A 56140-nucleotide genomic window follows, 5' to 3' on the forward strand; every position below is an offset into this window, starting at 1 on the left:
GCGCAGATGACAACCCCGTCTGCGAGCAGGTCGCCAGGGTCCCGGCCAGCAGGATTGCATGTCATCAGTCTGACCCCGGATTTCATGTCCAAGGCAGTGACGTCCCGCTCATACTGGAAGGATGCGCCGAGCCTGCCGCAAGCAGCCGCAAGTCCGCGCGTAAATTTGTGAATGTCACCCGTGTAATCGGACTCGGTGTAATACCCGCCGTGAAAGTCGCCGCTCAGCGCAGGTTCCAGGAGTGATATCTCTGCCGGGCTTACACGGCGCCTTTCAAGGCCGCCCCGCGTCAGCAGTTTGTTGACGGCGGTTGCGGCAGCAAAACTGGCCGCATCGTCGTAGACATGAAGGATGCCGCGCTGAACGAGATCGAAATCAATCTGTTCAGCTTCGGCGATCTCGAACATATGCCGCCGCGCAGCCAGCGCGATCTCAACGGTTCGTACAGTATTGCTTTCATAGGCCGGTATGCTGAAGAGGAATTTAGTGAACCACCCGTATTTTTGCCAACTCGGGGACGGATTGACGAGCAGGGGAGCATCACGCCGAAGCATCCATTTCAGGCCCTTGAGGACCGTCCCGAAGTTGGTCCAGACTTCCGCGTTGCATGCAGATAACTGTCCGCCATTTGCGTAGGACGTTTCCATGCCGGCATACTTGTTTCGCTCAACGAGCGTCACGTCGAAGCCGCGTTGCAGAAGGGCATAGGCAGTCGTGACGCCGGTGATGCCGGCGCCGATTACGGCGATGTGCTTCATATTGATGTCCGTCTCGGTTAATCGGTGCAGAGTTCGTCAGCGATGCCTTTGAGGAGGACCGCGTAAGCTTCCAGCTCCTGGATGGTGATGAACTCGTCGGCGACGTGCGCCCTTTGCAGGTCACCGGGTCCGCAGACAATCGTTGGCCATCCCGCAGCCTGAAACAGCCCGGCCTCAGTGCCGCCGGAGATGGTCTTTTCGCTTACGAGCAGATTGAGCCTCTCGACGAAGGTCCGCGCGTTCGATGTTAGACTGGGCGTTAGCCCCGGTATCGCGGTGACGACGTCCACCGAAAAATCGCAAGTCGATCCTCCTTCGAACGTCGGACGCTCGCAAAGGGTCGCAGCAAACGATCTGATTTTGCTGATAAGATCGTCTGGCGAAACCGAAGGCACGGTTCGGATATCGACCGAGAAAACGGCTTCGGCCGCTACAGTGCTCGGCGCGGTCCCGGAATGGAATATCCCGCAGTTGAGTGTCGAGAATGGAGGAGAAAAGCGGCTGTCTTGTCTCTTCTTGTCGGATGCGAGGGTGTTCTGAAGGTCTCCGATATAAGCGATCGTTCGGGCGGCTGCCGTCAGCGCGCTCGCGCCGAGATCAGGCCGCGATGAGTGAACCGCTGCGCCCTTGGCCGTTATGCGAAGTTCCGTGTAGGATTTGTGCCCGAGCACAACGGATTGGCTTGTCGGCTCTCCGACGATGACAAGCGTCGGCGTCGCAAGCTTTGCTTTGAGGCGCTCGACAAGCTGTTTGCCGCCAGCGCAATCGGTCTCCTCGTCATAAGAGAAGGCCAGGTGAAGCGGTCGCCTTAGCGGCCGGCTGGCATAAGCGGGCGCTGCTGCAAGGCAGAGACTGACAAACCCGAGCATGTCCGACGTGCCTCGGCCATAAAGTGTGCCCGATCGTTCAACGACGGTCCATGGGTCGGACATCCACGTCTGACCATCGGTGGGAACCACATCGGTATGGCCGGAGAGGGCGACGCCACCGGGAACGTCGGGGCCTATCGTGGCGTAAAGGGCCGCCTTTCGTCCGCACGGCGAGGAAACGGTATGCGCCACGATCCCTGCCTCTCTTAATCGCTGCACGCAGAAATCGATTAGAGGAAGATTGGAAGAACTTGATATCGGGCGAAACGCAACGAGCCTCTGCAGTATCGATAGGCTATCGACCACGATGCTCGTCGATGCTGATCCAGTCTTCATAACCCAAGTCCCTCTGGCGACCGTCGCGGCGATGCCGTAATCGACGGATTGCAGAATATCGGGAGCTCAGTAATACTAACGCCGAATCTCTAAATCATTCGACGCGCACGAATAAAAATTGGAGGTTGGATGACGTATCTGCGTCATCAGTTTGCATTCCGCATGGAGGAGAGCAATATGGAATTGGACGAACTCGACAAGCGAATTCTTCGTGCGCTGCAAATCGACAACAAGCGGTCGTTTGCAGAAATTGCGGAGGAGGTGGGTTCGTCGGCTGCCTCTTGCCTTCGCCGCATCAAAAGGCTCCGGGATGAAAAGGCCATCATAGCCGACATTTGCCTGATTGATCCGAAAGTCGCCGGCCGTAGGCTGTCCGTCATCGTTACCGTGGAACTCGACCGGGAACGGCTCGATCTCGTCGATGAGTTCAAGAGAGCGATGCGGGCGGCACCGGAGGTGACGCAGTGTTACATGGTGACCGGCACGGCGGATTTTGTGCTGGTCGTTTCCGTAGAGGACGTGGAAGCCTTCGATGTCTTCGTCAAGACCAAGCTCTACACCAACAGGAACGTTCGCAAATTCAACAGCATGATCGCCCTGGATCGCGTCAAGTTCGAACCCCGTATCGCCATCTGATTGCCGATGACGCACCGAATTGAAATCGCTGGGCAAGGATTCACTGCGTGCCTGGCCAGAAAGGCGCCTCGGAGTTCCGCGTTGCAGAACTTCGGGATTTATGACGCGAAACGGTCACGGGAATGACGGTTTTGCAACCGGCAGCGTGGGAAGATGCGGGAGGATTGATCCAGTCGTTTTAATGGATGGATCATTGTTCATGTCTGCAAACCTGCATCCCTTGGCGCCCGTGCCCTTCGTTTCGAAGCAACATCAAGATACTGCGCGCTACCCGCACGGCGTCGCCTTCATGGATGGCCAATATCTTCCCATGTCGGAAGCCAAGATTTCCGTTCTCGATTGGGGATTGCTTCACTCGGACGCCACTTACGACACCGTGCACGTCTGGGATGGTCGTTTTTTCCGGCTTGATCTTCATTTGGATCGTTTTTTCAATGGTCTCGCTAAGCTGAGGATGGATATCCGCATGTCACGCGACGAGGTGGCGGAGGTTCTGCAAAACTGCGTCGGCTTGGCAGGGCATCGCTCAGCTTATGTTGAGATGATCTGCACGCGCGGAACATCCCCGACCTTTAGTCGCGACCCGCGCAACGCGGTCAATCGGTTCATCGCTTTTGCCGTTCCCTTCGGTTCCGTTGCAAACGCAGAGCAGATGGCCCGTGGCCTTCATCTTGCCATCAGCAACACAGTTCGGATACCGCCAGCGTCCGTTGATCCCACGGTCAAGAACTACCACTGGCTGGATCTGGTGAAAGGCCTTTACGATGCGTATGACCAAAATGCGGAATCGGCCCTCGTTCTCGATTACGAGGGAAACATCGCCGAAGGCCCTGGCTTCAACGTATTCGCAGCCCACAATGGCAGACTATCGACGCCGGCGCAGAACGTCCTGCCTGGCATAACGAGACGCAGCGTTCTCGACATCTGCGGCGCGCTCGACATTCCGGTGGCTGAGGTGCCCGTTTCCGTCGAACACTTGCTGGCCGCCGACGAAATCTTCATCACGTCCACGGCTGGCGGCGTCATGCCCGTCACCAAAGTGAATCAAACCGTCATCGGCCGCGGAGACGTGGGGGAACTGACCACCCGGGTAAAGGACGAATACTGGCGACGCCATACCGACCCGGAATGGTCGACGCCCGTCCGCTATTTCGCCGAAGGAATGTGAGATGCTGAACCGTTTCGTTGTGGATCTGGAAACGAGCCGGCAGCAAGGTTTCGAAAAGCACGAGGCTATCTTGTCCTCGGCGCAAGGGCGTGAGGTGACCGTCCTCCACCAAGGTTCAAGCCGGACGCTGATCAACATGTGTGCGAACAACTACCTTGGGCTTGCCAATCACCCCGAGGTCATAGGCGCGGCGACACGCGCCCTCGGCTCTCATGGCTTCGGCATGGCGTCGGTTCGCTTCATATGCGGTACGCAGGACCTGCATAAGCGGCTGGAGAACCGGCTGAGTACATATCTCGGTACTGACGACACGATCCTTTACAGCTCCTGCTTCGATGCCAATACCGGATTGTTCGAAACCTTGTTCGGCGCGGAAGATGCGTTGATCAGTGACGAACTCAATCATGCAAGCATCATTGACGGGATCAGGCTTTGTAAGGCTGCTCGCCACCGGTACCGACACGGCGACATGGAAAACCTTGAAGCCATCCTGAGGACATCGCAGGCGGCGCGAACGCGCGCGATCGTGACGGATGGCGTGTTCTCGATGGACGGGTCCGTCGCAAATCTTCCGGCGATCTGTGACCTCGCGCGCCGGTATAAAGCGCTTGTCGTCGTCGACGATTCTCACGCTGTGGGCGTTGTCGGACCAGGCGGCAGGGGAACACCCTCCCTTCATGGCGTCGAAGATCAAGTCGACATTTTGACGGGAACACTTGGAAAAGCCCTTGGCGGTGCTTCAGGCGGATATGTAAGCGGGCGTAAGGCATTGATCGACTGGCTGAGACAGGCATCCAGGCCCTACCTGTTTTCCAATTCCTTGATGCCGGCGATATGCGCCGGATCGCTCGCGGCTATCGATCTTGCGGAGAACTCGTTGGAAATCCGGGAGACGATGAATCACAGAGTCGTCCAGTTGAGGTCGGGTTTGCAGAGGCTTGGGTTCCGCGTCGGCGGCGTAGACCACCCCATCGTGCCCATACTGGTTGGTGATGCTGAGGCCGCTCAGGCCATGTCTGAAGTGCTTTTCGAAAGCGGTGTCTTCGCTGTGGCGTTCTCCTATCCGGTCGTTCCGAAAGGCGCGGCGCGCGTCAGGCTGCAGGTCAGCGCAGTTCACAGACCGGAGGACATTCTTCAGGTTCTCGGCGCTCTCGAATCGTTCAGCCACCCGCGCTGTCACCGGCTTTAATAGTTGCGCGGCTGAGTAACTATCGTACGTCGAGTGATGAAAAATGAGGCAATAAAGCATCACTATCAAACAAACGATACAAGTGGTTGTGTATTACCTTGGATACAATTTGACTCATGTCGTCCCATCACCGCAGTGATTTTCACCACTTGGTGATGGGTGGTGCTTGTCTATCTCGGGCAAGTTCGTTTCGGGGGATACTATAATGACGAAATTCGTTGGCCGGGTCGGCGTTAGCGGGCTTTCCTTTTTGGCTTCGCTTCTGGCCAGCACATCTGCATATGCGCAGCAGGTTGTGACAAATGGCGATATAGAGCTGTTTTTCGACGTGAACAGTGGCGCTCCTGGTTCAATTACGCTGGATAACGGCACTTTGAAGATTATGGAGCCGACGGTCATCACAGGGCCAGCCATCATAATCGGGCTCGGCGGCGGTACGATCGACACCTTCGGCGGTTGGTTCCCGATGGCCAATGACGCCACCCTGGGAACAGGATTAAGTGGGAATGGGACGTTCACAAAGGCGGGTGAAGGAACGCTCACTTTAACCGGCATGAACACGTTCACCGGCCGTACCGAGGTCACGGGCGGCACCCTTGCCCTTTCCGGCCAAGGACGTTTGAACCAATCCAGTAGCGTATGGGTTGGTTCAGGCGCCACGCTTGACGTTTCGGCTGCAGCAGCTGCCCAGCTGTTGCAGCTTAACGGCTATGGCTCTGTCGTCCTGGGCAACAATTCCCTCAATGTCGGCAGCGGCACTTTTTACGGGATCATTTCCGGCAACGGGGGGACCAATGTTGATTCCGGCACTCTGAAGCTGGTGGGTGACAACACCTTTACAGGCCAGGCCAGCACGAGCGCCAACGGTGTGTTGCAGATCGGAGATGGCGGAGCGACTGGTGTCGTTACCGGAAATATCCTCAACTATGGCAGCGTGATCTTCGATCGTTCCGGAACCGGCGGGCCTATAACCTATGCCGGTGTAATCACGGGACCCGGAAGCCTCGGCTTTGCCGGCGGCGCCACCTATATACTGAGCTCGAGCAGCAGTTCCTCCGGTGAGGTAACGATTGACTTGGGAACAACCCTTCAGTGGGGAACCGGTGGTGCCGCAGGGTGGATCGGACCGAGCACCCTGAGCATTTCTGCCGGCCCCATTACAAACAATGGTGCGCTGATCATCAATCGATCCAGCGACCGCATTTACCAGGGTAAAATCAACGGGACCGGGAGCTTCACGAAGCAGGGTAGCGGGATGGTGGCGTTGACCAATACCAACGGCTATTCTGGACAGACGAATGTCGAAGCCGGCACGCTTCTTGTCGATGGCTCGATCACCGCATCAAGCCAGACGAAAGTTCTCTCGGGCGCCACGCTGACCGGCAGCGGTACCGTTGGCAAAACCACCGTGCTCAATGGTGGCATCTTCGCCCCCGGCAATCATGCAGCCTCAGTGTCGGGCGCTCACAGGAAAGTCGCCTCGATCGGCACGATGAGCGTCGCCGGTGACTTGAACCTCGCCGCTGGGTCAAACTTCGACGTCAAAGTCGATGACCAAGGGCATTCGGACAAGGCCAGCGTATCGGGAGCGGTGACCATCGATACTGCCGCGAAAGTGCGTGTTGCCGCGTTGAACGGCACGGACGACGGCTCTACCTATGCCCCGGAGACGACATACACGATTTTGACCTCCACCGGAGGCATTACCGGTCAGTTCGATAGCTCCGTCGTCGAAAACTTTGCGTTTCTCGATGCGTCACTCCTTCAGGGCGCGAGCGACATTAAGCTCAAGCTGTCGCGCAACGACGTGCAGGTCACTGATGTCGCCGTCACGGGAAACCAGAAGGGTGCGGCGTCTGCACTGAGCGGCTTCGACACCTCTGATCCCGTTTATCAGCGCATGATGGGCATGAGTGCCGAAGAGGCGAGGGCAGTCTACGATTCCGTGTCGGGCGAAGTGCATGCGTCGGGCCAGCAGTCGGTGGACTACACCTTCAATCTCTTCACCTCATCGCTTGTCGGCGGCATGTCCGGCGGCGGCTCGGCCGGTCGGCAGACGGTGGCTTTGGGCTATGCCGAGGAGCAACAGGGGCGCGCACATCCCGGCTTTGCTGCGGTAACGCCGGCGCTCCGGACTACCGGTGTATTCGACACGGCGTGGATTACGCCGCTCGCGGGCTTCGGCACGATTAAAAACAACGGTAACGCAGCCAAGCTCGATTGGGCGGCTGGCGGATTGGCGCTCGGCTTCGATCGCTCGATCGAAGCCGAAGGTAGCGTTACCGATTTTGGTATCGGGTTCGGCTACCTTGTCTCGCGCGGCGACGTCGATGCCCGCTCTTCGGAATATGACACCAAGGGTGGCTTCGTCGGCGCCCATGCGGGCTGGACCGATGGTACCGTCGACGTCTCCGGTCGCTTGGCCTACGGCCTGACGGATGTCTCCACAAGCCGCGTTATCCGAGTCGGATCCATCACCAGGACCGCTACCGCGGCCTACTGGACACACACCTTTGGTGGCGGGGTCGAGGTCGGCTATGGTTTGGCGCTGACGAGCGAGACGAAGCTGAAGCCGGTCGGGACGTTCGATTTCGAATGGAGCGGTCATAACGGCGCAACCGAGACCGGCGCCGGATCCCTTAACGCGTCTGTTGCATCGGAAAGCAGATGGCAGGCGGATGCAGGTATCGGTCTTGAAGTCGAGCACGCAACGAAGCTTGCAAGCGGCGCGAATGTGATCTGGAAGGCCCGGGCTCTCTACGAAAGAGCGCTTGCCGACACGACCCCCACGCAGTCGCTCGCCCTGCAGGGCAACACAGGCACGCAGTTCGTCGTTGATGGCGCATCGACAGCTCGCGACCGCCTGGTCCTGGGTGCTGGCTTCGACTTCAAGCCTGCCGAGAACAAGCGCATTTCGCTTAACTATGCCGGTAAGCTGTCCAAGTCGCAGTCGACGCATGTCTTCGGAGCGTCGCTTGGCCTTGATTTCTGAGCGTTCCTAAGATCAGTTTTGCAAACAGCCCCGCTTCGGCGGGGCTGTTTTTGCGTCAGAGATATCGGCTTCCACTTTCGGCGAAAATCGCGCCGAAGGCTTCAGGGCGTTGGAAAATTCTGTTATCATGGTGGCTGGACTCGCAGTATCAAGTTCAAGAGGCCGGCACACGAGGGCTCTATGGAACGAGACAGTGGAAGTTGCACGCACTCGTACTGCGCGGTTATACCTGACACTATCCGCATCAAAGCTTTCGGCCAGCGTGACACCTGTCGGCCTCCCTCGTCTAGGTGCCTGACAGGAGATCGCTAACGCCGCCTTCAGACCTGAGCCATGCCCCCGTCGACAGCGATTTCTGCACCTGTCGTAAAACTGCTCTCGTCGCTAGCAAGGAAGACGGCTGCTGCCGCCACTTCATCAGGCCTGCCCATGCGCCCCAGAGGGATCATACCGGAAAGTGCGTCTCGAATTTCCTGTGAGGCAGCTGCCATCATCGCCGTATCGATCGGTCCAGGGCTTATGACGTTGACGCGGATGCCTTTGGGCGCGAGTTCGTTTGCCCAAGTCCGTGTGAATGAACGGACTGCGGCTTTGGTTGCACCATAGACACCGTATCCCTTGGTCCCGATGTCGCCTGCAATGGAACCAATCAGCACGATCGTTGCACCGGGCCTCATGAGCTCAATGGCACCTTGGGCCGCGAACACGAGTGCTCGAACATTCAAGCCGAATGTCCGATCGAAATGATCCTCGGAAACGTCTTGTAGTGTCGCGTACTCCGATAGGCCCGCATTCACGACAAGCACGTCGATGCGGCTATGTTCCGATCGGATCTGATCGAAGACGCGTCGCAGGTCGGCGGTGTCGCTGGCATCGGCCCGGATTACGTCAATGCGGCCGGCGCCGGTTGATTCCGTTGTCGTCTCCGCTCCCTTGCGGCTGGTCGCGTAGACCAGCGCTCCCTCGTTGGCGAACCTCTCGGAAATGGCTCCGCCGATGCCACCCACCCCGCCGATAACGAGGGAAATTTTGTTTGCTAATCTGCTCATATCAACTCCATCGAGAACAATGGAGCCAAGATATAATCTCTATACCTATGGTCAATTACGCACTATATGTAAAGCAGATATCGAGGAGTATACCTATGTCCGTGATGGATGAGAGCCTGCCTGTCAAACCTTGCTCGCCGCGTCTTCACAAGGCTGTGTCGGCCGAGGCGCTGCTGGACGTTGAAAGGGCCCGGCCGGTGCTTGAGCAGATCGCCAACAAGTGGTCGGTCCTGATCCTCACGGTCCTGTGTAGCAGGCCGTCACGCTTCAACGAGATTATGCGACGCCTCGACGGTATCACGCATAAGGCGCTCGCTGATGCGCTGAAACGGCTGGAGCGCAACGGGCTGATCCACCGTGAAGTGCTCACGACAACGACACCGGTTGGCGTCGAATATACAATTACCGCCCTGGGCCGCTCCCTACAGCAACCCTTCGAGGCACTTTATGCTTGGTCCATGACTTACGGTCCGGAGCTGGAGCGCGCGCAGGAAGAATACGATCGGGTCCGAGACTAGTCGACTGGTGTAGGTCGACGCCCGATTATTCAGGCGACAGCTCATCATGCGGCCGCGTTCGCAACGTGGTCCGATACGGTCGAGATGAACGCCCGAAGGCGCTTAAGGCGTCGTAGGTCCCGGTGATATCCCATCCAGATGTCGCGCGCCGGCGGTGGCATCGGCAGGTCCAATCTGCGGATGCCCGCGATCTGATCACCGACCGCGCGGGGTAGAACGGCGATCCCGACGCCTTGCCTACACATACGCCCCTGGACGTTGCGGTTGTTCGATCGCAGGGCCGGTTTGGCATTGGGGAAAGTCTCGATCAGCCAAGCGATATCGGGGAACCGGCCGGTCGACGTATCGTGAGTGATGAGCCGAAAACCGCTCCCGTCACCATATGTGGGATCAGGCGAATCCTCGGTAACGTAGACGCCGTATTCAAGCCTGAAAAGACGCCGCTGGACGACATCGGCGGCGTTGAACGGAACGATGCGAAAAGCGACATCGGCCTCCCGCTGGGCAAGGTTGAACAGGCGCGTCCCGGTCAGGATCTCGACGTCGACATCAGGGTAGGTTTTAGAGAAATCCGCCAGGATCGGAGGCAACACATAGGCGCCGAACCAGTCCGCCGATGAAATGCGCAGATTGCCCTTGAGATTCTGCTCCCGCCCTGCAAGCCGGCGCTCCATACCCAACGCGCTCTCTTCCATCTGTTCCGCCAGCGCCAGGACACCGTGACCTTCTTCGGTCAAAACAAGACCATCGGCAGTCCTCTGGAAGAGGGTTTGCCCAACTGCCTGCTCAAGCGCGCGTAGGCGCCTGCCGACGGTCGGATGGCTTGTCTGCAGAGAACGTGCGGCGCCGCCCAGCGTGCCGGATCGCGCCACCGCGAGAAAGATTCTGACATCACTCCATTCCACAACACACCCCGCACAAAACTGAACGCTGAGAATACAGTTTTGTTACTTAAAGAACAAATCTGATCGCCTAGATTTGACTCACATCAGGGGTGCCTCTTGTGCGGACTCAACGATCTTCATAGGGCGCTCGGTGAAGGATAGGGGCAGATGGCGTCGACTGAAGGAAACTCGGAGACACACTCATGAAAACTTGGCTCATCACCGGCTGCTCAAGTGGCTTTGGCCGGCGGCTCGCGCTCGCGGCAGCGAAACGCGGCGATCAAGTCATCGCGACGGCCCGCAATGTGACCGCGATCGAAGGGATGGCGGAGCCGTTCGGTGGTCGTATGATTACCGTGCCGCTCAACGTGACGGATGCGGCGTCGGCAAAGGCCGTCGTCGCAAAGGCTGTCGAAACATTCGGCGGGCTCGACGTGCTCGTGAATAATGCAGGCTATGGGCTATTCGGCGCAATCGAGGAGGGCGCGCCGGAGGAATATCGGCCGATGTTCGATGTGAACGTTTTCGGTTTGATAGAAACCACAAAAGCAGCCCTGCCAGTCCTGAGACGTTCGGGCGGAGCGATCGTTAACATGTCGTCGGGGGCGGGCATTGCGGGCAGCGGCGGGGCCGGATATTACAATGCGGCCAAGTTTGCCGTTGAGGGGGTGTCGGAAGCGCTCGCCGGCGAGCTGAAGCCGTTCGGTATCCGCGTGCTGATCGTCGAGCCTGGACCATTTCGCACGGATTTCCTTGGACGGTCGATCGCATTAGCGGCCAACGAGATGCCGGAATATGCCGCGAGCTCGCGCAGGCGCTACCGCGAATCCAACAACGGCTATCAGGCAGGCGATCCCGACAAGGCGATTGCGGTGATCCTGAAGGCAGTAGATGCCGACGAAGCCCCGCTTCATTTGCCGCTCGGCCCCGCCGCACATTCTATCGCTGAGCGAAAGCTGGCGTCCTTCCGCAGCGATATCGACGCTTGGCGCGATATCACGATCGCAACGGATTACGACCAGCTTTGACGATGCCGGGGAGCGGAATGTCCTACCTGCTTCAGCATCACGCAGACAAGAACTCTGCCAATCGGTAGCGGATCGTCATCAGCCGATCCGCTACGATAGCGGATAATGAAGAGCATTGTGTCACAGACGACCACGGTCCACGAAGCTACTCAGCGTCAGTGCACGGTCCCGAGAACCTTCTGTCACGACGGCTCCTTGGGCACGTAGTCGCGGCCGGGATCGATGGTCGTCGGCCGCCCGTCGAGGAAGAGTTCACCGATGCGCGGGGCGCTGCGTGAGATCACCTTGCCGCCCTTAACCACGGCGAGGCGAGTCGGCTTCAGCCGCAGCGCCTCGATGACGTCGGCGGCCTGGAGCACGATCAGGTCCGCCTTGCAGCCCACCTCGAGACCGTAGCCTTCAAGCCCCATGGTCCGTGCCGAATTGACGGTCAACGCATCGAAGATCTTTTTCTTGTCCTCGATCCCGCCCATCTGCGCCACGTGGATTGCCATGTGGCCGACTTCGAGCATGTCGGCAGAGCCCATCGAATACCAGGGATCCATGGTGCAATCCTGGCCGAAGGAGACGTTGAGGCCGGCGGCCATCAGTTCGCGCACCCGCGTCATGCCGCGCCGCTTGGGGTAGGTGTCGTGGCGTCCCTGCAGCATGATGTTGATCAGCGGGTTAGGGATGACGTTGATCTCGGCTTCGGCCATCAATGGGATGAGCTTGGAGACGTAATAATTGTCCATGGAATGCATGGAGGTGAGATGGGAGCCTGCCACGCGTCCCTGCAGGCCATGGCGCACTGCCTCAGCCGCAAGCGTCTCGATGTGGCGGGACATCGGATCATCGGTCTCGTCGCAGTGGATATCCACCGGCAAACCGCGCTCCGCCGCGATCCGGCACAGCGCCTCGAGCGAGCGCCGTCCATCGTCCATCGTTCGCTCAAAATGTGGAATGCCGCCGACGATGTCGAGCCCCATGTCGAGTGCGCGCTTGAGCGAAGCCTCGCCGTCCGGCGCACGGTAGTAGCCATCCTGCGGAAAGGCGACGAGCTGCAGCGTGATATAGGGCGCCACCCGTTCACGGACTTCGATCAGGGCCTCGGCGGTCACGAGGCGCGGGTCGGACGTGTCGACATGGCTGCGGATGAAGAGCAGGCCCTGGCTGACGGCGAGATCGCAGTAGCGCAGCGCGCGCTCGACCAAGGCTTCCTTGGTGAGGAGCGGACGCAGCTCGCCCCAGAGCGCGATGCCCTCGAGCAGCGTGCCGGAGACGTTCATGCGCGGCATGCCGAGCGACAGCGTCGCGTCCATGTGGAAATGCGGATCGCAGAAGGGCGGGCTTGCCAGCCTTCCTGTCGCATCGATCTCCTCACCGGCGACGGCATCGATCCGCTTCTCGATGATCGCGATGATGCCGTCCTTGAGGCCGATGTCGAACCCTTGGCGGCCGTCGGGCAGGTTGGCGTTGCGGATGATGAGATCGAACATTTGTATCCTCCGTTCAGCGCTCGCCGCGCCGATAGGGTTGCATGAGGGCCTGCGGCACGCGGGCGCGTCTGGCCATGACAGCCAGCGCCGCGATCGACAGGACGTATGGGATCATCAGGAAGAGCTGGTAGGGAACCACGCCGCCCAGAGCTGTCTGGAGCCGCAGCTGGAAGCCATCGAAGAAGGCGAAGAGCAGGGCGCCGAGAAGGGCGCGCTGTGGCCGCCAGGAGGCGAAGACGACGAGCGCGATGCAGATCCACCCGCGCCCCTGGACCATGGTCGGAAAGAAGCTGTTGAAGGCCGACAGCGTCAGGAAGGCGCCGGCCATGCCCATCAGCGCGCTGCCGGCAATCACCGCTCCGTAGCGAACCACCATGGGATTGATACCCTGCGCCTCGGCAGCATGCGGATTTTCACCGGTCATGCGGGTCGCAAGGCCCAGCGGCGTGCGGAATACGAGATAGGCGAGCGCCAAAGCAATCAGGATCGCGGCATAGGTCGGCGGTGTCTGGCTGAAGATGGCCTGGCCAAGGAAGGGGAGGTCACTCAAGCCGGGAATATGAATGGGCTGGAAGGGTGTGATCGTCGGGGGTGTGCCGGCGACCGGCACGAGAAGGCGGAAGACATAATAGCTGAAGCTCGAGGCAAAGAGCGTGACACCGAGGCCGGAGACATGCTGCGACAGGCCAAGCGTGACGGTCAATGCCGCATGCAGCACGCCGAACAGCCCCCCGGCGATCGCGGCGATGAGAAAGCCCGTCCACAGATCCGCGCCGTTGTAGACCGCCAGCCAGCCGATCATCGCGCCGAAGGTCATGATGCCCTCGATGCCGAGATTGAGAACACCGGCCCGCTCGCATAAGAGCGCGCCGAGCGTACCGAGGATCAGCGGTGTCGCGATGCGCAGGACGGCCGCCCACAGGCCGGCGGAGGCGATGATGTCGAAGACGGCGCTCATCGGCGGATCCTGTACTGGGTGAAGAAGACGGCGATCAGCATCGTCAGGAGCGAGAGGGCGACGATGACATCGGCGATATAGCTCGGAATGCCCATGGCGCGGCTCATGCCATCCGCACCAACGAACATGGTGGCGGTGAAGAGGCCGGCAACGACGACCCCGAGCGGGTTGAGGTTGGCCAGCATCGCCACGACAATACCGGAATAGCCGTAACCCGGCGATAGGTCGGTCGTTACATAGCCCTTGACGCCCATGACCTCGACGGCGCCCGCAAGTCCCGCCAGTCCTCCGGACAGGCATGCGACGACCACAAGCGTGCGGCCGAGCGGAACGCCGGCGAACACCGCGCCCTGCGGGTTAAGGCCGGCGGCGCGCGACTGTATGCCGAACACCGTGCGCGACTGGACGAAGGCCAGCACGAGGGCCAGCACCACGGCGATGACGAGACCAAGATTGAGGCGGGAGCGTGCGAGAAGCTTCGGCAGCATCGCGGCGTCGGCCACCGATTGCGATTGTGGCCAGCCGAACGCCGTCGGGTCCTTCAGGACGGTGTCGATGAGCATGGACACGACGAGGACGGCGACGAAGTTGAGGAGCAGCGTCGTGACCACCTCATCGACCGAAAAGCGCAGCCTGAGCCACAGCGGCACCAGAAGCAGGATCATGCCCGCGACCGCGCCCATGATCAGCAGCGCCGGGATCTGCAAGGCGGACGGCCAGGTGCCGATGAAGTGCGAGCTCGCCCAAGCGACCGTGATCGCGCCGAGATAGAGCTGTCCTTCGCCGCCGATGTTCCACAACCGCGCGCGAAAGGCGACGGCGGCCGCAAGGCCGGTGAGGATCAAGGGCGTGGCGCGGGTCAGCGTTTCCGTCGCCGAGAGACGTGAGCCGTAGGCACCCTTCAGAATGTTCCAGTAGGCTTCGAAAACCGGTGCACCGGCAATCGCGATGAGAATGCCGGCAATCGCCAGCGCGGCGGCGACCGCAATCAGCGGCGTCGCGATGACCAGCGCGACCGGCCTGTGTTCGCGTCGTTCAAACCGCATGTGCCGTCTCGCCTTCCCATTCGCCGGCCATCATCAGGCCCAGTTTGCGCGTCGAGGCCTCCTGCGCCGGTATCGGCGGGGAGAGCCTGCCGCCGACGATGGCCTGGATACGGTCGGCGAGTGCCATCACCTCGTCGAGGTCTTCCGAAATCAGCAGCACCGCCGTGCCCTGCCGCCGCGCGTCGAGGATGCGTTCGTGGACGGCGGCCACCGCGCCTTCGTCCAGCCCGCGGGCGGGCTGGGCGGCGATAAGGACGCGCGGCCTGTCGATCAGGTTTCGTCCCAGGATCAGTTTCTGCATGTTGCCACCGGAGAGCAGGCGGATGCGGCTCGCCGGTGATCCGCCGCGCACGTCGAACGTGTCAATGATCGTCTGCGCGAAAGCCATGCCAGCCTCGCGATCCACCAGCCCGTGGCGCGAGAAGTTCGACAGGCGTTCCAGAATGGCATTTTCCCAGATGGCCATCTCGCCGATGGCACCGTCCTTGTTGCGGTCTTCCGGGATCCGGCCGATTCCCGCGGTGACCACGTCCTCGACGCTCAACGCGCCGACAGGCTGGCCGAACAGAAGCAGGTCGCCGCCCGCCATGGCGGCGGTGCCCGACAGCAGCTGTGCCAGTGCCGCCTGGCCGTTGCCAGACACGCCGATGATGCCAAGGACTTCGCCAGCACGAAGCCGAAAGTCGACGGCCTTCAGGCGATCGACCCCGCCGATCCTGACAGTGACCGCGGCGGCCTCCAGTACCACGTCGCCGGGTTCCGATGGCTCGCGCACCGGTCGCGTCACCGCGCGGCCGACCATCAGCTCGGCCAGTTCCGGCTTGCTGGTCTCGGATGCGGGGCGCTCTGCAACGTGGCGTCCGCCGCGCAGGACGACGATCCGGTCCGCGGTCGACATCACCTCGTCCAGCTTGTGGGAGATGAAGATCAGCGACAGGCCCTGCGCCGCCATGTCCTTCAATGTAGCAAACAGGCGCTCGGCCTCGATCTGCGTTAGGACCGCCGTGGGTTCGTCGAGAACGAGGATGCGGGCCTCGTTATAGAGCGCCTTCAGGATTTCGACGCGCTGCTGCTCGCCGACCGACAGGTCGCCAAGCCGCGCGTCGGGATCGACTTTCAGCCCGAACCTTTCTGAGATCGCCAGCAGCTTCGCCCGCGCCTCACGGCGGCGGGAGCGCGGCGACCACAGGCTTTCGGTGCCCGTCGTGACGTTTTCCAGCACGGTCAGGTTGGGTGCCAGCGCAAAATGCTGGTGCACCATGCCGATGCCCGCGCGGATGGCTGCGCGCGGCCGGCCTGCCGGCAGTTCCTGTCCGTCCACCATCACGCGGCCGCTGTCGGGTACGTAGTGGCCGAAGAGGATGCTCATCAGCGTCGTCTTGCCCGCACCGTTCTCACCCAGCAGGGCGACGATTTCGCCCTTGTGCAGCGACAGGGAGATATTGTCGTTGGCAAGGGTCTGGCCGAAACGCTTGCTGACGTTCTCAATCTGGAGAACGGGTGTGCTCATGCGGGCCATCCTGCGATTGGAAACCGGTGTTGCCAGCGGCCATCCTGCTCCAGAAGGCCGGCAAGCTGCAAGAGCAGGGCGTCGGCGCCCATCGGCGCCATCAATTGGACCGGCAATGGCAAGCCCGCGGCATCGGCGCCGAAGGGCAGGGTAAGCGCCGGGAAGCCGGAGGCATTGGCGATCGTCGCGAGCGGTGCAAAGGCCGCCATCCGCTCGAAATGAAGGTCTGTGTCCCGGTGATCGCTTGGGAAGGAGCCCACGGGGAGCGGTGCCGAAGACAGGATCGGGCTGATGAGGCAGTCGATGTCGTCGAAGAGCCGCCACAGGTCGCGGCTGACCAGCACCATCGCGTTGAGGCTTTGCCACAGGCCTTGCGCCGACAGGGATAAGCCGCGCTCGATGACGGCCTGCGTCAATGGGTCGGTCTTGCCGGCATCCAGATCAAAGCGAGCGATCGTGTCGGCGAGGTTGAGGCAGACGATGTCGACGAAGGCGCGGCGGCTTGCTGATGCCATGCCGTGCACGGCCTCGAAGGAGATGGGGACGAGCTGGTGGCCGGCAGTCTCCAATGCGCGGGCCGCCTCCTCGATGACCGCCTGTCGCGCGGCGTCCGTCGGATGGTCGGCGCCGGTGTCGGTCAGGACGCCGATCCGTAGCCGCCCATCCCGCTGCTTCTGCATTTCAACCGGCGGAAACGGGCCGCGCGCGCTGCCGGAAAGCGCTGCCAGTGCCGCTGCGGTATCGCGCACGGAGCGCGTCACGGCCAGTTCGGCGGCGATACCGCCCAGGTGATTGCCGAAATGGGGCCCCGCCGGCATCAGTCCACGGCTGGGCTTGAGGCCGACGAGCCCGCAACAGGCGGCCGGAACGCGGATGGAGCCCCCGGCGTCGGTGGCATGCGCGATTGCGACGATGCCGGCAGCAACGGCGGCCGCAGCACCACCCGAGGAGCCGCCGGCCGAAAGGTCGGGCGAAAGCGGGTTGCGCGCGATCGGGCCGATTGCCGGTTCGCTGGCGAGCGACAGGCCGAACTCGGGACTTGTGGTGAGGCCGAAAAGACAGAGGCCAGCGGCACGGAAACGCTCGGCAAGGTCGGAATCCACCAATCCGCCGCGCCGTGCCATCAGGCGCGATCCCGCGGTCGTCGGAAAACCGGTGAACGGCCCGCCGAGGTCTTTGCCGAGCGTCGGTACGCCAGAGAAGGGCAATGTATGGCGTACATCCCCCGGCAAAGCATCAATGGCGTCGGCGGCCGTCAGCCCCCTATCTGCGTCCTGATAGGCGATGGCGCCGAGGCTTTCCCAGGCTGAAGACGCTGAAAGGGAGGCCTGCATGGCCTCCCGGCTGGTGGTTCGGCCGCCGGCAATCGCCTGCGCCAGCGCTGTTGCATCCGCCTGCATGGAACCGTTTACTTCGGCTCGTCCATGATGCGCGGGACTTCGAAGGTGCCCGCCTTGATCTCGGCGCGCTTGGCCTCCATCGCAGCTTCTGCTTCGGCAGGCGCCACGCCCTTGACGAAGACGATGTCGCTGCCGCCTTCCTTCATCAGGCCGTAGGCGGTGTAGTCGCGGCCGGTCGGCTTGCCGGCGGCCACGTCGGCGAGCGCCGCGTTTAGGATCGGGCGGAAGTTCCACAGCGCATTGGCAAAGACCGTGTCAGGGTAGCGCGGTGTGTAGTCGATCAGCGACCCGACGGACTTGATGCCGCGCTCCTTGGCGGCGTCGGCCGTGCCGATGCGCTCGCCGAACAGGATGTCGGCCCCGGCGTCGATCTGGGCCAAGCCGGCCTCGCGCGCCTTCGGCGGGTCGAAGAAGGTACCGATGAAGGTGACGAGGTGCTTGGCATCCGGATTGACGGCCTTGACGCCCGCGCCGAAGGCATTGATCAGCATGTTCACTTCCGGGATCGGCATGGCGCCGACGGAACCCACGACGTTCGACTTCGTCATCTTGCCGGCCAGCATGCCGGCGAGATAGGCGCCGTCGAAGTTCCAGGTGCCGAACACGCCGAAATTATCGCCGGCTTCCTTGCCGCTCGATCCCATGACGAAGGCCGTCTCAGGATAGTCGGCGGCCACTTCGCGCGCCTGCTTCTCGACGGGAAAGGTTTCGCCGATGATCAGCTTAGCGCCCTGTTCGGCATATTCGCGCATCGCGCGCGGATAGTCGGTGCCGGAGACGCCTTCAGAGAAAACGTACTCGATCGCACCTTCCGCCGCGGCGTCCTGCAGCGCCTTGTGCAGGACCGAATTCCAAGCGTTTTCCACCGGCGAGCCGTGGATGCCGGCGACCTTGACCGCCGCGGCAGCTCGTGCGGAAGGTATGAACGCCGAGGCACTTAGAGCGAGGCCGGAGGCAAGCACGCCACGGCGGGAGATAAGCAGTTTGTCGATCATCGATGAGTTCCCCGGTTTTTTACCAATTGATAAATCGATAGCGACTGCACATTTTGAAGTCAAGAAAACAAGGTGGCTTCTAAATAGGCATATCCCCATTCCATTGACAGGGTGCGCGGCCATGCGCGCGCTGTCGTGGCGAGAGCAAGCCTGGCGCGACCCCTGTCCACTTCGGGAAGGTGGTCGCGCCCGATCAGATCAAACGGTGGCGTCCTGCTTCTGCGCCTCGGCATAATGGGCGAACGTCGCGGCGAACCGGCCGTTGACATAATCGCCCGATGTCACCGGCTCGTATTTTGCCGGGTGATCCTCATCGACGCAGCTCGGCAACGCCTCCAGCACCGTGTCGTAGTTGGGGCCGAAGAAGAATGGGATGGAATAGCGTTCCTTGCCGGAGCGGTTAATCGCCCGGTGCACCGTCGAGGCGAACAGATCGTTGGTCCAGCGCGCCATCTGGTCGCCGATATTGACGACGAAGCAGCCCGGAATCGGATCGGCGGCAATCCATTCGCCGGAAGCATTCAGAACCTGCAGGGCCGAAATACCTTCCTTCTGGGCGAGAATGGTGAAGCACTCATAGTCCGAATGCGCGCCGATACCGATCTGGCGATCGTCGATCTCGCCGAACTGCGGCGGATAGTGCAGGACGCGCAGGGTCGCAAGCGGCTTGTCCACCATGGAGTCGAAATAGGTTTCCTCGAGCCCGAGCGACAGCGCGAAGGCATGCAGCAGGTGGCCGCTGAGCTTCAGCATCTCGACGTGATAGGCTTCGAGCGCGGCACGGAATTGCGGCTGATCCGCAGGCCACTGGTTCGGGCCGTAGAGGACTTTTCCGGCCAGCACGTCGGAATCGTCCGCCGGGACGTCGAGCGCGATATCGAAGGACTGGTGCAGGTCGCCGCGGGCGGTGGGGTCGGTGTTTTCCTCCAGCATTGCTGCATAGCCGCGATTGTTCTTGGACTTCGAGACGTGGTTTTGCATCTTCACGTCGTCGGGCAAGGCGAAATAATCCTCGGCCACATCAAACGTCTTCTGGATGACCTCCTGCGGGACGTGGTGGTTCTTGATGTACAGGAACCCGACTTCCGTGCAGGCCTTGCGCAACTCTTCGGCCAGCCTTTCCTTGGCGGCGGCGTCGCCGCTGAACATTGGCTCGAGGTCGATGATCGGGATTTTGTCGAAGCTGATGCGCTGCGGGTCCAACCCGCCATTCTTCATGACGCGAACGCCGTTTCCGGTCTCCAATGCTTTCATGGTTCTGTTCCCTCTTTCTGTTGGCTTGGATCGTGAATCGCTTCCACGTAGTAACGCGGCCCGACAAACATAAAGCCGGGCGAGAAGTAGCGGCGGCAGACATCCATGAATGCCGCCATTTTGCGCGAGCGGGCGTGAGGCCGGGTGACGCGTATGCTCACGCGGCGTTCCGCCGACGTCCAATCGGGCAGGAGCGGCACAAGATGGCCACGCTCGCACTCGATGTCGGTAAAGAAGTGCGGAAGGTAGCCGATGCCTTCTCCCGCCACCGCGAAATACTTGATCGTCCAGAAATCGTTGGCAATCAGGCTTGAGCGCGGCAGGATGCTTTCCTGCGCACCGCCCTTCTGCAGCCGCCATTGCTGAAGCCCGCGCGGCGTGCGGTAAAGGATGCCGAGGTGCTCGGCCAGATCGGCGGGCAATGCCGGCATGCCCATGCGATCGATATAGCTCTGACTGGCGAAAAGAGCGAAAGTCGCGGTGGAGAGCGTTTCGCCGTCCGCCTCCCCATCGTCCCAGGATATGACCGCATCCAGCATGTCGAGGCTTTCGGCGGCATAGAGGACGTGAGGCGAGAAGAATGTCAGCTCGATATCGACATTCGGATAGAGCCTGCGGAACACGATCAGCATCTGCGCATAGAAGGCGGTGCCGAACTCACCCGTTGCACCGATCCGCAAAGTGCCGGCGACATCGTCCGACGGTTCGGTGACGGCGGCTCTCGCCGTGTCGCAACTCTGCAGGATCTGACGGGCATGCACGAGCAGGGTCTGGCCCTCTTCCGTCAAAAGCAGGTTACGTCCCGAACGCTCAAAAAGCGCAACGTTCAAATCCGCTTCAAGCTGCTTGATCCGCAGGCTGAGCGTCGACTTCGGCAGGCCGTAAAGCTTTGCTGCGGCCGACAGCGAGCGCAGTTCCGCAATCTTGACGAAGGAAGCCAATGCCTCGGTGTTCACGTCTGATCGTCCATAATTCTGAACAAAATGCCAAAAAATTGGGCATGATTATTTTTATTGCATGAACGACCGTAATGCGATTTTATGCACTGCACAAGAGCCAAGACTGCTTTTGAAAATCCGGAATGAACGTCAGCGACGACGTTGCTCGAACGGGCCTTCGCCCGCCGGGAAACGTGTGTCCAAAACGAACCGACGTCGGCAAAAACAAGGGGAACCGACATGACAGACACCAAATTTCCGAAGGCCCGGGCGGCCTGTCTCGCTGCCGCGATGTCGCTTCTGGCTTCGTCCACGGCCTGGGGCTTCACGCTCGAAGGTCCGCCGAAGGTCGCCTTCATATATGGCAGTGCAGCATTGGACGGCGGTTGGAACGAGGCACTCGAAGCCGGCCGCAAGGCCGTCGAAGAACAGCTCCAGATCGAAGTCGCCGTCACCGAGAACATACCGGAAGAAGCGACCAAGCTTCGCGCGGCGATCGACCTCTATGTGAAGCGCGGTTTCAACATCATCGTCGGCACGACCTATGGCTACAGCGCTCCGATGGCCGAAGCCGCGAAGGCCTATCCGAACGTCGCGTTCCTGAGCGCGTCGGGCACCGAAAACGGCCCGAACATGGAGAGCTTCTACGCCCGCACCTACCAGGGCTGGTATCTCGCCGGCATCGCCGCCGCCCAGGCCACCAAGACCAAGAAGATCGGCATCCTGGCCGGCTTCCCGGTCGGCGTGGTCAACTGGGACATCAACAGTTTCGCTCTTGGCGCCCGCTCGGTCGATCCTGACATCCAAACCATCGCGGTGTTCACCAACTCCTGGTGGGATCCGGTGAAGGAAGGCCAGGTGGCCCAGGCGATTCTCGACCAGAAGGCCGACGTGCTCGCGACCAACCTCTCCGCCACCTCTGCGCTCGACGTCGCGGAAAAGGCGGGCACGCCTTCGTTCGGCTTCCAGCTCGACATGTCGCACGCCGCGCCAAAGACCATCCAGACCTCGGTCGTCTTTCGCTGGGAAAAATATCTCGTGCCGACGATCAAGGAAATCATCGACGGGAGCTGGAAGCCCGAGGAATTCGGCGCCTTCGAGGGCATGGACAAGGGCGTGATCGATCTCGCACCGTTCGGCCCCAGCGTCTCGGACGAGACCAAAGCGAAGATCGAGGCTGCCAAGCAGCAGATTATCGCCGGCACGCTCGATCCCTTCCAGGGCCCGATCAACAAGCAGGATGGCTCCGTGCTCGTCGAGGCCGGGAGCAAGCTGGACGACGGCGCCTTGTGGTCGATGGATTACTTCGTCGAGGGCATCACCGGCACAATGCCGGCGAAGCAATGATCGACACGCTGCATCAATCGGGTGGCCGGGGAACCCTGTTCCCCGGCGCGCCGCCCGCGCTTGACCTCAAGGGCATCGACAAGGCCTTCGACGGCAAGCCGGCGCTGGTCGATGCATCCTTCCGCCTCGAATGGGGGGAAGTGCATGCGATCGTCGGCGAGAACGGTGCGGGCAAGTCGACATTGATGAATGTCGCCGCCGGCGTCTATGCGGCCGACGGCGGAGAACAGACGATTGATGGGGAAGCCAGGAGCCCGCGCAGTCCGATGGAGGCCACGGCGGCAGGCCTCGGCATGGTGCACCAGCATTTCCGGCTCGTGCAGAGTTTCACCGTTTCTGAAAACATACTCCTGAGCCTTGGCCGCGAAAGCAAAATTCGCACGCCGGCACAGGCCGCGGCGGCTATCGCCGCGAAGGCCGCAGAAGTCGGCCTGCCCGTGGACCCTGCCAGGGTCGTTGCGGACCTCTCGACAGCCGAGCGTCAACGCGTCGAGATCGTCCGCGTCCTGTTGCTGGGCGCCCGCATCCTCATTCTCGATGAACCGACCGCAGTGCTGAGCGAGGAGGAGGCAAGGATGCTGCTCTCCTTCGTCCGGCGTCTGGCGCGGCAGGGCCACGCCGTCGTGCTGATCACGCACAAGTTCCGCGAGGTCGCCGGCTTCTGCGACCGCATCACCATCATGCGGCACGGCAAGACGGTGATGGCCGGGGCGCCGGTTGCCGATATCGACGAGGGCGATGTCGCGCGGCTGATGGTCGGCGAGGCGCTGGCCGTGAGCGAACGCCCTCTGTCAAGTCCGGGTGCCGTCAATCTCAGTGTATCGGGCCTGACCCAGAAACCCGACCGGTTCGGTCAGGGGTTGAACGCGCTCAATTTCGAACTTCACGCCGGCGAAGTGCTCGGCATCGCAGGCGTCGGCGGCAATGGACAGGAAGAACTGGTGGCCTGCCTGACCGGACTGTCGAGACAGGATCAAGGCTCCATCCGTCTCGGCGGTCGTGATCTTTCGCGTGCGTCGCCCCATGACCGGCGAAAGGCCGGTCTGCGCATCATCCCGTCCGACCGCTTCGAGGCCGGCCTTGTTCGCGAGCTGTCCATTGCCGAAAACCTTGCCCTGACGCAGGTCGCGAAGGGGGATTTCGGTGGGCCTTTCTTTCTGAACCGCAAGGGGATGCGGCATGCTGCCGCCGCGGCGATCCTAAGCTTTGATATCAGGGGCGCCTCGCCGGAGCGCTCCGCAGCGCTTCTGTCGGGCGGCAACGCGCAGAAGGTCCTGCTGGCGCGCGAGCTCGACGCCGGGATGAAGGTGCTGGTCGCACATTCCCCTTCGCGGGGCCTCGACATGAAGGCCACGCTCTTCGTCCGCAATGCCATCAAGCAGGCCGTCGAAGGCGGCGCGGCCTGTCTTCTGATCAGCGAAGATCTCAACGAGGTCCTGTCGCTGTCCCATCGTGTCGCCGTCATGAACAGGGGGGCCATCGCCGGCTGTCTTGCAATCGGCGACGTCACCCCCGAATGGATTGGAGCGCTGCTCGCCGGCCATGTTTGATGCTGCGTTTCTTGTTCGCCGGCAAGCGCCGGGCCCGCTGCTCTCCGGGGCATGCTACGCGGGCGGGCTGTTCGTCGGCCTTGCCATTTCCGCGATCCTTCTCGTGCAGGCCGGCGTGCCGGCCGATGCGCTTGTCGACGAGTTTCTTGTCGCAACCTTTCTGACGTCGGATGGTCTTTCCCAAACGCTGACCGCGGCCCTGCCGCTCGTCCTCGTCGGCCTGGCCTCGGCGGTTGCCATGCGGGTGCGGTTCTGGAACATCGGAATCGAGGGCCAACTCTGGCTCGGCGCGGTCGCCGCCACCTGGGTGGCACTGGGCGGGATCGGCCCGGAGCCGCTGCGGCTGCCGCTGATGCTGGTCCTGGGTGCCGTCGTCGGCGCCGCCTGGATTGCGCTGCCCCTCTGGCTCAAGCTGAAGTGGGGTGTCAACGAAGTCATCTCGACGCTGCTGCTGGGAAGCATCGCCTTTCTTTTCGTGCAGCACCTGCTGTTCGGCGTCTGGCGCGATCCGGCGACGAATTTCCCCGTAACGGCGGCTTTTCCCGAGGCGTCCCGCTTTGCCGCCACGGGTTGGGGCCAGTTGCATGACGGTTTCCTGCTCGTCGGCGCAGTCACGGCGGCGCTTTGGTATCTGCTCGACTATACGAGGGTCGGCTTCTACGCCGATGCCGTCGGCCACAATATCAAGACCGCGCGGGCGGCGGGACTGCCGGTTGGAGCAACGATCACCGGATTGGTGCTGCTTTCCGGCGCGCTTTCAGGCCTTGCCGGCGTGACCATCATTGCCGGCACGGAACACCGGCTGAGCCAGGTGGTCGGCAATGGCTACCTGTTCAGCGCCATCGTCGTCGCCTATGTCGCCCGCGCCAAGCCAGTCTGGGTGCTCGTCGTGGCGCTCGCACTCGGCGCGGTCTTCACGGCCGGCAACGTTCTGAAGGTATTCTACTCCATCTCTGAAGGCATGATCGTGCTCGTGCAGGGAACCGTGCTCATCTCGATCCTGATGGCACAGTTCTTCAGTACCTACGCGCTCAGCCGACCGAGCTGAAGAAAGGTTCGTCATGGATTTCCTGATCGGCTGGCTTGCCATCATTCCAAGCTACGCGACGCCGCTTCTGCTTGCGAGCCTGGGCCTCATCATCTGCGAGCGTGCCGGTGTCCTGAACCTCGGCGCCGAAGGCTTGATGGCCGTCGGTGCGATGACCGGAGCGATCATCGTGCTGTCGGGCGGCAATCCGTGGGCGGCGCTCGGCGGCGGTGCCATAGCAGCAGCGGCGCTCGCCTTGCTTTTCGGCCTCGCCACCGTCGTCAAGCGCGCTGACCACACGCTTTCAGGCCTTGCCATCGTGGCGATCGGTCTCGGGGTGACCGGTGTTCTGGGGCGACCTTACGTGCAAAAGACCTTTCGGGGAATTGAGACCCTGGGCGATCTCTTCGGCATCGATCGCGGCACGGTGTTTGGCCGGATCGTGGCCGTTCAGGATCCCGTGACGATCGCCTTGCCGCTGATCGTCTTCGCTCTGTGGTGGTGGCTGCAAAAAACCCGCAGCGGCCTCCGGCTGACGGCGGTCGGCGAAAACCCTGCCGCCGCCGATGTGGCCGGCATCGATATCCAGCTCACACAGCTTGCCGCCGTCCTGGCTTCCGGTGTGCTGTGCGGCTTGGCCGGCGCCTATCTTTCCGTCGCAACCAGCCATGTGTGGGTGGAAGGCATGGTCGCAGCACGCGGCTGGGTCGCCATCGCTCTCGTCATTTTCGCCCGCTGGAATCCCGCGCGCGCCCTTCTGGGAGCGCTTCTCTTCGGGGCTGCCGATGCCCTGGTGCCCCGCCTCCAGGCGATCGGTGCGGACTTTCCGGTCTACCTGACGATGACCGCGCCCTATATCCTGACGCTGGGCGTGCTGGTCCTGAGCTCGCTTCGCGGAAAGACATCGGGTGAGCCAGGTTTCTTGGGGCGCGTCTACTTGCGGCAGGACAAACATTGACTGGCGCGCCGATCGCGCGGACGCTAAAGATGCCTGCGTCGTTCCTGGAGGGAAACGATTGCCTTGGCCGGGATCGGAGGTCCATCGGGATCGCCCGTCTATTCTCTAGCCGCTGATCCACAGTTCCTCGCAGGACACGACAAATGCATTCGGCTCATGGTTGCAGGACCGTGACCGCTATCGGAGGAAAAGATGGATCAACCCCAATCGATGACCGCCCTGTTGATGACCGGAGCCGACGAGTTGCAAATCCGGCAACTGCCGGTACCTAAGGCGGGTCCCCATGAAATCGTCGTTCGAACAGCGTTTCTCGGCATCTGCGGAACGGATGTCCACCTTCATCACGGCAAGAGCTTCTATATCGACAGCGGCTTTCTGAAGCATCCTTTCATCTTCGGCCACGAATATACAGGGACGGTCGTTTCCCGCGGTGCTGGCGCGGAAAGAGTCGGTGTCGGTAGCCGCGTGGTGGGTCACTGCATGGTGCCGTGCAACAGCTGCGACAATTGCCAGCGCGGTCGCCGCAATCTATGTCGCAATCTCAGGGAGGTTGGACTACGCTTCATTCCTGGCGCTGCAGCCGAATATGTGGTGGTTCCTGAAACTGCGGTCTCGATCGTGCCCGACAATGTCTCCCTTGAGGCGGCAACGCTCGTAGAGCCGGCTGTCACGGCCTATCACGCCTGCGAGCGGACCCGTGTCGGACAGGCCGATCGCGTTGTGGTGATCGGCACAGGCACGCTCGGTATGCTCAGCCTCATGATCGCGAAATTGACGGCACGCTCGGTCGACGTGATCGGTGTTGCGCAATCGGAAATGGACTACGCGCTGGAACTGGGTGCCACGCGGGTCCTTCGGCCGGAGGAGGCCGCCCGCGACGCCTATGATGTCGTGATCGAGGCGTCGGGCGTTCGATCTTCCATGCAGCTCGCCATAGACCTTTGCGACCTAGGAGGACGCATCGCGCTTGTCGGTATCCCGGGATCCACATCGCCGGAGGTCAGTCAGGGATCACTGGTTCTCAAGGACATCAGCGTTCATGGAATCCTGCACGGCATCGACTACTATGGCTTGACGCTGGACCTGCTTGCGACCGGAAAGCTCGATACGAGAAAACTGGTCGCGCGCATAGGCGGTGTGGAAGAGGCGGGCAGCATGTTCGCCGACATGAGCAAGCCAGATCGGAGCAGGCCCAAATATCTGATCCGGTTTAGGGGCGAATGACACTTCGTAGCCGAAGCCTGCGAACCGACATGAAGTCCAGCGCAGCGATTTCAGCGCTGGATTTCAGACACTTTTCCCGCCTTCTCGTCGTACAGGTAACTCTTCGTGCCTGACCCTGCTTCGATGTCATCCATCGTCACGACCGGACCTTTGGCACTTTCCTCGAAGGAAGCCTGTTCGGCGCAAGTGCCGAATTCCTCGCTGGCGCGCAGCCCGGTTTCGTCATAACTCACCCAGGCAAAGAGGATAGGGCAGGCATTGCCCCCCGTATAAAGTTCGAGCAGCGCACTGTTGTCATGAATTTTGAGCAGGCGCGGCATATAGGCGCTTTCGAGCAGCACCTCGTGACTGCCGCCTGCATGGACGAACAACCCCGTGCCCTCGACCGTGTTCATGGTGATGTCAAGTGCGCCTTGGGGCAGGTCCACCTTCAGTGTGCCATCCTGATCGACATTGGGTTGGTTGCTGACCAGAACTTCGGCAGCCGCGGGGAGGGCAGCCACGAGCGAGACGGCAAGGATATTGGCAAGAAGGCGCATGATTCTTTCCATATTGATGAGGAGGCGGACACTATAAATCATCGACGTAAAACTCCACAATCGGCATGGCCTTTTCAGGGCAATGTCAGCCTACACTGGCAGCCAAAATTCCGGCGGAAGCCACTTCCCTTTGTGGTGAAAATCCCAACTCCGTGCGTACTCCAGTCTCCTCGCTGCGGGAAACGGTGCGCCAACACGGCGTCCGGTTCGAATTAAGGGGAAGCGTCCAAAATATTGAGGACGACGAAGACTCTTTTCCAGAGTGACGTCTACCGACGTGGCTCAGCAGGGCCGCGGCGTCACGGGATCGCAGAACGGCAAAGTGCTGGCGCGTCGGATCGCCTGTGCCAGCCGATCGTTCGTTTCTGCAACGGTCGGGATTTGTCCGTATTTCACTGCCGCGCGGCTGATCGTCTCGTCTATGATCCGCATCGCCGCAACAACGGTGGCCGCGCATAGTCGCACCTCAAAATCCGTCGGCGACATATCGAGCCTAAAAGCGATGACGCGCGCCATCGTGAGTTCTGTCGTACGCGTCGCCATGAAGAATGGCTCCAGCAATGCGGGCTCCTCCTCCAGACGCGCGATGAGGTGAACAACAAGCCTGCCGTCCTCGATTTCCTGGGCATCGATTTTGCTGAAGTCATACGTTATCTCGAGAAATCGCTCGACCGACATATCAAGGGGCCATTTTGCCAGTTTGTCGGCAAAACGCTGTGACGTCAGCGCAAAAAGCGGCTCGATGCAGCTCTCCTTCGTGCGAAAATATCGCCAGAGCGTCCTCCTCGATATACCCGCAGCCTCAGCGATATCATCGCCGCTGGTTCCTGCAACGCCTCTTTCGAGAAACAGACGTGCGGCAGACCGCGCCACGTTTATATGGGCGTTTTCCGACACTGTCCTACTCATCGAGCACTCCGCATGACGCCTGTTGCAAGCGACTATATGGCAACGAGTGCCACCAAGAAAGAGACCGAACGCCGCACAAGCCAATTGGCGTTGACCGCAGCGGCCACAATAATGACACTTAGTGCCATTGTGCAAAGGTTGCTCGCGTTATGAAGCCAGTCAGCTGTGAGGAGCTCCGATGAAATCCTGGACCGCTATTGCCATCTCGCTGTTCGTGCAGGTCACCGGCGCCTCCGCTCAGCCCTTGGAGGGTCAATTGTCAAAGATCGAATATCCGAAAACCGAACGCATCGACGCGGCAGAGAGTCATTTTGGTGTGACTGTCGCAGATCCCTATCGCTGGCTCGAAAATCCACCGGGCGGAAGCGAGGCCGTCAGCGCTTGGATTGTTGCCCAGAATAAGACAACGCGAAGCTACCTCGACACGCTTCCCGGCCGGGACATTCTCGAACAGCGCATAAGGGCTCTGTTTGAATACGAGCGCTACACGGTGCCCAGGAAGCGTGGCGACCGGTACTTCTTCACGTTCAACAGGGGTCTTGAGAACCAACCGGCCCTATATGTGCGCGACGGTGCTTTTGGAGAGGCACGCCTGCTGATCGACCCCAACGCCTGGTCGGACGACAGTGCCGACGCGATCGGCGAGTGGAGCGTCTCCGACGACGGTCGTTATCTCGCGTTCAGTGTGCAAGACGGCGGTACCGACTGGCGGACCATCCGCGTGCTCGACGTGGAGAGCGGTCAGGTGCTGCAGGATGTCGTCGAGCGGGCCAGATTTACGCACATCAACTGGGCTCCGGATGGCTCCGGCTTCTTCTACTCGCGCATGCCCGAACCCGCTCAAGGGGCGTCAGGTGCAGTAATTGCCAATCATGCCGTCTATTTTCACAGGCTCGGCACTCCCCAGGATGAGGATCGGCTGATCTACGCGACACCCGATCGCCCGGGCCTGCTGCACGTCGCCAATCGCACCGAGGGTGGCCGTTATCTCGCCATCTCATCATCTCCGGGGACGAACGAGAATGCGCTGACGATCGTCGATCTCGCCGCCAGCGCTTGGCAGGCCCGCACGATCGTGCCGAACATGGATGCCGAATGGTCTGTTATCGGAAACGAGGGCAGCAAGCTCATTCTCGTAACCACAGATGGCGCGGAGCGCCGGCGCATTGTGTCGCTCGAACCTGCGGAAGCCGATCTGCGGCCACAGGAAATCGTACCGGAAGATGCCGATAACGCGGTTCTCAATGATGCTGCGATCATGGGCCACAAGCTCTTCATAGCCTATCTCGTCGACGCCAAAACGGAGATACGCCGCTTCGACTTAAACGGAACACCTGATGGAACGGTGGCGTTGCCGGGTATCGGGACCGCGGGCGGCTTTCCGGGCCATCCGGGCGACAGGGAAGCTTTCTTCGGCTTTACCGCGTTTGATGCGCCGACCGCGATCTATCGATACGACACGCAGACCAATTCCGTTACGCCCTGGGCAGAGCCGGAAGCGTCCATCCATCCGGACGAAATCACTGTCGAACAAAGGTTCTACCGCTCCATCGACGCGACCGAGGTGCCGATCTTCATTGTGCGCCGCAAGGATGTCACGACAGCTGCTCCAACCTTGCTTTATGGTTACGGCGGCTTTGGAATACCTCAGGTTCCCTATTACAACCCGATCCACCTCGCCTGGGTGGAGCAGGGTGGCGTATTGGCCATTGCCGGCATTCGGGGCGGGGGCGAATACGGTAGGGCTTGGCACCGGGCCGGACAACTCGAGAGAAAGCAGAACTCTTTCGACGACTTTATCGCCGCTGGCGCTTTTCTCAAAAGGAGCGGCATCACCGCCTCGAACGGTCTCGCCATCCAGGGTGAATCCAACGGAGGTCTTCTGGTCGGAGCGGTGACGAACCAACGGCCCGACCTGTTCGATGTCGCGCTGCCCGGCGTCGGCGTCATGGACATGCTGCGCTTCGACAAGTTTACGGCGGGTGGTTTCTGGATCAGCGAATTCGGCGATCCCTCGCAGGAGCCACATTTCCGCAATCTCATTGCCTATTCGCCTTATCATACTATCAAGCATGGCGAGGACTATCCGGCCATACTGGCGACGACGGCCGACGCGGACGATCGCGTCGTTCCCGCTCATACGTTCAAATACATCGCTGCGCTGCAAGCGGCCGAGCTGGGGCCAAAACCGCGACTGGTTCGCATCGAGACCCGCGCAGGGCACGGTGCAGGCATGCCGCTCGACAAGGTCATTTCGCAACATGCCGACATGTGGGCTTTTGCCGCTCACTGGACGGGCCTGAAAATCAATCCGGTCAAGCAAACACGTTCGAGTGGAGAGTGATGATGTTCAGTTCAAAAACCGCTTCTTCAGCATCAATCTGCGGTGCTGCCCTCATGTTGCTGGCGCTGGCGAGTTGCTCGGCCACGGGAGACGATCGCTACGGACCCTGCTCCGGGTATCGGGATGACAACACGTGCATGTCGATGCAGCGTCACCATCGTGACCGCGAGCAACTGATGAATCAGGAAAAGGCCCTTATCAATTCAGCGCAAGCCAGAGAAAACCTGCGAATGCTCCGGGAGATCAGGCGAAAGCGTGGTGAGTATTGACATGAACGCTCCCGAATACGCGCGCTAAGCCGTAATCTTTACAGGAGAACCGGGCAGGGGCGACGAGAGAACCGGTGCCGGGATAATCCCGTCACCTCAACCCTTGTGCGCTTCAGCCCAGTGAGGATAGGTCACGAAGGCGGTCGTCGCGCCCTCTCCTTCGGTCGTTATCGTCACCGACTGCCCTTTGGGCATGTAAATGATGTCGCCCGGCCCAGCCGTAACTGTACCGTCGCTCGTAGACACGGACAAACGTCCGTGAAGTATGATCATCGTGTCGTCTACAGCCATTGTCTCCGTGAGGGATTGGCCGGGAGCGTAACGGCCGTATCCGATCGTGACTGGCCCGCCATCTCTTTCGTCCACCAGGTTCCCGACGTAGATGTCGGCACCCTGTCCCGGTGACTTCATGAGTTTTGCGTCGGAAAAGCTGAATTTTTGGACCTTCATCCGCGACCTCCTGCGTTCCTGCGTGAGGTAGCGCGGATTTTGGTACGAGCAACCACGGTCCATGGAGAAAGACATGTGAGAGAAGACGTGCGCCATCGCGACGCCCGATCAGCGGAACTTCCTTATGATCCGCGAGGCGGCAGAGCGTTCGATGCTGGATAAGGTCTTCGAGGCGATTGACGGCGCGACTGCCGAAGTCGAGGAAGGAGTTGCGAAAGAGGGTTTAGAATTCGAGCCAACCAGCAGAGACTACTTCCTATTCACAGTTCAGCAGGTCGCTTTCGTGTGCCTGTGCGGCGGCGATCCGAATACGCTTCGAGGCGGTGATCCCGAGCTTGGTCAGCGGATCGTGGGCAACGCCCAGCATATCATCGACTTCTACTGGCGGAGCGGCAAGGGGGTCGAAGGACTCTAGCCTGTTGCGAATATCAGCGCCAATCGACCTTCTATTCATTACGCCTACGCGAAGGGTCGCTTGTTCGTGTTCGATTTTATGGAACTGCACGAAAGGGGGCGTTCTAAAATCGACCCTTTGGTCCGGCCGGCAGCGCTTCTTGCCGCCGTTACAGCCTCGCTCAAAGATTGACCAATCGCGCTGCTGGCTGCCGGCTAGGAAGAACACTTGTCTTCGAAGAATTGAAAGGAGTCGGGCTGTCCGGGGATCGCCAACGAACGTTGCGAGAGCGCCACGCCCGCAGTGACATTTGCGACCTGCGGACCGCTGCCGATGGGCGCAGGCGACGAAGGGATGGTGCGAAGATCGGATCGCAGTGCAAGCACCTAGATGTGGCAAGTCCGGCAGCATGTTTCTGCCGGCATTGACTTCCGCGCCGCCGTGTCATGGGCGGCGCGTTGCAGGCCCTGCAGATTATTGCGGGGGCAGGACGCCTTTTCGGAGGATAAGGTTTCCATAGAAACGAGGTTCGCCACTTTGTACGATCATATAGGCTTTCGTTGCCTCCGCATAGAAATCCGGGGGAGTGAGAAGGCTGAGTGGCTGCCCCACCACCTGCTCCAACTCCTTCGTAACGGCATTCCGCCCATCGGCCGCAGCCGTCGTCATGGCTGACGCCGGGCTCGGGCCTTCGTCGAGCGGCATCACTGACAGGATTGCTCTTGCTACGCGAGGCGCGTCGACCCCGCTCAAAGGAAGGTAGCGCCGTGCAAGCGATGAGGCCGGAAAGTTTCTGTCCGCTATGACGATCGTGTCGTTGTGCCCCATGGATTTCAGGGCATGAAGAAGGTCGGCGGTGAGGATGGGGTCGATTCCGATGAGCATGGTTTTCTCACGCGTCCTGTGTTGTCGGTGCAAGAACGATTTCTCGGATGCAGGTACGCGACGGCAGGCTGTATGCCCAATGGATGGCCTCGGCGACGTCTTCGGGCGGTATGGCGCCGCCGACGCTTTCCTTGTAGTCGCGATATCCCGCCTTTATGTCTTCGGAAGAGGTGTGGTCGAGGAGTTCGGTCTCCACAAGCCCCGGAGCCACGACGACGATACGCACCCCGTCAGCGGCCACTTCCTTTCGCAAGCTTTCGCTGATGGCATGCACCGCGAATTTCGTGCCGCAATAGGCGGTGTGGTTTCCATAGACATTCCGGCCTGCAATCGAGCCGATGTTGACGATCGTTCCGCGTCGGCGGGCGGTCATGCCAGGCAGCACGGTCTGGCAAGCGTTGAGAAGGGCAACGACATTCACGTCGAACATATCCTGCCATTCCTGCCTTTTCTGATCCGCCACGGCACCAAGTTGCATCAGCCCTGCGTTGTTGACGAGCAATTCCGCCGGTCCAAAGACGCTCTCCGCTTCCCGAACAGCGACGGCGACCGCTTCGTGGTCTCGAACGTCGATGCGTCTGCAAAGCGTATTGGGCAGGCCGAGGCTTTCCAATCTCTCAAAACGCCGCGCAAGCAGCAGCAGAGAGAAGCCTTCCTTTGACAAGTGGCGCGCGGTTGCTTCGCCAATGCCCGAGCTTGCTCCTGTAACAATCGCCAATGGTGACATTGCATATTCCTCCCTCAGGCCACATCGCGTGGCGCGATCAGCCTATAGGCCATAAGAGCGTAAAAGTTAAGTAGTGAAGTTACAGAAAATGGAGTGAACGGCCATAAATGCCGTCACATTGACCTTGACACGTAGCGATAACGATGATTTTAAATTGAATAATGTAGCGAGGCTACATAACGGCAAGAGGATGCCGGGAGGAGTTGATGTATCAGGACAGATTACGCCTCGATGGCAAGATTGCCGTCGTCACGGGCGGGACGAGAGGCATTGGACTTGCCATCGGCAGGGCGTTGGCGGAGTTTGGTGCTTTGCCCATTCTTGCCGGGCGAAACGAAAAGCATGGCGCCGCTGCGGTAGACGTTTTGAAGAATGCGGGTTTTACAGCGGAATTCAAGTCGCTGGATGTGGGCAACTCTACTGCGGTGTCAGCGCTTATGGCTGATGTTGCGGAGGCCCACGGTCGCCTCGACATCGTCATAGCCAATGCAGGCATCGCCATCGAAGGCGACGCGCTTGTGCAGTCCGATTCCGACTGGCAGAATGTCCTGGATATAAACGCCAGCGGTGTTTTCTGGACAGTGCGTGAAGCGGCGCGCCACATGAAGGCTGGTGGAACGATCGTTGTCGTCGGTTCCATGTCTGGCCTGGTGGCCAATGTTCCCCAAAAGCACACCGCCTACAATGCGTCCAAGGCGGCAGCGAACATGATTGCCCGCTCCATGGCTGTCGAACTAGCCGACAAGGGTATCCGCGTAAACGCCATAGCGCCCGGTTACGTGCGCACCGACATGACGGAAGGCGGGATCGACAATCCAGACTGGTTCAAGGTGTGGTCCGAGCGAACGCCGCTGGGGCGGGTCGCCGAACCGGAAGAGATCGCTTCTCTTGCCCACTTCCTTGCATCGCCGGCATCCAGTTACATGACGGGCTCGATCGTCGTTGCGGATGGCGGTTACACCTCGACTTGATTGGATTGCCATGACCGTGCTCTCGCAACCGCAGACGGGGACCATTTCCTGGCGCGCCCTGTCGACGTTTCTTCTGCCCGCCGCAATCGTCGCAGCACTGCTGCTGGTAATGGCGTTTTACGCGCCGAACTTCTTCAGATTCAACAACATGATGAACATCCTCGTTCAGACGTCCGCACTGGGCGTGATGGCGGTGGGGATGTCCTTCGTCATGGTTGGCGGAGGCATCGATCTCTCCATTCCCGCCAATATGGCATTCTCGGCGGTGCTGGGGGCCATTGCGATGCGGTATGCGGGCGTGCCCGGTGGCGTAATGGTGATGCTTCTGGTCGGAACAGGTGTGGGGCTGTTCAACGGTGCTGCAGTGGCACTACTTGGCATGACACCTTTCGTCGTTACGCTTGCGACAATGACCGTGCTGGGCGGAACGACCGTCTGGATGACGAATTCCCAGTCCATCGCTGATTTTCCAGAGCTATTCTTTGACATTGTTCTGGCCCGTCCTCTCGGCATTCCAGTCTCGGTTGCGGTTCTCGTCGTCGTTACGGCGGCCACCAGCATCATATTCGCTGCGACGACGTTCGGGCGTTCACTCTACGCGGCGGGGCTCAATGCGCGAGCAGCACGCGTTGCCCGTGTCAATGTGGAAGCCGTGCTTCTCGTAACCTATGCGGTATCGGGTCTTCTGGCGGGTGTAGCCGCGGTTCTCCTGACGGCACGGCTCGGTTCGGCCTCTGCCAATCTGGGAAATGACGGTGTTGTTCTCGATATCGTCTCGGCCTGTGTCGTCGGCGGCATTTCCATCTACGGGGGATCGGGGCGTCCAGTCGGCGCTGTCCTTGGCGCGCTTTTCATCATCGTCATTTCAAACAGCCTCAACCAACTTGGCGTTTCCTTCTTCATCAATCTGGTCATCAAGGGTATTGCGATCATCGCCTTTATCTGCCTGGACCGTATCAGCTCGGGGGCCCAGCGATGAACAGCGCCAAACTTGTTATGCGCTCGATCAGCAAGCGCTTTGGTGGCATCGCGGCACTCGAACAGGCCGGCCTTGAAGTCCGCGCCGGTGAGGCCCACGCTCTGATGGGCGCGAACGGTGCCGGAAAGAGCACAATGATGAACGTCCTGGGCGGCGTGGTGCGACCCGATCACGGACAAATCCTGATTGACGGCGAGGTCGTTTCCTTTGCCTCCCCGACCCAGGCCAAACAGAAGGGCGTGAGCTTCGTTCATCAAGAGCTCAACATGCTGCCGAGCATGACGGTCGCCGAGAACGTGATGATCGATGCCATGCCGACACGTGGCGGACTGGTCGATCGCAAAGTCATGCGCCTGCGAACTGCCGAACTGCTTCGCCGCCTTGATTGCACGTTTTCACCGGATACGCTGGTGGAAACGCTCTCCATGGGGGACCGGCAGATGGTGGAGGTGGCGAGGGCGCTCGTCACCGATCCTGGGATCGTCATTTTCGACGAGCCGACGTCTTCGCTTTCGGAGCGTGAGAAGCGCCGGCTCTTTGATGTCGTGCTTGGTCTGAAGCGCGACGGTGTCGCTGTCATCTATATCACACATTTCCTTGAGGAAATTTTCGAGGTCTGCGACCGCGTAACCGTTATGCGCAACGGCACGACGATCGAGACACGCGATATGCATGCAATCACCGCCGGTGAGGTCGTAACGGCAATGCTTGGCTCCGTCGAGGCCGAGGAAAGGGTTCGTCCGGCCTTCATATCTATTGAGCCTCCGCTTCTTGCCGCGTCTGGCCTGTCGCGCGACGGTGCAATCGCGGATGTTGGATTTGAGGTTCGGCCGGGTGAAGTGGTCGGTCTTTGGGGACTGCTCGGATCGGGGCGCACAGAAATCCTGCGCGCCATTGTCGGGCTTGATCCGCTCGATGCGGGCGAACTCCGTTGGCGCGCGGGCGACACGCTGGACATCATCCGACCGGACAAGCTCCACCGCAAGGTTGGCTTTGTGACGGAGGACCGACGCGGTGAAGGGCTGCTTTTGCCACTCTCTGTTGCCAAGAACATTTCCTTCGGCAACCTGGACAAGGTGAAGGGGGCTTTCGGCATGATCGATGCGGCGAAGGAGAAGACATTCGCGTCCGGTTTCGTCGAACGGCTTCGCATCAAGCTGTCGTCGCTTTCGCAGCCTGTTCGCACGCTCTCGGGCGGAAACCAACAAAAGGTGGTGTTCGCACGGTGGCTCGGCACACGGCCCAAGCTTTTCATGCTCGACGAACCGACGCGTGGCCTCGACGTCAGTGCCAAGACTGAAATTCTTCGCCTGACCGCCGAACTCGCCACGGAGGGTGCGGGCGTGATCTTCGTCTCTTCGGAACTGGAGGAGATGATGCGCGTCTGCGATCGCTATCTGGTCGTGCACCGCGGCCGGATTGTTGCGAACCTTTACGGCGATGCAACGAAAGATGATCTTATGCACGCCGTTTCTGACGGGAGGGTTGCCGCATGAACCATTTGAAACAGCTCGTCGGCCTTCCGCTCGTCCTCGTCGCGATCTTGACCTTCTTTTCCGTGATGACGTCGCATTTCGCCACAGCGGGCAACATCAATGCCATGCTGCACGCAATGGCACCGCTCGTTATCATGTCATGCGGCATGGCTCTCGTCGTGTTCTCCGGCAAACTGGACATTTCGATCGGCTCTATCGCCTTCCTGTCGGCAACGCTTGCCGTGCTGCTGATCAACGATCACGCAGTGCCGCCGATTCTCGCATTTCTGGCCTCGCTCGTGGCTGGCATCGTGCTCGGCGCGCTGAATGGATTCATCGTCGTCGTGCTCGGCGTAAACGCATTGATCGCGACCCTCGGCACGATGATCGCTCTTCGTGGCATTGCGCTCAGCCTGACCGGCGCTGTGTTGATCCCCTTGCCGACGCAGGTCGCCCGTCTCGGGAATCTGACGATCGGTCCGCTTTTCGCCGATATCGTCGTACTTGTCCTGGTGGTCATTGCCGCTCACATTGTTCATCGGCACACCGTCTTCGGCCGTCGCCTCAATGCCATCGGCAATGGTGAGGATGCGGCGCGCCGCATCGGCCTTCCGGTTGATAGGACGGTGTTTGCCAGTTTCGTGCTGTCAGGTTTTCTGGCGGCGCTGGGCGGGATTGTGGCACTTCTTCAGGTCGGCGCGATCAGCGCGTACCTTGGCCGCGGGATGGAGTTTACGGCGGTCGCAGTGGTGGTCGTCGGTGGTATAAGCCTCTTCGGCGGCCGGGGCGCGATCCTTCCCGGCATTCTGCTCGGTGCCTTCATTTTCGAGGCGATCGCGAATGGCCTCAATCAGATGAGCGCAAATCCCTATGCGTATCAACTCATCACAGGACTGATCATCTTCCTGGCGATGTATGTCGACGCCATGCAGCATCGCCGCAAGGCGGCGGTCCGGACACGGCGCTGAATTCAAGACTTTGCACCCCCGAACCAGGGTGCCACAACCGGAGGAGAACGAAATGAGCATGCGCAAGATCGTTGCGGCTACGCTAGTCGTGGGCGTTGCATTGGCAAGTACCGCTGTCCGGGCCGAAGACTTCGTTGTCGGCCTGTCTTGGAATGCAATGGACAACCAATTGCCTGTGAAATGGCAGGAATATCTGCTGTCGGAAGCCAAGGCCCAGGGAGAGGCGGCCGGGATCAACTTCAAGTGGGTCATTAACGTGGCAGACGCCGATCCTGCCCGTCAAGCGGCCAACATCGAGGATCTCATCAATCAGGGCGTCAACCTGATCATCGCGCGCGCGGAAGACGATGCGGCAATCGGCGCTTCGATTCGCGCTGCCGACCAGGCCGGCATTCCCTTCATTACATTTGATCGGCCGTCGTCGACCGCGAAGCCGACGGCGCATGTCGGTGGTGACAGCTATGATCAGGGCAAGACCACGGCGGAAGCCTTCGTAGAGCTCCTGAAGGCCAACGGCGTAAAGGGTGAGTGCATCGAGCTGCAAGGCTCTCTGACCGATGTGAACGCCATGAACCGTTCGAAGGCCTGGCATGAGGTGACGGATGCTTCCGGTGTGGTGAAGACGCTTGTCTCGGTGCCCACGGAATGGAATCCGGAGCTTTTCCGTTCCGGGACGGTGAACGCATTGCGCGCCAACCCGCAGGCGAATTGCATGTTCCTGGGCAGCGACTTCGCTCTGCCAGCAGTGCAGTCCGCGCTTGAGGGCGCCGGCAAGTGGGCACCGCGTGGCGAAGCGAACCATGTCTGGATCGCCACACAGGACGTGTTTCCGGAGGCCGTCGCTGCAATTCAGAGCAAGTACATCGATCTGGGCACGACGTATGACGCCTACGCGCATTCGAAAGAGGCGATCCGGGTCGCGATCCGGGTTGCCAAGGGCGAGGGCGTCGATTGCCCGGACAATATCTGCCTCGCGAAGGGCCGACTTGCCACGCAGGAAAATATCGGCACGCTGGAAAACCTATGGTCGCGCGCCGAGTGACGCCTCTGCCGGAGCGCTTCGGCGCTCCGGATCTCACATGGCTTGACCTCGCGGTTGTAGCCATACTACATCAAAAGGAATGCGCGGGAGCATTGGTCGCGGTAAGCCGGCCAAACAGGGTGGAAATGCATGAAGTTCGATTCTGAAGAATTCAAGGGCAGGACGGTCCTCGTCACTGGCGCGGCGAATGGTATAGGCTTGGCGGTTTCGCGTGCTTTCGCGGAGCGTGGTGCGACGGTCGTGCTCACTGACAGGAGCGAGAGTGTCCTGGACGTCGCACGGGAATTGGGCGAGCGGCACCACGGCCACGTTCTTGATGTGACGGATGAAGCCTCGGTCGAGGCCCTCACTGCGAAGATCGGGACTATCGACATACTCATCAACAATGCCGGCATAGGCCCCCTGGCCCCCGCTGAAAGTTTCCCAACGGCGGATTGGGACCGTACCATCGAGATCAATCTCAAGGGTGCCTTCCTGGTGGCGCGCAGCGTCTCCAAGGGCATGCTCGCTGCAGGCTACGGCCGTATCATCAACCTGGCGTCGCAGGCTTCCGTTATTGGTATCGAGGGACACGTTGCCTACTGCGCAAGCAAGGCAGGGCTTGTCGGCATGACCAAATGCATGGCTATTGAATGGGCGCCGCGCGGCGTGACCGTCAACGCGATTTCGCCGACCGTGATCGAAACGGAACTCGGATTGAGCGGCTGGGCTGGCGAGAAGGGCGAAAGGGCGCGCGCTGCCATACCAACGCGCCGCTTCGGCAAGCCCTGGGAAGTTGGTGCTGCGGCCTGTTTTCTGGCAGGTGAGGGTGCGGCTATGATAAATGGCGAAAATCTTATTTTGGACGGCGGCTATACGATCGCCTGATCTGGCAGGAGCGAAGATGAGCATGCATGGAGCTTCTCCAGCGGCGACGGGCGGTAGTATTCTCGAGATTGCGCGCTCCATGCGTTCGGAACTGCGCAAGTCCGATCGCAAGGTCTGTGACATCGTGCTTGCGGACCCGCGCAAGATACTCAACGCTACGGTCGCTGAAACCGCGCAAATGGCCGACGTGAGCCAGCCGACGGTCATCCGCTTTTGTACATCGATCGGATGTGAGGGGTTCCAGGATTTCAAGCTCCGCCTTGCGCAGTCTCTAGCGCTCGGCACACCGGCAACGCACTCCGTCATCATGGACACCGACGGGCCATCCGAGGTTGCCGACAAGATCTTCGATTATATGATGACGAGCCTAGACTGGGCGCGCCACCATCTCGACAAAGAGCAGCTTTCCGCAGCAGTCGAGTGCCTGACGACGGCGCGACGGATCGAGTTCTTCGGTTTCGGCGCCTCGGGCATCGTCGCACAGGATGCGCAGCAGAAATTCCCTTTGTTCGGCGTTCCCTGTGGCGCGGAGACGGATTCCCATCAGCAGGTCATGGTTGCTTCGATGTTACAACCTGGCGACGTTGCCGTGGTCATTTCCAACACCGCTGCAACACGCTCGATGATCGAGATCGCGCGGCTTGCCCGGGAGCGCGGTGTAAGCGTGATCGGCATTGTGGGGATGCGCGGCCCACTGGCGGATCATTGCGACATCCTGCTGCTCGCCGAGACGCTGGAGAACACCAACATCTACACACCGACGATCTCGCGGATCGCTGCTTTGACGGTGATCGACATTCTGTCGACCGCCGTTGTTCTCAATCGGGGCGAGGAGCACATCGAGAGCTTCAAACGGATGAAGCGCAATCTTGCCTATATGCGCGCGAACGAGCGCATCTGAGGTCCTGAAAATCAAAATTCGTGAACTTTGAGCATGCACTTCGCCGGAGTGTGTGGCGGGTCTCGCTCGCGCAGAGACCGCGCTGGCCAACAAACAGGAACCAGACTTTCTTTCCGAGTCAGACTGGAAAAGCAAAAGTCCTTCAGATAGAAATGTAGCATTACTACATATGGAGACAGACATGACGAAGCCAGCGAACGCCGCGTCAGTTCACGGCGTAACTTCCGCCCAGCTCGCCGCCCTTATCGACATCAGCGCCGTCCAGGCCTTTCACACGGAAAACGATGTGCGGCAGCTGGCGGAGATCGCGGTCGGCAATGGCTTTATTGCAGCCCATGCCTTGCCCAACTTCGTACCGCTTCTGCGCGATCTCATTCCTGTGGAGGGATTGACGCTGGTCGGAGGTCCGATCGGCTTTCCGTCAGGTGGAACGGCAACGAAGATCAAGGTCGCGGAGGCTAATTTCCTGAAAGACGCCGGTGCTCAGGAACTCGACATGATGATGAATGTAGGCCGACTGAAGTCGGGTGATCTTTCCTATGTTGCTGATGAAATTGCTGCCGTTATCGAAGCCGTGGCGCCCTTGCCGGTGAAGGTCATCCTCGAACTTTACCATTTGAGCGATGCCGAAATTCGAACGGCGACCGATATTGTGTGCCGCAGCGGCGCTGCTTTCGTGAAGACCGGTACCGGCTGGACGCCGAGCGCGACAACGGTGGAAAAGATCGCGATCATTTCCGAGGTAGCCGCCGGACGTGCCGCCATCAAGGCCTCCGGAGGCGTGCGTGATCTCGATACGGTCGCACAGATGATTTCCCTGGGGGTTACGCGCTTTGGTATCAATACCACCGTGGCGGTCGAGCTGGTTCGCCAAGTCGAGGCTTTGCCGGACGGCATCCTTTCGCTGCCTGCTTGACGATAGGGGGAGGGAGTGACCATGGACTGCGTGATCGCCTGTGACCTTGGAACGGGTGGGGTGAAATCCGCCGTGTTCGGTGCGGACGGAGTTTGCCTTGCTGAAAGTGTCGTTGCCTACGAGACTTTCTATCCCGCGCCAGGGCGTCATGAACAGCGTCCGCTGGATTGGTGGAATTCGGTGACTTCGAGCATTCGAACGCTCCTTGCCCGGCCCGAAGTGGAAGCGAGCCGAATTCGAGGAATTTCGATTTCCGGGCATAGTCTCGGTTGCGTTCCCCTCGATGCGAATGGCGAGCTGCTTCAGCAATCCGTTCCCATCTGGTCGGACGGCAGGGCGCAAGCGGAAGCCGAAGCGTTCTTCGCGCGGTACAACTACGATCTCTGGTACGAAACGACCGGAAACGGTTTTCCTGCACCGCTCTACACGCTCTTCAAGGTCCTGTGGCTGCGGCGCCATGTGCCCGATGTTTTCAAGGCCACACACACCATCACCGGTACCAAGGACTATATCAATTTCCGATTGACCGGCCGTCTTGCCACCGATCCATCCTATGCCTCTGGAACAGGCGTGTACGACCTCGCCGCGGGCACTTACTCCGGGGCGATTCTCGATGCGTCGGGTATCGATGCATCGCTCTTTGCCGAGATCTTGTCGTCAACCGCTGTTGTGGGAAAGCTTCTGCCGGATGTGGCGGCGGCACTTGGCCTTCCGCAAGACGTGCAGGTTATGGCCGGCGGCGTTGACAACAGCTGCATGGCGCTGGGATCGCGTACTTTTCGCGACGGAGACATCTTCTGTTCGATGGGATCATCGAGTTGGCTCACGATCGCGTGCAAGGCGCCGCTTCTTGATCGTCATGTTCGGCCCTACTCCTTTGCGCATGTCGTGCCGGGTCTCTGCATATCAGCGACGTCCATATTTTCGTCCGGCACGGCGGTGAACTGGGTGCGGGATATTCTCATGTCGGATGTGGCGTCCTCGGCTAGAGCGGAAGCGCGTGACGTCTACCAGGCCCTCGCCGATCTTGCACAGAAGGCGCAGCCGGGTAGCGGAGGGTTGCTTTTTGTGCCCACTCTCGGCGGAGGCACAAGTCTCGAAGGTGGGCCTGCTGTGCGTGGCGCCTTCGTCGGCCTTGATCTCGGGCATGGACGCCCGGAGATAATGCGTGCAACCTTCGAAGGCATCGCGCTTGCCCTTCGCGTCGCACTCGATGCGCTCAGAAAAATGACTGAGGTTTCCGACGAGATTGTCATCGTCGGCGGCGGCGCGCGAAGTGCCCTTTGGAGACAGATATTCGCTGACATCTTCGATTGCCGGATTGTCAAGACTGTGATCGATCAGCAGGCCGCAGCGCTTGGCGCCGCGGCGCTGGCTTTTGTCGGTCTTGGTATATGGCGTGATTTCGAGTCGATCGTCGGCCTGCATGTGGTCGAGCATGCTCACAGCCCGGATCCTGCGGGCGCTTCGCTTGTAGAGCGGCAGCGTTCGGCATTTCTGGTAGCAATGCAACAACAGCAAACGATTGCAGTTGCGCTTTCTGCTCTTAGGTGAGGATAATTCGGCATTATCTGCGGATATCCTCACCTATGTGCCTAATTTGTGTAATTTCGCTCCATTTTTCTCTTTCCCGCATATCATCTCTGTAGTAATAGTACAGGCGTCGGTGTTGTAACCGATCGGAATGCCAAGGGAGGCTTCATCATGAAAATGTCATTTGTGTCGTCCGCACTCGCGGTGGCGCTTTCGCTCGCCGGTATCGTCGCCGCTTCTGCGCCGCGTGATGCCGTTGCGCAGGAAAAGTCTTACAAGTTCGCACTTTCGCTTGGTTGGACGGAGGGTGAATCCGGCCAGCACCTCGATCGTGGTTATCGAGATGCCGTCGCTGCGATGGGTGGAGAATTGACGGTTGCGGACGCGAGCTACGACGCCAAGCGCCAGTCCGACCAGATCGATGCATTTGTGCAGTCCAAGCCGGACGCGCTCTTCGTGACAGCTTCAGATCCGGCGGCCATCGCTCCTGCGGTCAAGCGCGCGATCGATGCCGGTATTCCCGTTTTTGCAGCCGACAGCCTCATTCCGGGCGTTGCCGTTACGTCTACGGCCATGTCGAACAATTTTGGAATGGGCGAATATTCGGCTCGCTTTATCGCTGAGAAACTGGGTGGCAAGGGCAAGATCGCGCTCGTCGATCTGCCGGCCAATGAAACGTGGGACCTGCGCGCTCATGGGCTCCGCTGGGCGCTGCGGCAGTATCCGGATATCGAGATTGTCGGAACCTGGTCCTACAATTCCACCGGCGCAACAACACCGCGTGCGGGCGTCGAAAGCCTTCTTACGGCTCATCCCGATATCCAGGCTGTCTGGTCCGCATGGGATGGTGCTGCGATGGAGGGCGCGCTTGCGATCCGCGCAGCGGGTAAGGACGGCGTTTTCACGACGGGCATTGACGGCGGAAAACAGGTGTTCACCCACATCAATTCTGACACGGGCGTCGCTCTTTCCATGGCGCAGAGCTTCTACGAGATGGCTCAGCTCAACGTCTACTACGCGCACGAAGTTCTGGCTGGACGCAAGGCGCCGCGTATCATCACGACCCCCGTCTATGCGGTGACGAAAGATGTCCTCAAGGGCGAAGTGCCTGACGATTACGACGTCCCCGGGCGCGCTCAGCAACTCGGCTGGCAGCGTGCGCTCTAGAAAACTTGGTGCTCACTGCGGGCGGTATCGCCCGCAGTGGTCCAATCGGAGGGAATAATGCCAAACTCTGTGGCCATAGCGTCGGACGCGGTTCTTGCATTGTCAGGAATAAGCAAGCGTTTCGGCCCCGTCATGGCTTTGCAAAATATCGACTTCGATTTGCAGGCAGGCGAAGTCCGCGCACTGCTTGGGATCAATGGCGCCGGCAAGTCCACTCTGGTGAAGATCCTGTCGGGCCTTTATCATAAAGACGGAGGCGAAATTCGCATCGCCGGCGCGCGTGTCGAACTCGGCTCCACGTCAGCAGCCCGGCAGGCGGGCATAGCGTCTGTCCAGCAACATCCCGAGCTCGTTGAGAGCCTGACCGGCTATGAAAACATCTACCTGGGCACCGAGGGTTCGGGTGGCATATTAGGCCGCCTCGACCGGAAGGCCCTGCAGCAGCGGGCTCTGGAACTTGTCGCCCGGTTCGGTCTCACCGTTGATCTCGATCAGCCCCTCGGGCAGATGTCAGCGGTTGAGAAGGAGGCTGTGGCGATCCTGCAGGCTCTCGCTTTAGACGAGATCAAGGTTCTCATCCTCGATGAGCCGACCTCGGTTCTGACGGAGCGCGAGAAAGATCAGCTTTTCGGTATTGTTGCTGCGGTCAAGGCTCGGGGGATCGCCGTCATTTACATTACCCACCGGCTTGATGAGGTGTTCGAGGTCGCTGACAGTTTCACGATCTTCCGCGGCGGTCGCGTCATCACAACACGCTCTGTCGCAGACAGTGGTCTGCGCGTCCTCGAGATTGCAGAACTCATGCTGGGAACGGATCTTGCGGCTGTCTATCCCGACCGCGCCCAGGTCGCCGGGAACGAGGTTGTTCTCGCCATGCAAGGTCTCACTTTGCCGGGAGCATTCGCAGACGTTGCCCTCGAGGCCAGACGAGGCGAGATTCTGGGCATCTTCGGCCTGCTGGGCTCCGGCCTGGATGAACTTTCCAAAACATTGTTCGGGGTATTCCGGCCGATGAGCGGAACGATCCAGTTGAACGGCAAACCGGTGGGCTTCACGTCACCGGAGTGCGCGATCCGGGCGGGCATCTTTCTTGTGCCCGGCGACCGCAAGACGGAAGGGCTCACCCTTGAGCGTGACGTTGCGTTCAATACCACTCTTGCTCGTCTTTCACGCGTTACGCGCGCTGCGTTCCTCCGCTTCCGGCAGGCACGGCAAGACAGTGCAGCCCTTGCCGATAAAGTCGAATTGTCACCAAGAAACACCTATTTGCCGCTATCGGCATTCAGCGGTGGCAACCAGCAGAAAGTGGTGGTCGCCAAGGGTCTGTTCGCGGAAGCCGACGTCTACATATTCGTCGAGCCAACAGTGGGTGTGGACATAGGTGCGCGCGCGAAGATCTACGCGCTCATCCGCGAGCTGAGCCGACGCGCCGCCGTCATCGTGATGTCATCCGATGCGGAGGAGGCCTATGGCCTTGCCGACCGCGTCATGGCGTTCCACCAGGGTCGTGTCTCTCTACAAGCCGCTGCGATCGACACGACCCGCGAGGTACTTCTCGCTGCGGGGCTTTCTGGAGCTGCACAATGAGTAAAGCCATCTTCCAGCGACCTGTGCAGCTTTCACTCGGCAGGGTCGTTACCATTCTTCTGCTTGTTGCCATCTATGTCGGGGCGGTTGTGTTCTTCGCGTCCGCGAATGAGCGCTTCCTGTCCTGGTCAAACGGACAGTCTATCCTGCGACACATGTCCGCAAGCGGGCTCGCCGCCCTGGGCCTGACCTTCGTCATCATCGTGCGGCAATACGACCTCTCATTTCCGTGGGTCGCGTCTTTTGGCGGAATGACGACCGGTTTCCTGATCGCACAGGGCTTCCCACTTGCTGCCGCGATTGTCGGCGGGCTAGCGGCCAGCCTTGTTTTTGGTGCGATCAATGGCATCGCAGTGGGTCTGATGCGGCTTCCGGATATCATCACATCCATCGCAACGGGGTCGATTGCGTTCGGACTTGCGTACCTCTATTCCAACGGCGTCTCTATCTATGACAACTTTCTGACTTCGGGCATTCTCTCTCTTAATGACGCGCGCATTGCGGGTGTGCCTTTGCCTCCGGTGCTCTTCCTCGGCATCGCGCTTGCGTGCTGGGTTCTGCTTGAGCGCACCCGTTTCGGCCGTGCGTTTCATGCGACCGGTGAGAACAGAACGTCAGCCAACTATTCCGGCATCCGTGTCCGCTCTTATGTCGTCGCCTCATTCTGCATCTGTGCTTTGTTGGCGACGCTGGCGGCCATCCTCGTGAGCGCAGGGGGAGGGCAGGCCGACGTACGGATGGGAGCGAATCTCATGATGCCGGCCTATGCTTCCGTTTTTCTCGGCACGGCCGTCTTTGGTCGCACGGGTATTCCAGCAATCGTTGCGGGTACCTTGTTCATGTCGACATTACTGAATGGTTTTAATGTGATGGGTGTGCCTTTCTACTACGGCGATGCAATCGTCAGCGGCGTTCTTATCCTCGCCCTTTCGATCGCCAATCCCGTAATCCATGCCCATGTGCGGGCAATGTCGGATCTCTTGCGATCCCGCGACAGCCGGGGAGCGTGAGAATGACCATGCGTACTCATTCGATGGCGTCCATGGGCGCAGGTCTACCGAAACTCCATACCTTGCTCCGCTATGGGCTCTTCTTCGTGCTCGTGGCGCTCTTCATTGGTTTCGCGCTGGCGCATCCAATCTTTTCGACCTGGGGCAATGTTGCGAGCATGTGGCGCACCGCAAGCATTGCTGGATTGATGTTCATCGGACTGACGTGGGTGATCGCGTCGGGCGAGATGGATGTCAGCTTCATGGAAGTTGCTGCACTCTCGGGTATGGTTTTCGCCTTCCAGCTGCAGGCCGGAGCATCGCCAGCCGCAGCCGTTGGCGTTGCCATGCTCTGTGGCGCAGGCATCGGCGTCGTAAACGGTCTCTTGGTCGGTTATCTCGCATTCCCTTCGCTAATCGTGACGATCGCCACAGCCGGCCTTGCACGGTCTTTCGCCGCCATTCTGGGCGGCGGGCAGCCCATCTACATCAACGATAGCGGCGTGGTCGGACATTTCGCAGATGCGGTCGTATGGGGAATGCCGATTGTCGGTATCGCCGTGGTGCTTGTCTATCTGCTTGGCTGGTTTGTGCAGGAGCGTCGCCTGTTCGGTCACTATCTCTTCGCCATGGCAGACAACAGGCGGGCGATGGAGCAGGTGGGTGTACCGTGCAAGCCTATTGTCTTCAGCCTGTTCGTTATATCCGCCTGCGGGTCCGCGCTGGCAGGCATCATTCTGGCATCGAGTCTCGATTCCGGGCAGCCAATGATCGGCAACTCCTTCTTTCTCGATGGCCTGACGGCAGTGCTTCTCGGGGCGACCGTCATTCGGTTCGGTAAACCGAACATCATCGGAACGGCGATCGGCGTGTGCATTCTCGCCATCATGGTCAATGGCCTTGCCCTGCTCGGTATGCCCAATTTCATGCGGGAAATATTCAAGGGTGTGCTGCTGCTTATCGGTGTTGCGATCGCCGTGACTGCGTCGCCGAAATCAAAATCCATCTGACGTAGCGCCTCGGCAGGTGCGCAACTTGCCGAGCATTAACACGCCTCGCGGCGTTCTGTAGCAAAATTTCAAAATGGAGAAGCGAAATGCTTAAATTGTTGATGAAGCCTCAGAAATCCCTTTTGGATATGGATCATCACTACCAGATGTCGACCGTAGGAGGCGCAAATGTTGCGTGAACCCGTCTCTGGCATCGTAACTGTTTCTGCTGGCGGCCTCGGGGGTAAGACCGGCCGATACGAGAAGCGGCTCAGCGATCTCGCTGGCCTCTATGAGGATACCGCGGCCTATGAGGAAGCGCTCGCGCAGCTCGGCGATCCTCTCGTTTATGCAGTCGAAGATTTTCGTCCGAACGATCAGCCGGGCGATCTTATCTACGGCGTTACCCGCATGGTTCCAGGACGTATTGGGGACGAGTTCTTCCTGACGCGCGGCCACATCCATGCCAAGGCGGATCGTCCGGAATTCTATTACGGCCAGCAGGGGAAGGGCCTGATGCAGCTCGAATCTCCCGCCGGAGAGACACGGATCGTGGAAATCGGACCACAGACGATCTGCTACGTGCCGCCCTATTGGATCCACCGCTCTGTCAATGTCGGAGATGAAGACCTCATCATGGTGTTCGCCTACCCATCTGACAGCGGGCAGGACTATGGGATCATCGAAAGCTCCATGGGCATGCGCCACCGGGTCAAGGTCGATGGGGCGGGTGGTTGGAAGCTGGTTGAAAACCCGGCCTATCAACCGCGCGACCGTGCGACGATCGATGCGATCATGACGCGGTATGAATGAACGGCGCGGAGACAAATCATGACCAATCCCATCGATCTGATCGCCAGTCTCGGCGTTGTTCCTGTAATCGCCATCGAACGAGTGTCCGATGCTGTTTCATTGGCAGACGCTCTTCTGGAAGGCGGGTTGCCGATCGCGGAAATCACATTTCGAACAGCCGCGGCGGCCGATGTCCTGGCGGCAATTCGTGATGCCCGCCCCGAACTGTGCATCGGCGCGGGCACGATCCTTGATCAGGAAAGCTTGCGCCGTGCGATCGAGAGTGGTGCCCGGTTTGCTCTGGCGCCCGGCTTCGATCCTCAAATCGTCGATGCCGCAGAGAGCCTGAAGCTTCCCTTCTATCCCGGTATCATGACGCCGACGGATCTGACGCTTGCAGTCGCACGCGGTGTGCGGCTCGCGAAGTTCTTTCTTGCCGGTGTCGCCGGCGGCCCGAAGGCCCTGTCAGGAATCGCCGCCCCGTTTGCCCATCTCGGTGTTCGCTTCATCCCGACAGGCGGTGTGACGCAGGCGTCGATTGGCGAGTGGCTGGACATCCCCCAGGTCGTCGCTGTGGGCGGCACCTGGATCGCCAAGACAGACGATATCCGGGAAGGCCGTTTCAAGGAAATCGCTCGTAATGCGGCGGCGGCCGTCAAAGCCGCCAGACAGAAACTGGATGAGCGCGCATGACCCACTATAAGCCCGCAACCGAACCTACGCTCTACTTCATTGGCGTCACGACCGCCAAGAGCTCCATCATGAAGGTTTTCCCGGCCTGGGCGGAATTCCTGGGCCTGAAGAATGCCGTCATCAAGGGCATTGACTTCAAGTTGCACGATGACCCAGGTGCCTATCGCGCAGCCGTCGAATTCATTCGTGACGATCCGCTTTCGCTCGGCGCTCTTGTGACGACACACAAGATTGACCTCTTTGCCGCCTGCAAGGACATGTTCGACGTCATCGACCCCCACGCGACACTGATGGACGAGACAAGCTGCATCTCCAAACGCGACGGCAAGCTGGTCTGCCACGCCAAGGATCCAATCTCCTCCGGCCTTTCCATCGATGGTTTCCTGGGTGACGGCTACTTCGCACGCACCGGGGCAGATCTCTTCTCGATGGGCGCCGGTGGATCGACGATCGCCCTGACCTGGCATCTTATGCGACGGTCGCGCGGTGCGGATGTGCCAGGGCGCATCGTCGTTTCCAACCGCAGTCAGCATCGTCTCGACGAAATCAAGCGAATTCACGCCGGTATCGAAAGCGATGTACCGGTCGAGTATGTGCTGGCACCGAAGCCGCAGGACAATGACGCTGTGCTGGCAGGCCTGCGAGAGGGATCTCTCGTCATCAATGCGACCGGTCTGGGCAAGGACGCGCCGGGCTCGCCGTTGTCCGATGCCGCGGTCTTTCCGAAACGGTCGGTCGTTTGGGACCTCAACTATCGCGGTGATCTCATTTTCCTCGATCAGGCAAAGGCGCAGCGGGATGCGCGGGCCCTGCAGATCGAAGACGGTTGGACATACTTCCTGCATGGATGGACACAGGTTATCGCGGAAGTGTTCAACATCGAGATCCCGGCATCCGGTCGGATCTTCGACCGCATTTCCGAAATCGCACGCGAGGCCGCGGGCCGATGAGAGGACGGATTCTTGTCACACCACGGTCGCTGACCGCCGAACCCCACCCGGAAGTCGAGAGGCTGCGTGGGAGCGGCTTCGAGATCGTTTACTCCAGCGCCGGTCAGACGCCCACGGAAGAAGAACTGGTGGAGCTCGTGCCCGATTGTATCGGCTGGCTTGCAGGTGTCGAGCCGGTCACGCCGCGTGTCATCGACGCTGCGGGGCGGCTTCGCGTCATCAGCCGCAACGGTGTGGGTGTCGATAATCTGCCAGTCGATCTCCTCGCCCGCCGCGGCGTGAAGGTCATGATCGCGCAAGGCGCCAATGCGCGCGGCGTTGCCGAACTGACGATTGGTCTTATGTTCAGCGCCCTGCGTTCGATTCCCTTTGCCGATGCCGGGATAAAGGCCGGCAACTGGCCACGTCGCCGGGGAATGGAGATCCATGATCGCGTGTTTGGTATCATCGGCTGCGGAGCCGTCGGACGCGAGGTGGCGCGCATCGCGGTGGCGCTTGGTGCACGGGTGATAGCTTATGATCCGCTACGCCCGAACCTCGACCTTCCGTCTTCGCATTTTGCCTATTCCGAGATCGATGACATTGTCGGCCAAGCCGAAATCTTGAGCCTTCACTGCCCTCTGCCGGCTGACGGATCGCCTGTCATCGACCGGAAGCGCCTGGCGATGGCGCGTGATGACGTTATCCTGCTGAACACCGCGCGGGCGGGCCTCGTCGACGAGGATGGACTGATCGAGGCGCTGGATGCAGGCATTGTTGGTTGTTATGCGACGGATGTGTTCGAACCGGAACCGCCGGTCTCGCTGCGGCTTGCGGGTCATGCACGGGTGATTGCCACGAGCCATATCGGCGGGTTCACCACCGAAAGCATCGAGCGAGCGACACGCATCGCGGCGGATAACCTCATCAACGCCCTTTCCAATGAAGAGATTGCGAGATGACCGTGCTCGTTAAGCCGCAACCGTTTTCGGGTTCGCTCGCGCAGCGGCTTGCGGTAAAACCGACAGAAGGCACGGTCCTTTACTGGCTGGGGCAGGCGGGCTTCATCCTCGATATGGATGGCGTCAGGATCGTGATCGATCCCTATCTCTCGGATAGTCTTGCCGCCAAATATGCCGGCACGGATTTCCCGCATGTGCGAATGATGCCGCCTCCCATCGCTGTGAGCGATATCAGGCAGGTCGATTATGTATTGTGCACCCACGCACACACGGATCACATGGACCCGGGCACGCTCCCCGGCCTTCTGGCGACGAACCCTTGTGCGCGCTTGATCGCCCCCAGGGCCGTACAGGCAGCAGCGCGAGAGCGATCCGGTGTGGGTGATGAACGCATCTCCTGGGTCGATGCAGGAGAAAGGATCGATCTCAGCTCAGGTCTTTCCATCACCGCCACCCGCAGTGCGCATGAGACGATAAAATGCGACGAGGATGGGCATCACCACTATCTGGGTTTCGCCATCCAAGGCCAGGAAGCGACGGTTTGGCATTCCGGCGATACCGTGCCTTTTGAAGGTCAAGTGGCGGAAGTGCTTGCCCTTGCGCCGGATGTTGCGCTCTTGCCAGTCAACGGACGCCGCGCGGAACTGTCGGAACGCGGGATCGCCGGCAATCTGACACTCCAGGAGGCCATCGAACTTGGTGAAGCCGCAGGCGCATCCGCTGTGATCGCCCATCACTACGGAATGTTTGCATTCAACACGCTGCCCCCGGAGCGGATTGATGAGGTGATAAACAAGGTGCAAGGAAGGCTGCTACGCGCGGCCGTCGGGACGGCTTACATTATCTCGTTGTCTGGTCCCCAGACTTTTTCTGAAGCACGCTGCTGATCAGCGGCACGACCTGGTCGAGCGCGAAGTCTATGGACTGAGGTGATTGAAACCATAGCGCCGCTGAGAGCAGGCTGTCTGGGCCAAACCATATGGACCGCTCCTCGCGATAAAGACGCAGGTTGCGATAGGGTCGGATGGATTCCGCGGTCTCCTGTTTGCCCTGCGGCCAGATCGCAACGTCGAGATCAAGGCGCTGTGCGTGCTCGAAGCCAAGACGGATCCAGCCTGCAGTGTCGGCCTCCTTCTCAAGTGTGGCGGGAAGGGTGAACCCCAGGTCACCAAGGAAACGGCCCGTCGCAGTGGAACTGCGCCACAGTGTGAATTGCCCGTAACGGATATCGATGAAGGCTGCGGTCTTGCCTTTAAATTCCGGATGGGCGGTGCGGATCGCCGAAACCTTTCGATTAAAGCCGGCGATGATGTTTTGCGCTTTCTCCTCGGATCCGGAGGTCGCGCGGTCGAGCAGCCGGAGCTGTTCTTGCCAGGGCGCGCTCCACGGTGCGTAGCCGGCCGGTGCGACGACAACGGGCGCGATCTCGCCAAGCTGGCGGTAAAGCCGCTCGCCGATATCGGCATAGGTCGCAACGATCAGATCGGGGTGGAGCGCCAGAACCCATTCCGGATCCACGGACATTCCACGCATGACGACGGGACGGGCGTTCAGGCGGGCACGCTGCTTCTCGCTCCACGGCCATGTGGCATAGGGCTGCTCGCCCCACCAGACGCGCACCCCGACGGGAGCGATATCCAGCGCATAAAGAAAATCCTGGTCGTTGAGGCCGATCGAGACAATTCGGACGGGCCGCTTGGCGATCGTCGTTTCGCCAAGCGAGTGGTGAACAGTTACCGGAAAGTCGGCCGACGCCGCTGGTGCGGTCATTAGGAGCAGGGCGAAAAGGACCCGCGCAAGGCAAGGGATACTCAAGCGCCACCTCTGCCGCTTGCCTTCCGTCGTCCGCGCGGCACGACGTGGGGCGTGTGCGTGACAGGATCATCGACGACCACGCAGGGCAGGCCGAACACCACCTCCATCAGCTCTTCCGTCACGATTTGCGCGGGCGGGCCCTCCGCGATCACCCGTCCCGATTTCAGCGCCACGATATGGCTCGCATAGCGGCAGGCCTGGTTCAGGTCGTGTAGCACGGCAACGATCGTGCGGCCCGCAGCCTCATTGAGATCGGCCAAAAGGTCGAGCAATTCGACCTGATGGGCCATATCGAGATAGGTTGTTGGCTCGTCCAGAAGCAGGATCGGTGTCTCCTGGGCGAGCACCATGGCGATCCATACACGCTGGCGCTGCCCGCCCGAAAGGGTATCGACAGCACGCGTTGCGATCTCCGCGATTCCCGTCGCTGCCAATGCCGCATCGACAGCCCTTTCATCGGCGTCGCTCCACTGCCGCATGAAGGTCTGATGCGGATAGCGGCCCCGCGCGACCAGGTCGATGACGGTAATCCTGTCGGGCGCTGTGGCCGATTGCGGGAGAATGCCAATGTGGCGGGCGACTTCGATCGACGGGTAGGCACTGAGAGCCCGGCCATCGAGAACGACTGTGCCTTTGCTTGGTGAAAGAAGCCTGCCGAGTGCCTTCAAAAGAGTCGATTTGCCGCTGCCATTGGCGCCGACGATAACAGTGAAACCGCGGTCGGGTATCTCTATATCGAGGTCGTGGACGATGGTGTCGCGACCATACGCCAAGGTCAGGTTTGCAGCTTTCAGCCGGGCGGAGGGCGTCATTGGTGTCTCGTGTTTGTCGAGCGCAGCCGTAGCGACAGCAGTGCAATCAAGTAGGCGCCGCCACCGACGAGGGTCACGAGCCCGACTGGCAGGCGCGTGGGCGCGAAAAGATGAATGGAGATGATGTCGGCCGCGACAAGAAGCGCGCATCCCATGATGGCTGCGGTGGCGAGCGACAGGTCGCCCGCGCGCGTGGCCAGCCGGGCGAGCTGCGGCGCTGCCAGCGCGACGAAGCCTATCGGTCCTGCAAGGGCCGTCACGCAAATGGTCAATGCTGCTCCAAGCAGGAGGAGGACCGTGCGAAGGCGATCGACCTTCACGCCGTGGGCGCGCGCAATGTCGTCGCCGAGATTGAGGCTGTGCAGACGACGTTGCAGGCAAACAGCGCAGAGCATCAGCCCCAGCAGCAAGCCGGCGATCGGAATGATTTCGCCTCTTTCGAGATTGTCGAGTGAGCCTGCCCCCCACGTTGTGGCTGCCGTCGCGACTTCCAGGCGGCTGGTCGAGAGCATCCATGTGTTGAACGCCGTGAGCGGCATGGCGATACCGACGCCTGTGAGGACGAAACTCAGTCCGCTCGAGCCGCGAGCAAGGAGATAGGCCGTCAAAGCAGCGGTCGTGCCACCCACAAAGGCACCGGCGGCAATACCGGTCGGCGTACATCCGGCAAAGAGAATGACGAACAGGATTCCGGTGAACGCACCGGCATCGATGCCAATGATATCCGGGCTGCCTAGCGGGTTGCGCGCAAGCGACTGAAAGATTGCCCCACTCATGCCGAGCGCGGCGCCAAACAGCAGCGCTGCCAAGACACGCGGCAATCGCCATTCCGCAACGGCAAGGCGAGCATGGTGATCGCCGCCGCCTGCTAGCACCTCGAGAACTGTCGAGATGGGCGTCGGATAAGCGCCCAGCGACAGATCGGCGAGAGCAAGAAGAACGACGGCGCCAATTGTTATGCTTGCCCCGGACAATGCGTGAAGATGGACGCGCCTTGAAACCCATCCGCCGAAGAGGCGAATGGTCCGTGTCGGGCATAAAAAGGGGACCGAACGTTCGACGCGCATCAGGAAAATCCGCTCCTGCGCCGCAGGATCGCGATGAAGACCGGCGCACCAACGAGGGCCATGACAATGCCGGCCGGCATTTCGGCTGGCGATAGAACGACCCGCCCTGCCGTGTCCGCAATGAGAAGCAGGGAAGGCGCTGCGAGCGCCGTGTAGAGAAGAACGCGCCTTTCATCGGCGCCTGCAAAGGGACGCACCATGTGGGGAACCATCAGTCCCGCGAACGCAATCGGCCCCGCACCTGCGGTGGCCGCACCCGCGAGCAGCGTCGCTGCAAGCCCACCGACCAGGCGCATGCGCCGTACCCGCACGCCCATCGCCATCGCGAGCTCATCACCGAGGGCAAGCGCATTCAGCCCGCGCACGGAAAGGAAGGCGAGGGCGAGCCCGACAAGGATGAAGGGCATGATCGCGACCGGCACGGTGAAGTCGGCGACGGCAATTGCGCCTGTGGACCAGCCACGCACGCGGTCGAACCGCTCGGCGTCAAGCAGGATGAGCATCGTCGCGAGGCCTCCAAGGACGGCGTTCATGGCAACGCCGGCGAGTGTGAGACGGAGCGGAATGAGGGGAGGGTGGCCGACGAACCCGATGGCATGCACGCCAAGAGCAGCAAGCGTCGCACCGAGAAAGGCCACTGCGGCATAGATGTGCCAATCCGTCAGTCCGAGCAGTCCCGCGCCCAGTGCCATGGCCAAAAGAGCGCCGGCATTGATGCCCAGAACACCCGGATCGGACAATGGATTACGGGTCAGATTCTGCATCAGGCAGCCGGAAACGCCAAGCGCCATGCCCGCCAGAATTCCAAGCACGGTGCGGGGAAGACGCAGTGAGAGCAAGGCTGCGTCGGCACTGTCGAGGCTGTGATAAGACATGAGAAGGTTCGGCAGTGTCGCGGGATGCAGCATATGCGAACCGATCGAGAGGCTTGCCGTTATGGAGATAACCAGCAAACCCACCAGACCCGCCGTGATGGCCGGCTCGCTCGGGGCGCGGCGGGATGATGATCCCCATGTCCTCAAGATAGGAAAGCCTTATCCTGCTCCCGGGCCGTTCC

54 protein-coding genes (2 of these 54 only partly in view) are annotated in these 56140 nt (G+C 60.5%); 32 read left to right on the forward strand and 22 right to left on the reverse strand.

The window, feature by feature from the left end:
• Positions 1 to 758: the 5' portion of a D-amino acid dehydrogenase gene (locus K6301_RS16780; RefSeq protein ID WP_247221652.1), read on the reverse strand. It extends 463 nt beyond the left edge of the window; only the first 758 of its 1221 coding nucleotides appear in the window; the start codon lies at positions 756 to 758; its stop codon lies beyond the left edge, outside the window.
• 17 nt (positions 759 to 775) lie between these two features.
• Positions 776 to 1963, reverse strand: a complete 1188-nt coding sequence (gene argE, locus K6301_RS16785) for an acetylornithine deacetylase (RefSeq protein WP_247221653.1) — start codon at positions 1961 to 1963, stop codon at positions 776 to 778.
• Between the two features lie 129 nt (positions 1964 to 2092).
• On the opposite strand from argE, the gene K6301_RS16790 reads away from it, so the two are divergent.
• The 4 genes from K6301_RS16790 to K6301_RS16805 all read left to right on the forward strand — a co-directional run bounded on the left by K6301_RS16790 (position 2093) and on the right by K6301_RS16805 (position 7948).
• Positions 2093 to 2599: an Lrp/AsnC family transcriptional regulator gene (locus K6301_RS16790; protein WP_247221654.1), complete on the forward strand. Its 507-nt coding sequence runs from the start codon at positions 2093 to 2095 to the stop codon at positions 2597 to 2599.
• A gap of 199 nt (positions 2600 to 2798) precedes the next feature.
• The gene (locus K6301_RS16795; RefSeq protein ID WP_247221655.1) at positions 2799 to 3767 is read left to right on the forward strand and encodes an aminotransferase class IV; all 969 of its coding nucleotides are present in this window, start codon (positions 2799 to 2801) and stop codon (positions 3765 to 3767) included.
• A gap of 1 nt (position 3768) precedes the next feature.
• Positions 3769 to 4956: a glycine C-acetyltransferase gene (locus K6301_RS16800; protein ID WP_247221656.1), complete on the forward strand. Its 1188-nt coding sequence runs from the start codon at positions 3769 to 3771 to the stop codon at positions 4954 to 4956.
• 205 nt (positions 4957 to 5161) lie between these two features.
• A complete protein-coding gene (locus K6301_RS16805; RefSeq protein ID WP_247221657.1) occupies positions 5162 to 7948 on the forward strand; it encodes an autotransporter outer membrane beta-barrel domain-containing protein in 2787 nt (928 codons plus the stop codon).
• A 320-nt stretch (positions 7949 to 8268) separates the two neighbouring features.
• Here K6301_RS16805 and K6301_RS16810 read toward each other — a convergent pair whose 3' ends face one another.
• Positions 8269 to 8997: an SDR family NAD(P)-dependent oxidoreductase gene (locus K6301_RS16810; protein ID WP_247221659.1), complete on the reverse strand. Its 729-nt coding sequence runs from the start codon at positions 8995 to 8997 to the stop codon at positions 8269 to 8271.
• A 104-nt stretch (positions 8998 to 9101) separates the two neighbouring features.
• On the opposite strand from K6301_RS16810, the gene K6301_RS16815 reads away from it, so the two are divergent.
• The gene (locus K6301_RS16815) at positions 9102 to 9515 is read left to right on the forward strand and encodes a winged helix-turn-helix transcriptional regulator (RefSeq protein ID WP_247222527.1); all 414 of its coding nucleotides are present in this window, start codon (positions 9102 to 9104) and stop codon (positions 9513 to 9515) included.
• A gap of 44 nt (positions 9516 to 9559) precedes the next feature.
• Here the strand turns inward: K6301_RS16815 and K6301_RS16820 are convergent, their stop codons facing one another.
• Positions 9560 to 10420 carry a LysR family transcriptional regulator gene (locus K6301_RS16820; protein ID WP_247221660.1) on the reverse strand — a complete coding sequence of 287 codons (861 nt, stop codon included), beginning with the start codon at positions 10418 to 10420 and terminating at the stop codon, positions 9560 to 9562.
• Positions 10421 to 10602: 182 nt separating this feature from the next.
• Between K6301_RS16820 and K6301_RS16825 the strand changes: the two genes are divergently transcribed.
• Positions 10603 to 11427: an oxidoreductase gene (locus K6301_RS16825; RefSeq protein WP_247221661.1), complete on the forward strand. Its 825-nt coding sequence runs from the start codon at positions 10603 to 10605 to the stop codon at positions 11425 to 11427.
• 182 nt (positions 11428 to 11609) lie between these two features.
• Here K6301_RS16825 and K6301_RS16830 read toward each other — a convergent pair whose 3' ends face one another.
• From K6301_RS16830 to K6301_RS16865, 8 genes are all read right to left on the reverse strand, one after another.
• Positions 11610 to 12905: an amidohydrolase family protein gene (locus tag K6301_RS16830; protein WP_247221662.1), complete on the reverse strand. Its 1296-nt coding sequence runs from the start codon at positions 12903 to 12905 to the stop codon at positions 11610 to 11612.
• Between the two features lie 13 nt (positions 12906 to 12918).
• Entirely contained in the window at positions 12919 to 13863 is a 945-nt protein-coding gene (locus K6301_RS16835) for an ABC transporter permease (protein WP_247221663.1), read from the reverse strand.
• Positions 13860 to 14909 (reverse strand): ABC transporter permease, encoded by a 1050-nt coding sequence (locus K6301_RS16840; RefSeq protein WP_247221664.1) that lies wholly within the window; start codon positions 14907 to 14909, stop codon positions 13860 to 13862. The genes K6301_RS16835 and K6301_RS16840 overlap by 4 nt, the downstream gene beginning before the upstream one ends.
• Entirely contained in the window at positions 14899 to 16419 is a 1521-nt protein-coding gene (locus K6301_RS16845; protein ID WP_247221665.1) for an ABC transporter ATP-binding protein, read from the reverse strand. Before K6301_RS16845 ends, K6301_RS16840 begins: the two co-directional genes overlap by 11 nt.
• A complete protein-coding gene (locus K6301_RS16850) occupies positions 16416 to 17819 on the reverse strand; it encodes an amidase (RefSeq protein ID WP_247221667.1) in 1404 nt (467 codons plus the stop codon). Before K6301_RS16850 ends, K6301_RS16845 begins: the two co-directional genes overlap by 4 nt.
• A gap of 8 nt (positions 17820 to 17827) precedes the next feature.
• Positions 17828 to 18814 (reverse strand): BMP family protein, encoded by a 987-nt coding sequence (locus tag K6301_RS16855; RefSeq protein WP_134651597.1) that lies wholly within the window; start codon positions 18812 to 18814, stop codon positions 17828 to 17830.
• A 198-nt stretch (positions 18815 to 19012) separates the two neighbouring features.
• Positions 19013 to 20068, reverse strand: coding sequence for an isopenicillin N synthase family dioxygenase (locus tag K6301_RS16860; RefSeq protein WP_247221668.1), 1056 nt, complete (start codon positions 20066 to 20068; stop codon positions 19013 to 19015).
• Positions 20065 to 21024, reverse strand: a complete 960-nt coding sequence (locus tag K6301_RS16865) for a LysR family transcriptional regulator (protein ID WP_247221669.1) — start codon at positions 21022 to 21024, stop codon at positions 20065 to 20067. The genes K6301_RS16860 and K6301_RS16865 overlap by 4 nt, the downstream gene beginning before the upstream one ends.
• A 222-nt stretch (positions 21025 to 21246) precedes the next feature.
• Here K6301_RS16865 and K6301_RS16870 point away from each other — a divergent pair, with 222 nt between their 5' ends.
• The 5 genes from K6301_RS16870 to K6301_RS16890 all read left to right on the forward strand — a co-directional run bounded on the left by K6301_RS16870 (position 21247) and on the right by K6301_RS16890 (position 27112).
• The gene (locus tag K6301_RS16870; RefSeq protein WP_247221670.1) at positions 21247 to 22353 is read left to right on the forward strand and encodes a BMP family ABC transporter substrate-binding protein; all 1107 of its coding nucleotides are present in this window, start codon (positions 21247 to 21249) and stop codon (positions 22351 to 22353) included.
• Positions 22350 to 23903 carry an ABC transporter ATP-binding protein gene (locus K6301_RS16875; protein ID WP_247221671.1) on the forward strand — a complete coding sequence of 518 codons (1554 nt, stop codon included), beginning with the start codon at positions 22350 to 22352 and terminating at the stop codon, positions 23901 to 23903. Before K6301_RS16870 ends, K6301_RS16875 begins: the two co-directional genes overlap by 4 nt.
• On the forward strand, positions 23896 to 24951 hold the full coding sequence (locus tag K6301_RS16880; RefSeq protein WP_247221672.1) for an ABC transporter permease: 1056 nt from the start codon (positions 23896 to 23898) through the stop codon (positions 24949 to 24951). The genes K6301_RS16875 and K6301_RS16880 overlap by 8 nt, the downstream gene beginning before the upstream one ends.
• A 13-nt stretch (positions 24952 to 24964) precedes the next feature.
• The gene (locus tag K6301_RS16885; RefSeq protein ID WP_247221673.1) at positions 24965 to 25888 is read left to right on the forward strand and encodes an ABC transporter permease; all 924 of its coding nucleotides are present in this window, start codon (positions 24965 to 24967) and stop codon (positions 25886 to 25888) included.
• A gap of 192 nt (positions 25889 to 26080) precedes the next feature.
• Positions 26081 to 27112 (forward strand): zinc-dependent alcohol dehydrogenase, encoded by a 1032-nt coding sequence (locus K6301_RS16890; protein ID WP_247221674.1) that lies wholly within the window; start codon positions 26081 to 26083, stop codon positions 27110 to 27112.
• A 50-nt stretch (positions 27113 to 27162) separates the two neighbouring features.
• Here K6301_RS16890 and K6301_RS16895 read toward each other — a convergent pair whose 3' ends face one another.
• Positions 27163 to 27651 carry a hypothetical protein gene (locus K6301_RS16895; protein ID WP_247221676.1) on the reverse strand — a complete coding sequence of 163 codons (489 nt, stop codon included), beginning with the start codon at positions 27649 to 27651 and terminating at the stop codon, positions 27163 to 27165.
• Between the two features lie 282 nt (positions 27652 to 27933).
• A complete protein-coding gene (locus tag K6301_RS16900) occupies positions 27934 to 28560 on the reverse strand; it encodes a TetR family transcriptional regulator (protein WP_247221677.1) in 627 nt (208 codons plus the stop codon).
• A gap of 178 nt (positions 28561 to 28738) precedes the next feature.
• Here K6301_RS16900 and K6301_RS16905 point away from each other — a divergent pair, with 178 nt between their 5' ends.
• Together K6301_RS16905 and K6301_RS16910 are read left to right on the forward strand one after the other, a co-directional pair.
• Positions 28739 to 30904: a prolyl oligopeptidase family serine peptidase gene (locus tag K6301_RS16905; protein ID WP_247221678.1), complete on the forward strand. Its 2166-nt coding sequence runs from the start codon at positions 28739 to 28741 to the stop codon at positions 30902 to 30904.
• Between the two features lie 2 nt (positions 30905 to 30906).
• Entirely contained in the window at positions 30907 to 31173 is a 267-nt protein-coding gene (locus K6301_RS16910) for a hypothetical protein (RefSeq protein WP_247221679.1), read from the forward strand.
• Positions 31174 to 31269: 96 nt separating this feature from the next.
• On the opposite strand, the gene K6301_RS16915 is transcribed toward K6301_RS16910, so the two are convergent.
• Positions 31270 to 31623, reverse strand: a complete 354-nt coding sequence (locus K6301_RS16915) for an AraC family ligand binding domain-containing protein (protein WP_247221680.1) — start codon at positions 31621 to 31623, stop codon at positions 31270 to 31272.
• Positions 31624 to 31747: 124 nt separating this feature from the next.
• On the opposite strand from K6301_RS16915, the gene K6301_RS16920 reads away from it, so the two are divergent.
• Entirely contained in the window at positions 31748 to 32038 is a 291-nt protein-coding gene (locus tag K6301_RS16920; protein ID WP_247221681.1) for a hypothetical protein, read from the forward strand.
• A 453-nt stretch (positions 32039 to 32491) separates the two neighbouring features.
• Here K6301_RS16920 and K6301_RS16925 read toward each other — a convergent pair whose 3' ends face one another.
• Together K6301_RS16925 and K6301_RS16930 are read right to left on the reverse strand one after the other, a co-directional pair.
• Entirely contained in the window at positions 32492 to 32902 is a 411-nt protein-coding gene (locus K6301_RS16925) for an RbsD/FucU family protein (RefSeq protein WP_247221682.1), read from the reverse strand.
• A 7-nt stretch (positions 32903 to 32909) separates the two neighbouring features.
• Positions 32910 to 33629, reverse strand: coding sequence for an SDR family oxidoreductase (locus K6301_RS16930; RefSeq protein ID WP_247221683.1), 720 nt, complete (start codon positions 33627 to 33629; stop codon positions 32910 to 32912).
• 206 nt (positions 33630 to 33835) lie between these two features.
• Here K6301_RS16930 and K6301_RS16935 point away from each other — a divergent pair, with 206 nt between their 5' ends.
• The 18 genes from K6301_RS16935 (at position 33836) to K6301_RS17020 (ending at position 52276) form a co-directional block, all read left to right on the forward strand.
• Positions 33836 to 34600 carry an SDR family NAD(P)-dependent oxidoreductase gene (locus K6301_RS16935; protein WP_247221684.1) on the forward strand — a complete coding sequence of 255 codons (765 nt, stop codon included), beginning with the start codon at positions 33836 to 33838 and terminating at the stop codon, positions 34598 to 34600.
• A gap of 10 nt (positions 34601 to 34610) precedes the next feature.
• Positions 34611 to 35579, forward strand: a complete 969-nt coding sequence (locus K6301_RS16940) for an ABC transporter permease (protein ID WP_247221685.1) — start codon at positions 34611 to 34613, stop codon at positions 35577 to 35579.
• Between the two features lie 17 nt (positions 35580 to 35596).
• On the forward strand, positions 35597 to 37075 hold the full coding sequence (locus K6301_RS16945) for a sugar ABC transporter ATP-binding protein (protein WP_247221686.1): 1479 nt from the start codon (positions 35597 to 35599) through the stop codon (positions 37073 to 37075).
• Complete coding sequence (locus K6301_RS16950) at positions 37072 to 38022, forward strand: ABC transporter permease (protein ID WP_247221687.1); 951 nt, start codon at positions 37072 to 37074, stop codon at positions 38020 to 38022. The genes K6301_RS16945 and K6301_RS16950 overlap by 4 nt, the downstream gene beginning before the upstream one ends.
• A gap of 52 nt (positions 38023 to 38074) precedes the next feature.
• Complete coding sequence (locus K6301_RS16955; RefSeq protein WP_247221689.1) at positions 38075 to 39064, forward strand: sugar ABC transporter substrate-binding protein; 990 nt, start codon at positions 38075 to 38077, stop codon at positions 39062 to 39064.
• A 129-nt stretch (positions 39065 to 39193) separates the two neighbouring features.
• Positions 39194 to 39931, forward strand: coding sequence for a GolD/DthD family dehydrogenase (locus K6301_RS16960; RefSeq protein WP_247221690.1), 738 nt, complete (start codon positions 39194 to 39196; stop codon positions 39929 to 39931).
• 16 nt (positions 39932 to 39947) lie between these two features.
• Complete coding sequence (locus tag K6301_RS16965) at positions 39948 to 40832, forward strand: SIS domain-containing protein (protein WP_343298968.1); 885 nt, start codon at positions 39948 to 39950, stop codon at positions 40830 to 40832.
• A 181-nt stretch (positions 40833 to 41013) separates the two neighbouring features.
• Positions 41014 to 41748, forward strand: a complete 735-nt coding sequence (gene deoC, locus K6301_RS16970) for a deoxyribose-phosphate aldolase (RefSeq protein ID WP_247221692.1) — start codon at positions 41014 to 41016, stop codon at positions 41746 to 41748.
• Positions 41749 to 41769: 21 nt separating this feature from the next.
• The gene (locus tag K6301_RS16975) at positions 41770 to 43302 is read left to right on the forward strand and encodes a xylulokinase (RefSeq protein WP_247221693.1); all 1533 of its coding nucleotides are present in this window, start codon (positions 41770 to 41772) and stop codon (positions 43300 to 43302) included.
• 150 nt (positions 43303 to 43452) lie between these two features.
• Positions 43453 to 44448 carry a sugar ABC transporter substrate-binding protein gene (locus K6301_RS16980; protein ID WP_247221694.1) on the forward strand — a complete coding sequence of 332 codons (996 nt, stop codon included), beginning with the start codon at positions 43453 to 43455 and terminating at the stop codon, positions 44446 to 44448.
• Positions 44449 to 44505: 57 nt separating this feature from the next.
• Positions 44506 to 46035 (forward strand): sugar ABC transporter ATP-binding protein, encoded by a 1530-nt coding sequence (locus K6301_RS16985; protein ID WP_247221695.1) that lies wholly within the window; start codon positions 44506 to 44508, stop codon positions 46033 to 46035.
• Positions 46032 to 47045: an ABC transporter permease gene (locus K6301_RS16990; RefSeq protein ID WP_247221696.1), complete on the forward strand. Its 1014-nt coding sequence runs from the start codon at positions 46032 to 46034 to the stop codon at positions 47043 to 47045. Before K6301_RS16985 ends, K6301_RS16990 begins: the two co-directional genes overlap by 4 nt.
• Positions 47046 to 47047: 2 nt before the next feature.
• Positions 47048 to 48034, forward strand: a complete 987-nt coding sequence (locus K6301_RS16995) for an ABC transporter permease (RefSeq protein WP_247221698.1) — start codon at positions 47048 to 47050, stop codon at positions 48032 to 48034.
• Between the two features lie 168 nt (positions 48035 to 48202).
• Positions 48203 to 48826 carry a glucose-6-phosphate isomerase gene (locus K6301_RS17000; protein ID WP_247221699.1) on the forward strand — a complete coding sequence of 208 codons (624 nt, stop codon included), beginning with the start codon at positions 48203 to 48205 and terminating at the stop codon, positions 48824 to 48826.
• A gap of 18 nt (positions 48827 to 48844) precedes the next feature.
• Positions 48845 to 49498, forward strand: coding sequence for a bifunctional 4-hydroxy-2-oxoglutarate aldolase/2-dehydro-3-deoxy-phosphogluconate aldolase (gene eda, locus K6301_RS17005; RefSeq protein WP_247221700.1), 654 nt, complete (start codon positions 48845 to 48847; stop codon positions 49496 to 49498).
• Positions 49495 to 50448 carry a shikimate dehydrogenase family protein gene (locus K6301_RS17010; RefSeq protein ID WP_247221706.1) on the forward strand — a complete coding sequence of 318 codons (954 nt, stop codon included), beginning with the start codon at positions 49495 to 49497 and terminating at the stop codon, positions 50446 to 50448. Before eda ends, K6301_RS17010 begins: the two co-directional genes overlap by 4 nt.
• A complete protein-coding gene (locus K6301_RS17015) occupies positions 50346 to 51389 on the forward strand; it encodes a phosphoglycerate dehydrogenase (protein WP_247221708.1) in 1044 nt (347 codons plus the stop codon). The genes K6301_RS17010 and K6301_RS17015 overlap by 103 nt, the downstream gene beginning before the upstream one ends.
• The gene (locus tag K6301_RS17020) at positions 51386 to 52276 is read left to right on the forward strand and encodes an MBL fold metallo-hydrolase (RefSeq protein WP_247221709.1); all 891 of its coding nucleotides are present in this window, start codon (positions 51386 to 51388) and stop codon (positions 52274 to 52276) included. The genes K6301_RS17015 and K6301_RS17020 overlap by 4 nt, the downstream gene beginning before the upstream one ends.
• Here K6301_RS17020 and K6301_RS17025 read toward each other — a convergent pair.
• The 5 genes in view from K6301_RS17025 to K6301_RS17045 are tightly spaced (at most 59 nt apart) and all read right to left on the reverse strand, a layout consistent with a single transcriptional unit that may run on beyond the window.
• On the reverse strand, positions 52230 to 53159 hold the full coding sequence (locus K6301_RS17025) for an ABC transporter substrate-binding protein (RefSeq protein ID WP_247221713.1): 930 nt from the start codon (positions 53157 to 53159) through the stop codon (positions 52230 to 52232). The two genes, K6301_RS17020 and K6301_RS17025, sit on opposite strands and share 47 nt — an antisense overlap.
• A 41-nt stretch (positions 53160 to 53200) precedes the next feature.
• Positions 53201 to 54016, reverse strand: a complete 816-nt coding sequence (locus K6301_RS17030) for an ABC transporter ATP-binding protein (protein ID WP_247221714.1) — start codon at positions 54014 to 54016, stop codon at positions 53201 to 53203.
• Positions 54013 to 55083: a FecCD family ABC transporter permease gene (locus tag K6301_RS17035; protein ID WP_247221715.1), complete on the reverse strand. Its 1071-nt coding sequence runs from the start codon at positions 55081 to 55083 to the stop codon at positions 54013 to 54015. The genes K6301_RS17030 and K6301_RS17035 overlap by 4 nt, the downstream gene beginning before the upstream one ends.
• Positions 55083 to 56042 carry a FecCD family ABC transporter permease gene (locus tag K6301_RS17040; RefSeq protein WP_247221716.1) on the reverse strand — a complete coding sequence of 320 codons (960 nt, stop codon included), beginning with the start codon at positions 56040 to 56042 and terminating at the stop codon, positions 55083 to 55085. The genes K6301_RS17035 and K6301_RS17040 overlap by 1 nt, the downstream gene beginning before the upstream one ends.
• A gap of 59 nt (positions 56043 to 56101) precedes the next feature.
• Positions 56102 to 56140 carry the final stretch of a siderophore-interacting protein gene (locus K6301_RS17045; RefSeq protein WP_247221717.1) on the reverse strand. 819 nt of this gene lie beyond the right edge of the window, so 39 of the gene's 858 nt are visible here — the last part of the coding sequence; its start codon lies off the right edge, out of view; the stop codon is at positions 56102 to 56104.

Origin of the sequence: Shinella oryzae (genome assembly GCF_023038235.1) — a bacterium.
In the GTDB taxonomy this organism is placed as follows: Bacteria; Pseudomonadota; Alphaproteobacteria; order Rhizobiales; family Rhizobiaceae; genus Shinella; species Shinella sumterensis.

What these genes read in the sequence shown, in the direction of transcription:
- K6301_RS16800 (WP_247221656.1), top strand. Translation starts at nt 3,769, where the DNA reads ATGCTGAACCGTTTCGTTGTGGATCTGGAAACGAGCCGGCAGCAAGGT.
- K6301_RS16965 (WP_343298968.1), top strand. Translation starts at nt 39,948, where the DNA reads ATGAGCATGCATGGAGCTTCTCCAGCGGCGACGGGCGGTAGTATTCTC.
- eda (WP_247221700.1), top strand. Translation starts at nt 48,845, where the DNA reads ATGACCAATCCCATCGATCTGATCGCCAGTCTCGGCGTTGTTCCTGTA.
- deoC (WP_247221692.1), top strand. Translation starts at nt 41,014, where the DNA reads ATGACGAAGCCAGCGAACGCCGCGTCAGTTCACGGCGTAACTTCCGCC.
- K6301_RS16955 (WP_247221689.1), top strand. Translation starts at nt 38,075, where the DNA reads ATGAGCATGCGCAAGATCGTTGCGGCTACGCTAGTCGTGGGCGTTGCA.
- K6301_RS16810 (WP_247221659.1), bottom strand. Translation starts at nt 8,997, where the DNA reads ATGAGCAGATTAGCAAACAAAATTTCCCTCGTTATCGGCGGGGTGGGT.
- K6301_RS16985 (WP_247221695.1), top strand. Translation starts at nt 44,506, where the DNA reads ATGCCAAACTCTGTGGCCATAGCGTCGGACGCGGTTCTTGCATTGTCA.
- K6301_RS16910 (WP_247221679.1), top strand. Translation starts at nt 30,907, where the DNA reads ATGTTCAGTTCAAAAACCGCTTCTTCAGCATCAATCTGCGGTGCTGCC.
- K6301_RS16890 (WP_247221674.1), top strand. Translation starts at nt 26,081, where the DNA reads ATGGATCAACCCCAATCGATGACCGCCCTGTTGATGACCGGAGCCGAC.
- K6301_RS16845 (WP_247221665.1), bottom strand. Translation starts at nt 16,419, where the DNA reads ATGAGCACACCCGTTCTCCAGATTGAGAACGTCAGCAAGCGTTTCGGC.
- K6301_RS16975 (WP_247221693.1), top strand. Translation starts at nt 41,770, where the DNA reads ATGGACTGCGTGATCGCCTGTGACCTTGGAACGGGTGGGGTGAAATCC.
- K6301_RS16930 (WP_247221683.1), bottom strand. Translation starts at nt 33,629, where the DNA reads ATGTCACCATTGGCGATTGTTACAGGAGCAAGCTCGGGCATTGGCGAA.
- K6301_RS16835 (WP_247221663.1), bottom strand. Translation starts at nt 13,863, where the DNA reads ATGAGCGCCGTCTTCGACATCATCGCCTCCGCCGGCCTGTGGGCGGCC.
- K6301_RS17000 (WP_247221699.1), top strand. Translation starts at nt 48,203, where the DNA reads ATGTTGCGTGAACCCGTCTCTGGCATCGTAACTGTTTCTGCTGGCGGC.
- K6301_RS16855 (WP_134651597.1), bottom strand. Translation starts at nt 18,814, where the DNA reads ATGATCGACAAACTGCTTATCTCCCGCCGTGGCGTGCTTGCCTCCGGC.
- K6301_RS17015 (WP_247221708.1), top strand. Translation starts at nt 50,346, where the DNA reads ATGGACACAGGTTATCGCGGAAGTGTTCAACATCGAGATCCCGGCATC.
- K6301_RS16795 (WP_247221655.1), top strand. Translation starts at nt 2,799, where the DNA reads ATGTCTGCAAACCTGCATCCCTTGGCGCCCGTGCCCTTCGTTTCGAAG.
- argE (WP_247221653.1), bottom strand. Translation starts at nt 1,963, where the DNA reads ATGAAGACTGGATCAGCATCGACGAGCATCGTGGTCGATAGCCTATCG.
- K6301_RS16895 (WP_247221676.1), bottom strand. Translation starts at nt 27,651, where the DNA reads ATGCGCCTTCTTGCCAATATCCTTGCCGTCTCGCTCGTGGCTGCCCTC.
- K6301_RS16980 (WP_247221694.1), top strand. Translation starts at nt 43,453, where the DNA reads ATGAAAATGTCATTTGTGTCGTCCGCACTCGCGGTGGCGCTTTCGCTC.
- K6301_RS16905 (WP_247221678.1), top strand. Translation starts at nt 28,739, where the DNA reads ATGAAATCCTGGACCGCTATTGCCATCTCGCTGTTCGTGCAGGTCACC.
- K6301_RS17010 (WP_247221706.1), top strand. Translation starts at nt 49,495, where the DNA reads ATGACCCACTATAAGCCCGCAACCGAACCTACGCTCTACTTCATTGGC.
- K6301_RS16870 (WP_247221670.1), top strand. Translation starts at nt 21,247, where the DNA reads ATGACAGACACCAAATTTCCGAAGGCCCGGGCGGCCTGTCTCGCTGCC.
- K6301_RS17025 (WP_247221713.1), bottom strand. Translation starts at nt 53,159, where the DNA reads ATGACCGCACCAGCGGCGTCGGCCGACTTTCCGGTAACTGTTCACCAC.
- K6301_RS17020 (WP_247221709.1), top strand. Translation starts at nt 51,386, where the DNA reads ATGACCGTGCTCGTTAAGCCGCAACCGTTTTCGGGTTCGCTCGCGCAG.
- K6301_RS16825 (WP_247221661.1), top strand. Translation starts at nt 10,603, where the DNA reads ATGAAAACTTGGCTCATCACCGGCTGCTCAAGTGGCTTTGGCCGGCGG.
- K6301_RS16995 (WP_247221698.1), top strand. Translation starts at nt 47,048, where the DNA reads ATGACCATGCGTACTCATTCGATGGCGTCCATGGGCGCAGGTCTACCG.
- K6301_RS16950 (WP_247221687.1), top strand. Translation starts at nt 37,072, where the DNA reads ATGAACCATTTGAAACAGCTCGTCGGCCTTCCGCTCGTCCTCGTCGCG.
- K6301_RS16860 (WP_247221668.1), bottom strand. Translation starts at nt 20,068, where the DNA reads ATGAAAGCATTGGAGACCGGAAACGGCGTTCGCGTCATGAAGAATGGC.
- K6301_RS16920 (WP_247221681.1), top strand. Translation starts at nt 31,748, where the DNA reads ATGATCCGCGAGGCGGCAGAGCGTTCGATGCTGGATAAGGTCTTCGAG.
- K6301_RS16815 (WP_247222527.1), top strand. Translation starts at nt 9,102, where the DNA reads ATGGATGAGAGCCTGCCTGTCAAACCTTGCTCGCCGCGTCTTCACAAG.
- K6301_RS16935 (WP_247221684.1), top strand. Translation starts at nt 33,836, where the DNA reads ATGTATCAGGACAGATTACGCCTCGATGGCAAGATTGCCGTCGTCACG.
- K6301_RS16850 (WP_247221667.1), bottom strand. Translation starts at nt 17,819, where the DNA reads ATGCAGGCGGATGCAACAGCGCTGGCGCAGGCGATTGCCGGCGGCCGA.
- K6301_RS16880 (WP_247221672.1), top strand. Translation starts at nt 23,896, where the DNA reads ATGTTTGATGCTGCGTTTCTTGTTCGCCGGCAAGCGCCGGGCCCGCTG.
- K6301_RS17030 (WP_247221714.1), bottom strand. Translation starts at nt 54,016, where the DNA reads ATGACGCCCTCCGCCCGGCTGAAAGCTGCAAACCTGACCTTGGCGTAT.
- K6301_RS16915 (WP_247221680.1), bottom strand. Translation starts at nt 31,623, where the DNA reads ATGAAGGTCCAAAAATTCAGCTTTTCCGACGCAAAACTCATGAAGTCA.
- K6301_RS17035 (WP_247221715.1), bottom strand. Translation starts at nt 55,083, where the DNA reads ATGCGCGTCGAACGTTCGGTCCCCTTTTTATGCCCGACACGGACCATT.
- K6301_RS16805 (WP_247221657.1), top strand. Translation starts at nt 5,162, where the DNA reads ATGACGAAATTCGTTGGCCGGGTCGGCGTTAGCGGGCTTTCCTTTTTG.
- K6301_RS16830 (WP_247221662.1), bottom strand. Translation starts at nt 12,905, where the DNA reads ATGTTCGATCTCATCATCCGCAACGCCAACCTGCCCGACGGCCGCCAA.
- K6301_RS16925 (WP_247221682.1), bottom strand. Translation starts at nt 32,902, where the DNA reads ATGCTCATCGGAATCGACCCCATCCTCACCGCCGACCTTCTTCATGCC.
- K6301_RS16840 (WP_247221664.1), bottom strand. Translation starts at nt 14,909, where the DNA reads ATGCGGTTTGAACGACGCGAACACAGGCCGGTCGCGCTGGTCATCGCG.
- K6301_RS16945 (WP_247221686.1), top strand. Translation starts at nt 35,597, where the DNA reads ATGCGCTCGATCAGCAAGCGCTTTGGTGGCATCGCGGCACTCGAACAG.
- K6301_RS16790 (WP_247221654.1), top strand. Translation starts at nt 2,093, where the DNA reads ATGACGTATCTGCGTCATCAGTTTGCATTCCGCATGGAGGAGAGCAAT.
- K6301_RS16990 (WP_247221696.1), top strand. Translation starts at nt 46,032, where the DNA reads ATGAGTAAAGCCATCTTCCAGCGACCTGTGCAGCTTTCACTCGGCAGG.
- K6301_RS16885 (WP_247221673.1), top strand. Translation starts at nt 24,965, where the DNA reads ATGGATTTCCTGATCGGCTGGCTTGCCATCATTCCAAGCTACGCGACG.
- K6301_RS16940 (WP_247221685.1), top strand. Translation starts at nt 34,611, where the DNA reads ATGACCGTGCTCTCGCAACCGCAGACGGGGACCATTTCCTGGCGCGCC.
- K6301_RS16875 (WP_247221671.1), top strand. Translation starts at nt 22,350, where the DNA reads ATGATCGACACGCTGCATCAATCGGGTGGCCGGGGAACCCTGTTCCCC.
- K6301_RS16900 (WP_247221677.1), bottom strand. Translation starts at nt 28,560, where the DNA reads ATGAGTAGGACAGTGTCGGAAAACGCCCATATAAACGTGGCGCGGTCT.
- K6301_RS16960 (WP_247221690.1), top strand. Translation starts at nt 39,194, where the DNA reads ATGAAGTTCGATTCTGAAGAATTCAAGGGCAGGACGGTCCTCGTCACT.